Genomic DNA, 54,577 nt, shown 5'->3' on the forward strand with positions numbered 1-54,577 from the left:
TCAACCGGCTGCTGCTGGCACTGGCGATCGTCGTGTTCGCGGGGCTCACCGCACTGGTGCTGCAAACACGGCAGATCGCGCACCTGAAGCAGGAACTGGATGCCCGGCAACAGCGGATCGACCGGCTGGCTGCCGATCTGTCGACGCAGCAGGCAACGCTGATGACGCTCGCGGAACACCACGAAGCGATGCTGTCGCAGGTCGACCGGCTGCAACGCAATGCGAACCGCGAGGCGGCGGCCGCGAAGCGCGTGCGTCGAACGCACTAAATCGTCCGACCCTATCTGCAAACCCCGGCCTGGCAAGGCGCGTCGCGGGAGACCGTCCATTGGCCGTTGCACGGGTGCGGCAAACTGATGCGGCGCGCTGGCAGAGTTCAGGGAAAACCCTTAGAATGAAGTCCATCTAAGGGAAAACCCTAGCGCCATCTGTCAGGAGTCTCACATGAGCTTCATTCTTGCCCTGCTGCAAAAGATCGACGACCTGTTCGTCTCCCCGCACCTGCCGCTCGACGCGGAATATTCGTACGCTGCGCGTCGCGCCGAAGCCGAGCGCGTGCGTCGTGCGAACCTCGTGCCGATCGTCCTGTATCGTCGCTGATTCGCTGATTCGCTGATTCGCTGATCCGGCGCGGCGCTGGCCGCCACTGCCTGCCCGCTTTCCGCCGTCGCATCGCGCGCCGGTGTGACCGTCCCGCTACACTGGAAGTCCGACTTCCCTCGCGACACCCGGGCCATGCTGCAGATGCGGCCGATGACGGCCGGTGAATTCCACGCATACCGTACGCGCGCCATCGACGGCTACGCGCGCGATCTCGTGTCATCCGGTCAGAATGCGGCCGATGACGCGGCGAGCCGCGCCCGCGCCTGCTTCGATACGCTGCTGCCCGACGGCCTGCTCACTTCCGGCCAGACACTCGTCCAGCTGATCGACGCCGCCAGCGGCGCCACGGTCGGCGATCTCTGGTACGCGATCGTGCCCGAAGGGCCGAACCGCACGCTGTTCATCTACGACCTCGACATCGTCCCGTCCCGGCGCCGCCAGGGCTGGGCCACACGCGCGCTCGATGCGCTGGAGGCCGAGGCACGCCGCCATGGCGTCACCGAGATCGGGCTGTCGGTGTTCAATCACAACACGGCTGCCCGTGCGCTGTATCGGGCGTGCGGCTTCGCGCCGATCACGACGACGCTGATCAAGCCGGTCGTCTCTGGCTAACGACGAAGATTCGACACCGCAGGCGCAACGTTTTCGTTTCGACACGATTTGACGTAAGCACACGCGTGGGCCGTGGCGCGCTCTGGACGGGCCCGCGAGCCCGATTTGGTCTTTTGAACGCGGGGCGCCCCAACCTGCATGGCAACCGAAATCCAGTGTGGATCCTATGATGAGCGGGCCAACAGTTTGGCGTGCTCATACGCAGCATGGGGCGATCACCGACTGACCATTCATGTCATGCCCGGAACCCGAGCGTTCGGTCGCGGTGGATTCTTCATCCATGGTGGCACGAAGGCGGGATCTGCCGGATGCATCAATCTTCATTCCGGAATGGAAAATTTCGTTCGAGACATCGAGGCGGCGACGAAGGACGCGCCCGAGTGCTACGTTCCACTGACGATTCAATACTGACATGCGAAAACGCCCGTTGCATATCTTGATTGGTGTGGCGCTGCTGATTTCGATCCTGCTCGTTTTTGCGTTCAACGCGATCAATCTCGAAGAGGCATACGGCGACGGACCACCCTACTACGCGCGGACGACCAATATGGACAAGTGGACGAATCCGCTCCCGTTGCTGGGTATTGTCGATGGCGCAATGCTGGTCGCGATCGGCGCGTATTGTTTCTGGATTCGTCGAAGCCGTTGAATCCTGCGCGCGGCGGCGAGCGTGCGGGTTGCAGTCCCGCCCGTTTTCGCGCCGCGCCGCCTCATCGCGCCCGCCCTTTCCATCTCCTCAGCAGCAACGCATTCGTCACGACGCTGACGCTGGAGAACGCCATCGCCGCCCCCGCGATCACCGGATTCAACCAGCCGAGCGCCGCCAGCGGCACGCCGATCAGGTTGTAGACGAACGCCCAGAACAGGTTCTGCTGGATCTTCCGGTACGTCCGCTTCGAGATGTCGATCGCATCGGCGACGAGCGCCGGGTCGCCGCGCATCAGCGTGATGCCGGCCGTGTGCATCGCGACGTCGGTGCCGGTGGCCATCGCGATGCCGACATCGGCCGCGGCGAGCGCGGGCGCGTCGTTGATCCCGTCGCCGACCATCGCGACGATTCCGCCGTGCGTGCGCTTCAGTTCGGCCACCACGCGTGCCTTGTCGTCGGGCAGCACCTGCGCATGCACTTCGCCGATCCCGAGCGACGCCGCGACGGCCGCCGCGCTGCCGCGGTTGTCGCCCGTCACGAGCACGCTCGCGACGCCGCGTGCCGACAGGGCCGCGACGGCGTCGCGGGCGCCGGGCTTCACGGTGTCGCCGAACGCGATCAGCGCGAGCAGCGCACGCGGCGCATCGGCGCGCATCAGCCACGAAATCGTGTTGCCCGCGCGTTCGAGTTCCGCGGCACGCGCGTCGAGTTCGGGCGGCACGACGATGCCGAGTTCATCGCGCCAGCGCGTGCTGCCGAGCGCGAGAAGCTGCCCGTCGACACGCGCTTCGACGCCGCGTCCGGCCACCGCGCGCGCATCGGCCGCGACGACCTCGGCCGAACCCGCGCCGCCGCCGCCGCGAGCCAGGATGTCAGCATCGTGTGCGGCGACCACCGCGCGCGCGAGCGGGTGATCGCTTTGCCGCTGGACCGCGGCCGCGAGCGCGAGCGCCTGCTCGCGCGGGATGCCGACGGCGTCGAACGCCGTCACGGACGGTTTGCCCTCGGTCAGCGTGCCGGTCTTGTCGAACGCGATCACGGTGGTGCGCTGCGCGAGTTCGAGCGCCTGGGCGTCCTTGATCAGCACGCCGTGGCGGGCCGCGACGCCGGTTCCGGCCATGATCGCCGCGGGCGTCGCGAGGCCGAGCGCGCACGGGCACGCGATGACGAGCACCGCGACCGCGTTGAGGATCGCCGTTTCGGTGCCGGCGCCGGCGATCAGCCAGCCGATCAGCGTCAGCACGGCGATGCCGAGGATCGCCGGCACGAACACTTCGCTGACGCGATCGACGAGCCGCTGGATCGGCGCTTTCTCCGCCTGGGCGGATTCGACGAGGCGGATGATGCGCGCGAGCGTCGTTTCCGCGCCGATCGCGGTGGTTTCGACGACGAGCGCGCCTTCGCCGTTGATCGACCCGGCCGTGACCGGGTCGCCGTCGTCCTTCGGCACCGGCAGGCTTTCACCGGTGATCAGCGATTCGTCGACGTGCGAGCGGCCCGACACGATCCGGCCGTCGACGGGCACGCGCTCGCCGGGACGGACGCTGACGGTCGTGCCGACGCGCACCTGCGCGAGCGGCACGTCGCGTTCGACACCGTGCTCGACGACGCGCGCACGGTCAGGACGCAGCGCGTTCAGCGCGCGGATCGCCTCGGTCGTCTGGCGTTTCGCGCGCGCTTCGAGCCATTTGCCGAAGCGCACCAGCGTGACGATGACGGCCGATGCCTCGAAATACAGGTGGCCGGGGTGCGCGGGGTCGCGCAGCAGCATCCACAGGCTCAGGCCGAACGCGGCCGACGTGCCGAGTGCGACGAGCAGGTCCATGTTGCCCGTGCGTGCCTTCACCGCATGCCAGGCGGCGCGGTAGAAGCGCGCGCCGAAGCCGAACTGGACGATCGACGCGAGCACGAGCTGCAGCCAGCCGGGCAGCATCGCGTCGAAACCGAACGGCGCGACGAGCATCGGCACGACGAGCGGCGCGCTCAGCACGGCCGAGCCGATCACGAGATTGCGCTCGCGGATCGCTTCGCGTTGCTTGCGGGCGTCGGGGGCTTGCGCGGCGGCGCCGCTGCCGGCGCGGGCGGTGGCGTCGGTCGAGGCGCCCACGTCCGCGGTGGCGGCGAGCGACGCCCGATAGCCGGCCGTCGTGACCGCCTCGATCAGCGTGGCGGCGTCGAGCGCGCTGGTGCCATGCACCGACGCGCGTTCGGTCGCGAGATTGACCGACGCATGCGTGACGCCCGGCACCTTCTCCAGCGCCTTTTCGACGCGCGACACGCATGACGCGCAGGTCATCCCGTCGATGGCGAGTTCGAGGCTGGCGGATGCCGGAGTCGCGGACGGGGCAGGGAGGGCGGCGGTATCCGGTGCGAGCGGCGTCGCACCATAGCCGGCCTGCCTGACGGCATCCGCCAGTTGCGACGCGGAAACGTCCGCTGGGGCGTCGACCGTCGCGCGTTCGGTCGCGAGGTTGACCGTTGCGCGCGTGACGCCCGGCACTTTCGCGAGTGCTTTCTCCACGCGCGATACGCACGACGCGCAGGTCATGCCGTCGATATCGAGTTCGATCGTGGTGGCGGTGGCGGGCGTTGCCGTTACCGGCAGTGCTGCGACGCGCGTCGCGTGCCCCGCGGGCGCGGCCGCCGCGGCTGCGCCCGTCGCGGCTGCGCCCGTCGCTTCGCGCACGGTAGCGCGATAGCCGGCGGCGCCGACCGCATCGACGAGTTGCGCCGGCTCGACGGCATCATGCGCGGTGACCGTGGCCGCATGCGCGTCGAGATCGACCGCGGCCTCGACGACGCCCGGCACCGCAGCCAGCGCACGTTGCACACGGCCGGTGCAGCCGCCGCAATGCATGCCGTCGACGGTCAGTTCGACCGTTCGCAGGGCTGCGGTGGCGAGTGGTTCAGTCATGTCGGATTCCCCAAGAGCGCGGATCGAGCCGCGAATGATGTCAGTATCAACATTCCCATGATGGGAAGGTCAAGGGGGGATGCAATACAGGATCGTGTCGACGGCCAACGCATTCTCGCCTGTCATGCCCGGCCAGCGCAGGCGGCGGACCGCTTCGTACAAGGGGCCGGATCAGCGGAAATTCAGGCTGACGACAGGCCGGCTACTGCTGCGCCCGTTATTCGGCATATTGGGGGATGCCCTTAGGCGCTATGATACCGGCCTGACATCAGCGTCGGCCCGGCGAAGCGGCGACCGGGCAGGCTGGGGTGCCTTGCCTTCGCCGATCGTGAGTCGAACAAGGCGTTGACTGACAAGAACGATATTCGGCCAGTATTCAATGATTGAAAACCTACGAGAATCAATTGCTCTGCGGCGCGCGGCAGGCGCGTCGCTGGCCCTGGCGACGCTGCTGGCGGGATGCGCGTCGCAACCGGATGCGATCCAGCGGAAAACCGGCTGGATGCGCGCCGAAGTGGCCGACTCTTATGTATACGCGTATCCGCTCGTGCTGATGGACGTCGCGAAGGAAGCCGCGACGGGCGGCGACGGCGCGCAGCCGGGCCAGGCTCCGCTCAACACGCTGCGTCACGCGCAGGCGCTGCCGCCCGTCGGCGCGCTCAACCCGCCGCTGCCGGGCGTCGACACGCTCGACTCGACCGGCTGGCTCGACGTCGGCGCCGAGCCGGTGATCGTGACGCTGCCGGACACCCGCGGCCGTTACTGGGATGCCCGCGCGCTCGACATGTGGACGAACGTGCTGTGGTCGGCGTCGAGCGTGGCGGCGCGTGGCGCTCGCGGCGCCGTGCGAGCGCAAACGATTGCCTTCGCCGCGAAGGACTGGCAAGGCACGCTGCCGAAGGGCGCACTGCGGATCGACGTGCCGTCGGCCAACGCGTGGCTCGAAGTGCGGCTGCAGACGAGCGGCGGGCGCGACCTCACGAACGTGAAGAAACTGCAGCGGACGATCCGCGTGGTGCCGCTGTCCGTCTATACGGGCAGCGCGCGCGGCGCGTCGGTCGCGGTCCATGCGGGCAGCGCGCCGTCGGAAGCGGCGAGCGGCGGCACGCCGGCCGAGCAGGTGGCCGCGCTCGACCCGAAGGCGTTCTTCACGCGCTTCGCGCAGGCGCTGCAGGACAACCCGGCACCGGCCGACGATGCGCACGCGCAGGAACAGCTGAAGGACATCGGCGTGACGGCCGGCTACCCGGTGCTGTGGACGGGCGATCGCCTGAACGCCGCGACGGCCGGCGTCGCCGAGGCGCGCGCGCGGCTCGCGACACCGCCGTCGAACCTGCTCAACGCGAACGGCTGGAGCTGGATCGGCGACACGGCCGGCAAGTACGGTCAGGATTACACGCTGCGCGCGTACGCGGCCTACACGCAGTTCGGCACCGCGACGCGCGACGACGAGACGCTCGCGTTCGTGCGCGTCGACAGCGACGGCCATGCGCTGAACGGCGCGAACCGCTACGTGCTGCATTTCGCGCCCGGCGCGCTGCCGCCGGTGCGCGGGTTCTGGACGCTCACGCCTTATGCGACGAACGGTGCGCTGCCCGACGTCGGCTCGGCGCGCCGCTCGCTCGGCGACCGCGACCGGCTGCGCCGCAACCACGACGGCTCGATCGACGTGGTCGTGTCGGCATCGCCGGGCGGCACGCATGCGGCCAACTGGCTGCCGGCGCCGCGCACCGATTTCGCGCTCGCGCTGCGGCTGTACGCGCCGAAGCCGCAAGCGAGCGACGGCTCCTGGATGCCGCCCGTCGTCGTCCGGAAATGAACCGACGGGCGCCGTCGCTGTCCGATCCGCGGGCGCGGCAGCCGCGCCCGAACGTCGTTCCGTCACCACCTGAGCCTATACTTTCGGGATAGCGTGCACGGCCGTGCCGGTTTTCCGGCGCGGCCCGGCATCCATTCCCGAGGCATCCAAGCATGGCAAGCGCAGACAAAGAAACCGTACCCTCTACCCTCCATGCCCTCGGCGGCGTTGCACGCTCGCGCCGGACCCGGCGTATCGGCCTCGGCGTGCTGATCTTCCTCGTTTTATTCGGACTGCTCGGGTTCTTCGCGGCGCCGCCGCTGATCCGCCACATCGCGGAACAGCAACTGAGCCAGCAGCTCGGCCGGCCGTCCACGGTCCAGCGCGTCGCGCTGAACCCGTACACGCTGAACCTCGAAGCCGACGGCGTGCACGTCGGCGAGCGCGGCGGCCAGGGCGACTTCATCGACATCGGCAAGCTCGTCGTCAGGCCGTCGTGGTCGTCGCTGTTCCGCGGCGCGCCGATCGTCAACGAAGTGCGCGTCGACTCGCCGCGCTTCCATGTCGTCCGTTACGACGCGCAGCGCTTCAACTTCACCGACCTGATCGAGAAGTTCTCGACGCCGTCCAAACCCGAAAGCAAGCCGACACTTTTCTCGGTGTCGAACATCCAGGTCAACGACGGCCGGATCGACTTCGACGACCGCCTGCTGAACGAAAAGCACGTGGTCGACAACTGGATGCTCGGCATCCCGTTCATCGCGACGCTGCCGTCGAAGACCGACATCTTCGTGCAGCCGAAGCTGCGCGCGCGATTCGACGGCAGCCCGATCGCGATCGACGGCAGGACGAAGCCGTTCGCGCAGTCGCGCGAGTCGGAAGTCGCACTGACGTTCGACCGGCTCGACGTGCCGAAGCTGATTTCGTACGCACCGGCGAAGCTGCCGGTGATCGTCACGAGCGGCCTCCTGAGCAGCGACCTGAAGCTGAACTTCGTGATGAGCGGCGACACACCCGCGCTGCGCGTGTCGGGCACCGTCGATCTCAACGACGCGAAGGTGACCGACCGCGCGTCCGCGCCGCTGTTCGCCGCGCGCGGCGTGCACGTCGCGGCCGCCGGCCTCGAGCCGCTGCGCAACGTGCTGCATTTCGACGAGATCCGGCTCGACCAGCCGGTCGTCGACCTGGCGCGCGACAAGCAGGGCGTGCTGAACGTCGAGAAGCTCGCCGGCCAGCCGTCTGCCGCGCCGAAGGCGGCCGCAGGCAAGCCGGCCGCTGCCTCGTCGGCCGCTGCCGCATCGGGTGCCACCGCATCGAGCGAAGCCGCCGCCGTCGCCGCCGCAAGCGGCGCGAAGGCCGAAGCCGCCGCGAAGGAAGCGCCGCCGCTCGACCTGACGATCCGTCATCTCGCGATCGACGGCGGCACGATCAACGTCGACGACCGCGTGCCGGCGACGCCGACCGCGCTGTCGCTGACGAAGCTGGCCGCGACGCTCGACGGCTTTGCGCTGCAGGGCAAGACGCCCGCGAAATACACGTTGTCGACGTCGTTGTCGCGCGGCGGCGACCTGAAGGCCGAAGGCGCGTTCAGCCTGGCGGCGAAGCAGGCCGACACGAAGCTGACGGTCGATGCGCTCGCGCTGCCGGCGCTGCAGCCGTATCTCGGCGAGGCGACCCGCGCGCGCGTGCTCGACGGCACGCTCGGCGCGAGCGTCAACGCGAAGGCCGACTGGGGCAAGACGCCGCTCGACGCACAGGTCGCGGACAGCACGGTGAGCCTGAAGTCGCTGAAGCTCGCGACGCCGGACGCGAAGGCGCCCGCGATCGTGCTGCCCGACGCGAGCGCGAAGATCACGAAGGTCGACGTCGCCGCGCGCAGCGCGGAAATCGCGAGCGTCGACGCGACCGGGCTCGCGATCGACGTGAAGCGCCTGAAGGACGGCAAGATCGACCTGGCGGCGCTGGGCGAACCCGCGCAGGCGGCGGTGCCCAGGCGCACGGTTGCGCGCAAGGCCGCGGCGGCCGCGCCGTCGTGGCATTACCGGATCGACGCGCTGAACGTGAAGGAATCGTCCGCGAACTTCACGGACCTGTCGACGCCGCGCCCGGTGAAGCTCGCGATCAAGCCGCTCGACCTGTCGGTGCAGAAGATCAGCGACGACCTGACGAAGCCGCTGCCGGTGCAGCTGAAGGCGACGCTGAACCGCAAGGGCTCGGTGAACGTGTCGGGCGACGTGACCGCGCAGCCGCTGAAGCTCGGCCTGAAGATCAACGGCAACCGCCTCGACGCGGCCGCGTTCGAGCCGTACTTCGGCAGCGCGCTGAACGCGACCATCGCGAGCGCGCTGCTCAACGCGCAGGGCGACCTGACGTTCGCGCAGGTGAAGGACACGCCGCGCGCGACCTATCGCGGCGATGTCGCGCTGGTCGACGTGCGGATGCTCGACAAGGCGACGTCCGACCCGTTCGCCGGCTGGCGCTCGCTCGCGCTGTCGAACCTGAAGGTGAACCACGACGAGAAGGGCACCGACGTCGATGCCGCGCGCGTGACGTTCTCGAACTTCTACGGCCGCGTGCTGCTCGATGCGCAGGGGCGGCTGAACCTGAAGGACGTCGTCGCGAAGGAGACGGGCCCCGCGCAATCGCTGACGCGCGACGCGAGCAAGCCCGAACCGGTGCCGCTGTCGCCGGGCATGACGCCGCCGGCCGCCGCCGCGCAGGCCTCGTCGGCCGCGGCCGCGCAGCAGGCGTCGGCGCCGGCCGCCGCATCGGCGACGGTCGTCGTGAAGGCCGCGCCGCCGCCGCAGAATCCGGTGCGCATGCATTTCGGCGAGCTCCTGCTGCAGGACGGCCGCGTGACCTACACCGACAACTTCATCAAGCCGAACTACACGGCGAACCTGGTCGCGATCAAGGGGACGGTCGGCGCGTTCGGCACCGACTCGACGACGTCCGCGCCGGTCGACGTCGCCGCGAACCTCGCGGGCAACGGGCCGATCTCGATCAAGGGCTCGGTGAACCCGCTGATCGACAAGCCCGCGCTGGATCTCACGGCGACCGCGCACGACATCGAGCTGACCAACCTGACGCCGTATTCGGCGAAGTACGCCGGCTACCCGATCACGAAGGGCAAGCTCAACGTCGACCTGCACTACCAGCTCGCGAACGACCAGCTGCAGGCGAACAACCACATCTTCATCGACCAGCTCACGTTCGGCGATCACGTCGAAAACGACACGGCGACCAAGCTGCCGGTGAAGCTCGCGATCTCGCTCCTGAAGAACACGCGCGGCCAGATCGACGTGAACCTGCCGGTGTCGGGCTCGCTGTCGAATCCGGAGTTCAGCGTCGGCGGGCTGATCTGGCGCGCGGTGCTGAACCTGATCGCGAAGGCCGTCACGTCGCCGTTCACGCTGCTCGCGAATGCGTTCGGCGGCAGCGGCGGCGAGGATCTCGGCTACGTCGAGTTCGCGCCGGGCGCGTACGAGCTGACCGACGCGCAGCAGAAGAAACTCGATACCGTCGTGAAGATGCTGACCGAGAAGCCGTCGATCCGGCTGGACCTGATCGGCCGCGTCGATCCGGCGAAGGATACGCCGGGGCTGCGCGACGCGTACGTCGAACGGCTGGTCCGCCAGCAGAAGCTGAAGGACGTGGTCGGCCAGGGCGAGAGCATCGATCCGATGTCGGTGAAGGTCGAACCGGCCGAGTACACGAAGTACCTGACGCGCGCGTACAAGGACGCCGACTTCAAGAAGCCGCGCAACCTGATCGGCCTGCAGAAGACGCTGCCCGATGCGGACATGAAGCAGGCGCTCGCCGATCACGCGCCGGCCGACGACAACGCGCTGCGCGCGCTCGCGCAGCAGCGCGCGCAGGCCGTGCGCCAGTACCTCGACGGCAAGATCGATGCGAGCCGCATGTTCGTCGTGGCGCCGAAGCTCGATGCGAAGGGCATCGAGGACAAGGGCGCGACGACGCGCGTCGACTTCGGCCTGCAGTAAGCGTTACGCCATCATCCGCCGCCGTCGCGTCCGATCGGCAATCGGGCGCGGCGGCGCGCGTCCCGTCAGCGCGCCTCGATCGCCGGTTCGCGCTTGTCCAGTTCCTTCCTCGCGGCCAGCGGCAGGCGCGCATCGTCCCAATGCGTGAGCCATTCGACTTCCTTCGCGGTGAATACCTGGCCGTAGTTGCGCAACGCGTACTGCAGCGCGTCGACGACGTGGTGGCGAATGATTTCGGGGGTGCGTGCATCGTCCAGCACGAACCGGAGAGCTTCCAGGGTCGACATACTCGTGCTCCGGGTCAGGGAAAACCCTTTATCACACGCCAATAGTCATACGCCAAGCGTGAAAAAAATTCGCGCGGCGGGCGACGGCGCGCACCGTGCACCGACCCGGTGTGAACCGCGGACGCACACGTCGCAGCGTGCGCCGGGTCGCTTTCTTTTGCGACCGCGTCGTGTCACTTGCGATTGGTTACGTTTGACAGAAAACAGAAAGCCCCGCTTCACGCGAGCGCCCCACGGCGCGGCGATATTTTGCGCGCCTGATGGCAGGTCACGCAGTTCAACGTCAATCGATGAGGTGGGGTGATGATTTCCAGGTTCGCTAAGCAACGAAAAATGGCGGTGATGGTGGCGGGCGCGCTGGCGCTCGCAAGCGCCGGCGTCTACGCGGCGCAGCAGGACGGCAACAGCCAGGGCGATGACGCCGGCCACGGCCGGCGCGTCGTGAAGCACGTGCTGCTGATCAGCGTCGACGGCCTGCACGAGCAGGATCTCGCACGCTGCATCGGCGCGAACACGTGTCCGAACCTCGCCGTGCTCGCACAAAGCGGCGTCACGTACACGAACGCCTACACGCCCGGCCTGTCGGACTCGTTCCCGGGGCTCGCCGCGCTCGTGACGGGCGGCTCGCCGAAGACGGCCGGCCTGTTCTACGACGTGTCGTACGACCGCAACCTGTACGCGCCGAGCGACACGACGTGCTCGGGCAAGCAGGGCTGGAACGTCGTGTTCGACGAGACGACCGGCATCGATGCGTTCAACGGCGGCGCGCTCGTGCGCCTCGACGGCGGCGGCGCATTCAATCCGCAGGCGATTCCGCATGCGAAGGTCGACGGCCAGTGCGTGCCGGTCTATCCGCACAACTACGTGAAGACCAACACGGTGTTCGAGGCCGTCAAGGCCGGCGTGCCGAACGCCTACACCGCGTGGGCGGACAAGCACGCGTGGGGCTACGACTGGCTGAACGGCCCGTCGGGCACCGGCGTCGACGATCTGATGCGCACCGAGATCAACTCGATCGATCCGGCGACGAACACCGCCTACACCGACGTCTATTCGCACACGGCGCGCTTCGACAACCTGCACGTGCAGGCGCTGGTCAACCAGATCGACGGCCGCGATTCGACGGGCACGAAAAACGCGCCGGTGCCGACGCTGTTCGGCGCCAACTTCCAGACGCTCAGCGTCGCGCAGAAGGCGCCGGTCGCGAAGGGCGGCGGCTACCTCGACGCGAACTTCACGCCGAACGGCCAGGTCGCGAACGCGATCACGTACGTCGACAACTCGATCGGCCGCATCGTCGCCGAGCTGAAGCAGCGCAACCTGTACACGTCGACGGCCGTGATCGTCACGGCGAAGCACGGCCAGTCGCCGACCGATCACACGAAGCTCGTGAAGAACGGCGACACGCTGACGAAGCTGCTCGAAGCGAACAACTACGTCGACCCGAACGGCAACTTCGGCCAGAACAACACGACGACGGGCAACCTGAACGACGGTTCGGGCCTGGTCGGCACGGGCTTCGTGCAGACCGACGACGTCGGCCTGATCTGGCTGCGCGACCGCAGCCAGCGCGCGGCCGTGGTGCAGACGCTGAAGGCGAACCTCGGCTGCAACGCGCCGGGGATCTGCGCCGACGGCCCGCAGGCATCCATCCTGTACGGCGCGGCGCTGGCCGACCGGTTCGGCGATCCGGCCAACGGCCGCACGCCGGACATCATCGTCCAGCCGAATCCGGGCGTGATCTACACGTCGAGCACGAAGAAGGACGAGGAACACGGCGGCAACGCGCCGGACGACAGCCACCTCGGCCTGCTCGTGTCGTACCCGGGCCTCCATCGTGCGCGTACCGTGAGCGATGTGGTCGGCACGAAGCAGGTCGCGCCGACGATCCTCGGGCTGCTCGGCGCCGAACCGAAGCTGCTGCATGCGGTCGTGGCCGAGAACACGCACGTGCTGCCGGGGCTCGGCATCGACCACTGACGCAACGGGACGGGCGGCACGGCGCCGTGTTACCGGCGCCGTGCCGTCCGGGCGTGCCCGGCCATGCCGGGCACGCTCAGCGCTCCGCGCATGCGCCGAGGATCCATTCCCTGAAGCGCCGCAACGCGGCGCTCGTCTCCAGGCGCTCCGGCGCATAGCACAGGTAGTGCCCCTGCGCATCGACGTCGACGGGCGCGTCGAACGGTTCGACGAGCGCGCCGCTCGCGAGCGTGTCGACGATCAGGAAGCGCGGCACGAGCGCGAGCCCGAGCCCGGCTTGCGCGGCCTGGATCAGCACCGAATACTGTTCGAAGCGCGGCCCGGCCAGCGCGTTCATCCGGGCGACGCGATGGCGCTCCGCCCAGAGCGACCACGCGATTTCCGCCTGCTCGTGCACGAGCCGCGGCGCGGCGGCCGTGTCGGCGGGCGTGCGCAGCGCATGTCGCGCCGCGAATTCGCGGGAACAGACCGGCACGAACGTGCGGCCGTCCAGGTAATCGCAGCGGACGCCTTCCCATGCGCCGTCGCCATAGCGTATCGCCGCGTCGAGTCCGAACGGAAACACGTCGCCGTGCGCGAGATGGCGGCGAAAACTCAGCGTGACGTCCGGCGCGCCGGCCAGAAAGCGCGCGAGGCGCGGCACCAGCCACTTCGTCGTGAAGGTCGGCACGCTTGCGATCGTCAGCAGGTCGCTGTCCTCGCGCGCGCTCAGCAATTCGATCGACGCGTTGCCGATCTCGCGCAGCGGGCCGATCACGCGTGCGTGATAAACCTGCCCGGCCCGCGTGAGCGCGAGATTGCGCCCCTCGCGCACGAACAGCTTCACCCCGAACAGCGTCTCGAGATTCGCGATCTGCCGGCTGACCGCGCTCGGCGTCAGGCCCAGCTCGCGTGCCGCATACGAGAAGTTCAGGTACTTCACGGAAGTCGCGAACGCGTGCAGCTCCGCGACGTTGGGAAACAGGTGCTTCACGGCGAACTATTCCTTGCGCGCACAGATCGATGCGGGCGTTGTACGTTTTTTTCATGACGATGCCATGTCGGATCCGCACACTGCGGCCGTCATGACAACGCGTGCCGGCCCTGCCCGGCGGGCGTTGCGTGACTCGTTCCGTGTCCGTCAGCGAGATTCGCCATGCATCCGCCAGCCGCTCCGGCCCTTGCCGAAGCTATTCCGATTCGTCGTAACAAACGGCCGCGCGCGATCGCGGGACGCCTGCTGCTGCAGGCGCTCGTCGCGGTCTTCGGGCTGTACCTCGCGTTGCCGATCGTGCTGCTGCTGATCGGCTCGGTCGGCCAGTCGTGGACGAACACGCTGCTGCCGACCGGCATCACGTCGCACTGGTTCGCGGACCTGGCCGCGAACCGCAGCTTTACCCGCGCATTCGGCACGAGCCTCGTCGTCGCGCTCGCCTGCTGCGCGATCAATGCCGTGCTGGCGCTGCCGCTCGCCTATGCGCTGCATCACCGCGCACTGGCCGGCCGCGGCTTCGCGGCGCGCATCGTGATGCTGATGCCGATCGCGGTGCCGGCGCTGACACTCGGGTTCGGCTACATCGCGATCTTCAGCGGCGATGCGCTGCCGTGGCTCGGCACGCTGCCGCTGATGATCGCCGCGCACGCGGTGCTGACGCTGCCGTACCTGCTGCAGACGCTGCTGAGCGACCTGCGCCACCTGGGGCTCGCGCATCTCGAGGCGTGTGCGGCGACGCTCGGTGCGACGCCGCTGCGCCAGTTCTTCACGGTCGTGCTGCCGAACCTGCGGCACAGCCTGTTTTCCGGCCTCGTGATGGTCGCCGCGCTGTCGATCGGCGAATTCCAGATCTCGAACCTGATCGCGGGCTTCCGTTACCGCAACTATCCGATCGTGCTGCTGCAGGCGTTCTACGGCGCGTCCGGGATGGCCTGCGCGGCGACCGTCGTGCTGCTCGTCCTTGCCGTGCTCGCGACGCTCGCCTCCGTCCTCACCGTGCCACGCCTGAAGTGAAACCGTCATGAGTCTCGATTTCGAAAACGTCAGCTTCCAGTATCCGGGCGCCCGTCACGGCGTCGACGCGGTCACGCTGTCCGCGGCCCAGGGCGAACTGCTCGCCGTGATGGGCCGCAGCGGCTCCGGCAAATCGACGCTGCTGCGCCTCGCCGCCGGCCTGCTCGACGGGTACGGCGGCCGTATCGCGATCGGCGGCCGCGACATGGCCGGCGTGCCGGTGTGGCAGCGCGAGGTCGGGATGGTGTTCCAGCACTACGCGCTGTTTCCGAACCTGTCGGTCGTCGACAACGTCGCCTATGGCCTGAAGATGCGCGGCATGGCCGCGGCGCCGCGCCGCCGCCGCGCGCTCGAGATGCTCGAACGCGTCGGCCTCGCCGCGCAGGCCGGACGCAGCACGGCGCTGCTGTCCGGCGGGCAGCAGCAGCGCGTCGCGCTGGCTCGCGCGCTCGTGATCGAACCGAAGCTGCTGCTGCTCGACGAGCCGCTCGCGGCGCTCGACGCCGGCATTCGCCACCAGCTGCGCGACGAGATCCGCGCGCTGCAGCGCGCATGCGGCGCGACGACGCTGCTCGTCACGCACGACCAGGACGAAGCGCTCAGCATGGCCGATCGCGTGGCGATCGTCGACGGCGGACGCATGCTGCAGGCCGGCACCCCGCGCGACCTGTACGAGCGTCCGGCGACCGCGCAGGTCGCGCGTTTCGTCGGCCATTCGACGCTGCTGCGCGGCCGCGTGCTCGCGCATGGCGCGGTCGACGTGCGGTTCACGACGCTGCGCGCGGATACGGGTGCGCACCGGCCGGGCGACCCGGTCGAGGTGCTGATCCGGCCCGAACACCTGCAGCCCGATCCACCCGAGTCCGTCGCGAACCGCATCGACGGCCGGGTCGGCGAGGTGCGCTACTTCGGTGCGACCCAGCGCTTCGACTTCGTACCGGCCGGCGCGACCGACGCACTGCTCGGCGAAGGGCGCGAGCTGCCCGCGCGCTGCGTGTCGATCGAGCCGCACCATCTTCTCGTGCTGCCCGCCGCGTGAGCGCGGGCGACCCATTTATTCAACGGAGAATCACGATGTCTGCACGCCGCCACTTTCTTCATGCGACGCGCCGCCGCCTGCTGGCGCTCTGCGCGTTCGCGACCCTCGCGCCGGCGCTGGCCCATGCCGCGCCGCTGTATCCCGGCGAGGACGCGCTGTACGAGAAGGCCGCCGACGAAGGGCTCGTCGTGTCGTTCGACACGGGCCCGGAATGGGCGAACTGGAAGTCGCTGTTCGCCGAATTCCGCAAGCGCTACCCGAAGGTCGAGATCACGTACAACGACATCGGCTCGGCCGCCACGGTCGTCGCGCTCGACAAGTCGCGACGCCGCCCGCAGGCCGACACGGCGTACTACTTCGCGGCGTCGGCGCTCGATGCGACGGCCAAGGACGTCGTCGCGCCGTTCAAGCCGGTCAATTTCGACAAGCTGCCCACGGTGTTCCGCGCGGCCGACGGCCGCTGGTTCGCGGTGCATTCGCTGAACATCGCGCTGCTCGTCAACAAGAAGCTCGTGAAGAACGTGCCGCAGCGCTGGTCGGACCTGCTGAAGCCCGAATATCGCAATGCGGTCGTCTATCTCGATCCGCGCTCGACCGGGCAGGGGCAGGTCGCCGTGTTCGCCGCCGCCTATGCGAACGGCGGCAGCGTCGACAACCCGAAGCCGGGCGCGGATTTCTTCGGCAAGCTGAAGCAGGCGGGCAACGTGCTGCGCGTCGAGGGGACGACGCCGTACGCGAAATTCGTCAAGGGCGAGATTCCGATCCTGATCGGCTACGAGAACGACGGGCTCAAGGCCAAGTACGCGGACGGCATGGGTGACGCGGCCGAAGTCGTGATTCCGCAGGACGGCAGCGTGTCGGCGCCGTACGCGATGAGTCTCGTGAAGAACGGCCCGAATCCGGCCGCCGCGCAGTTGTGGCTCAACCTCGTGATGAGCGACGTCGGGCAGGGGCTGTTCGCGCAGGGCTTCGTGCGTCCGGCCGTGCCCGGCACGCCGGTCGCGCAGGACGTCGCCGCGAAGCTGCCGAACGCGCCGCAGGTGCGTCCGCTCGACGTCGCGAAGGCCGCGGCGCACAAGGCCGAAGTCGACCAGCTCTGGTCGCAGGCCACGCTCGGCAAGTAAGGGGCGCGCGATGCGGGTTTCGTCCATGCAGCGCGGCGTCCTGCGCCGCTACGGCGCGGTGCCGGCGGCCGGGCTGTTCGCGGTGTGCTTCGTGCTGCCGCTCGCCGCGCTCGTCGGCGCCGCGTTCGACGGCGGCGGTCGTGCGTTCGCCGCGGTGTTCGGCGATCCGCTCGTGGCCGACGCGATCGTGCGTTCGCTGGCGCTCGCGCTCGGCGCCGGCACGCTGTCGGTCGCCGTCGGCGTGCCGGTCGCGTTCGTGCTGGCCGGGCAGTCGCCGGCGCGGCGCCGCTGGTCGCTCGCGCTGCTCGGCGTGCCGCTCGCCTTCTCCGGCCTCGTGATCGCGTACGGCTTCATCCTCGTGTTCGGCCGCGCCGGCTTCGTGACGATGCTGCTGGCGTCGCTCGGCGCGGACCCGACCGTGGTCGGCGGCGCGATCTACACGATGCCGGGGCTCGCGTTCGCCTACGCGTACTACCTGATCCCGCGCGTCGCGCTGATACTCTACCCGGCGCTCGCGAATCTCGACCGGCGGCCGCTCGAGGCGGCGCTGACGCTCGGCGCCCGGCCGTGGCGCGCGTGGTTAGACGTCGCGTGGCGCGAGCTGTGGCCGTCGATCGCGTCGGCGTGGTGCCTCGTCGGTGCGATCGCGCTCGGCACGTACGGCACGGCGCTCGCGCTGGCCGGCACGCAGGTCAACATCCTGCCGCTGCTGATGTACCTGAAGCTGTCCGACGGACAGACCGATTTCTCGCAGGCCGCCGTACTGTCGATCGTGCTGACGGCGCTTTGCACCTGCGTTCTTGCACTGGGGGAAGGACTTGCACGGCAACGACGTCATTGAATGGTCGGACGACACGCGCGCCGCGCTGGCGCAGCTCGCGCAGCGCCAGCGCGGCGCACGCCGGCACCGGATGCCGGTCGGCGTGATCGGGCCGCGCGACGCGACCGACATGCAGCTCGCCGTCGCCGAGCGGATCGCGCACGCGATCGCGGCGACGGGCATCGCGATCGTCGGCGGCGGCAAGCAGGGCGTGATGGAGGCCGCGGCGCGCGGCGCGCGGGCCGCGGGCGGATGCGCGATCGGGCTGCTGCCCGAGGACGATGCGCGGGACGCGAATCCGTACCTGTCGGTCGCGCTGCCGACCGGGCTCGGCATCACGCGCAATGCGCTGATCGCACGCGCGTCGCTGTGCCTGATCGCGGTCGGCGGCGGTCTCGGCACGCTGTCGGAAATCGCGCTGGGGCTGCAATGGGGCAAGCCGGTGTTCGCGATCTGCGACGCGCCGCAGGTGGCGGGCGTCGAGCGTTTCGACGAAGCGGATCCGCTGGTCGCGCAGGTTGCGCGATGGCTGTCCGGTTCGGCGTAGGTCGGCATCCCGGCTGACGGGAACGCGCAGACGCGCGTGCGGATCGGCATGCGGTACACGTTCCGGGCGCGGCGCGGTACCTTCTCCAGCGATTCCGATACGGCTCTCGCGCGATGCGAGGGCCGTTTTTTTTGCGGCCGGCGGGTGAAGAAGGCGAGGGCGGTGCGGGCGTTCCGGCGCGGGGCGTCGGCTGCGTGCCGGGCGCGCGCCGGCTTGAAATGGGGGGCGTCACGCGCCATATTGGCCGCGTACGCTGTTCTTCAACGATGCGAAAAGGAAATCCGATGCGTCTGCTGCTTGCCCTCTTGCTGCCGTGGTTCCAGTTTTTCACGATCGGCCGCCCGATCGCCGGCGTGATCTGCCTGATCCTGCAGCTCACGATCATCGGCTGGCTGCCGGCCGCAATCTGGTCGGTGTATGCGCTGAGCCAGTACAAGACCGATCGCAAGATCGAGGCGGCGCTGCGCGAGCGGCGGTAAGCGGCGGCAGTTTCCCTCGACCGCTGCTTCCGGAGTTCAAGGGGCTCGATTCCTATTTCGGTAGAAATTTATATAATTCAGCTACGAAGAACGGCATGATTTGTATAGATTTCTGCTGAAATGAACGCGGCCTGCACGATGGATGCACTGCGCTAGGCGAGGGCGACACGATGGACAAACGCTATAACGCGATGTCGCTTCCCGATCAGCTCGCGTTGCGCCGGCAAGCGATCGAGGACGTTCTCGCGCATCCCGAGTGGTCGCTGCGCGAATCCGTGCGTCATCTGAAGCAGACGATGCGGCTGACGAGCGCCGAAATGGCGAAGCTCGCCGGTGTGTCGACAAAGACGATTCAGGATATCGAGCAGGGCCGCAGCGACGGGACGGTTCAGACGATGAACCGCATATTCGGCATGCTGGGATTGAAGCTCGGCGTCGTGCGGCGGGCGCCGCAATAACGCACGCGGAAGAAGAGGCAGCGGATCACGCATCCATCGGGCGATCGATGCGCGCCGCGTCCGGGCCGCGCGCGTGACGCGATCGCCCGGCCGGCGCGCTGCCTTTTACTTCACCGCGAACAGCGTCAGGTTCATGAAGATCTTGAACGCATAGCCGAGCGTGACGGCGCCGAGCACGCCGCCCGCCCACAGGACGACGAACCACATCCAGCCGCGCATCCGCGGCCGCGGCGCGTCGGGCCGGCGCGCGGCGGGATCAGTGGTGGTAGTAATGCTGGTCTTCATGGCGCACCTTGCCTCGGAATACCCAGTAACCCATCGTCGTGTAGGCGATGATGATCGGGAGGATAACCGCTGCGCCGACCAGCGTGAAGGTCTGGCTCGACCGCGGCGCCGCCGCTTCCCAGATCGTCATCGTCTGAGGAATCGCATACGGGAACATCGTGACGAGCAGGCCGACGTAGCCGAGCAGCACGAGTGCCAGCGCGAGCACGAACGGCGTCATGTCGTGCCGGTTGCGTACCGCGCGACGCATCCACACCGCGCACCCGGCGACCAGGAACGGCACCGGCAGCAGGCGCCAGAACAGCCCCGAATCGAACCAGCGCTGCGCGACCGCCGGATCCTGCAGCGGCGTCCACAGGCTGACGACCGCGATGAAGCCGAGCAGCACGACGGTCAGCGGCCAAACGACGCGATGCAGGCGCCGCTGCAGGTCGCCTTCCGTCTTCGCGACGAGCCAGCAGCAGCCGAGCAGCGCGTACGTGACGATCAACCCGAGGCCCGTCAGCAGGCTGAACGGCGTGAGCCAGTCGAATGCGCCGCCGGCGTACACGCCGTCCTTCACGTCGATGCCCTGCAGGAACGCGCCGAGCGCGATCCCCTGGAACAGCGTCGCGCCGGCCGAGCCGCCGATGAACGCGAGATCCCACAGCTGCTTCGTGCGCCGTGCCTTCGCGCGGATCTCGAACGACACGCCGCGGAAGATCAGGCACACCAGCATGAAGATCAGCGGCAGGTACAGCGCCGACAGCACCGTCGAATAGACGATCGGGAACACCGCGAACAGCCCGGCGCCGCCGAGCACGAGCCACGTCTCGTTGCCGTCCCACACGGGCGCGACGGTGTTCATCATCAGATCGCGTTCCTTCTCGTCCGGGAAGAACGGGAAGACGATGCCGATGCCGAGGTCGAAGCCGTCGAGCACGACGTACATGAAGAGCCCCAATGCGATGATCGCGGCCCAGATTACGGTGACGTCCATAGGTTTTCTCGTTTGCGAAAGTGGGTGGGCTCAGACGGTCTCGATCAGCTCGTCGACGGCCGACATCGGGCGGCGCGCGGTGTGATCGGGGCGCGTGTCGGGCTCGCCGTGCCGCGCGTCGTGCTTGACGTCGGGCAGCGCGGGGCCGGCCTTCATCAGCTTCAGCATGTAGTACACGCCGGTGCCGAACACGAGGAAGTAGACGATCACGAACGTCATCATCGACAGGCTGACCTGCTGCACCGACAGCGGCGACACGGCCTGCGCGGTGCGCATCACGCCATACACGACCCACGGCTGGCGGCCCGCTTCGGTCGTCACCCAGCCCGCGAGCAGCGACACGAAGCCGGTCGGGCCCATCACGAGCGCGAGGCGCTGGAACCACTTCGATTCATACAGGCTGCCGCGGCGGCGCAGCAGCCACGCGAGCGCGGCGAGGCCGATCATCGCGAAGCCGAGGCCGACCATGATCCGGAAGCTCCAGAACACGACCGTCGAGTTCGGGCGATCCTCGGGGCGGAATTCCTTCAGCCCGCGGATCTCGCCGTCCCAGCTGTGCGTGAGGATCAGGCTGCCGAGGTGCGGCACCTGCACCGCGTAGCGGGTCGTTTCGGCCTTCATGTCCGGAATGCCGAACAGGTTGAGCGCCGTGCCGCCCTTTTCGGTTTCCCACAGCCCTTCGATCGCGGCGATCTTCGCGGGCTGGTGCTTCAGCGTGTTGATGCCGTGCTGGTCGCCGATCACGGCCTGCAGCGGCGCGAGTACCAGCAGCAGCCACAGCGCCATCGAGAACATCTTCTTCACGCCCTTGTCGCGGCGGCCCTTCAGCAGGTGCCACGCGCCCGTCGCGGCCACCACCAGCGCGGCGACGATGAACGCGGCGATCGCCATGTGGAACAGGCGGTACGGGAACGACGGATTGAAGACGATCGCGAACCAGTCGGTCGGCACGATGCGGCCGTCGACGATCTCGAAACCCTGCGGCGTCTGCATCCAGCTGTTCGACGCGAGGATCCAGAACGTCGAGATCAGCGTGCCGATCGCGACCATCAGCGTCGCGCCGAAGTGCGCGCGCGGGCTGACGCGGTTCCAGCCGAACAGCATGATGCCGAGGAAGCCGGCTTCGAGGAAGAACGCCGTCATCACCTCGTACATCAGCAGCGGGCCGGTGACCGAGCCGGCGAAGCTCGAGAAACCCGACCAGTTGGTGCCGAACTGATAGCTCATCACGACGCCGGAAACCACGCCCATCCCGAACGCGACCGCGAAGATCTTCGACCAGAACAGGCAGAGTGTCTTGTAGTACTGCTTGCCGGTCTTCAGCCAGCGATATTCGAGCACGGCGATGAAGCTGGCGAGGCCGATGCTCAGCGCCGGGAAGACGATGTGAAAGGAGACGGTGAACGCGAATTGCAGGCGGGCCAGATCGAGGGCCGAAAATGCGGTGTCCATACCAGTTGACCGAGGCTTGACGATACCCGCCGGCGGGGTGCCGGCGGACCCCGGCCGGAGGGGGCATCGGGGTTGGCTGGAGTATGTGCCGCGATGTTGCGCCGCGAAATGCGCCAACTCGTCGCAGATGTCCAGCCCGGCGCGCGCGGTTTCGGGATAAATCGTTGATTCGTATCAAGATCGCGGCGCGCGCCGCAGGCGGCCGTGGCGTGGCGGTCTGCCGCACGTGCGGCAATATGGCGCGTCGCATCACGATGCGGCGTGCGCGAAGGTGCCACGCGTTGGCACGCGCGGCCTATGCTGCCGATGCCGATGCCGATGCCGATGCCGATGCCGATGCCGATGCCGATGCCGATGCCGATGCCGATGCCGATGCCGATGCCGCTGCCGCTGCCGCTGCCGCTGCCGGGTGTCCGGCCGCCGCCGCGTTGTTGACGATGCCGCGCCGGCGTGGACTGCGTCGCGTCGTGCCGGTTGTATCCGGATCGTGCACCGGCGGCGCCCGGTCACGCGGCTTTCGCGCGGCGCGAAGCATCGGCAAGCGCTGCGCGAATTGCGTACACTCTGAGTCTCGTTTCGGCAGGGCCGGGCGCATCGGTACCGGTCCGCGTTCACTCAGGGCACGAAGATGATCGATTTACGCAGCGATACCGTGACACGTCCGAGCCAGGCGATGCTGGCCGCGATGACTGCCGCAGAAGTCGGCGACGACGTATGGGGCGACGACCCGACCGTGCTGCGCCTGCAGGCGGTCGCGGCCGAGCGGGCCGGCAAGGAAGCCGGCCTGTTCTTCCCGAGCGGCACGCAGAGCAACCTCGCCGCGCTGATGGCCCATTGCGAACGCGGCGACGAATACATCGTCGGCCAGCTCGCGCACACCTACAAGTACGAAGGCGGCGGCGCGGCCGTGCTCGGCAGCATCCAGCCGCAGCCGATCGAGAACGCGCCCGACGGCACGCTGCCGCTCGCGAAGATCGCCGCGGCGATCAAGCCGCTCGACAATCACTTCGCCCGCACGCGCCTGCTCGCGCTCGAAAACACGATCGGCGGCCAGGTGTTGCCGGACGGCTATGTGCAGGAAGCCGTCGCGCTCGCGCGCAGCCGCGGGCTGGCCACGCACCTCGACGGCGCGCGCGTGTGCAATGCGGCCGTCGCGTCGGGCCGTCCGATCGCGGAACTGTGCGCGCCGTTCGATACCGTGTCGATCTGCTTCTCGAAAGGGCTCGGCGCGCCGGTCGGTTCGGTGCTGGTCGGCAATCGCGCGCTGGTCGAGCGCGCGCAGCGCTGGCGCAAGGTGCTGGGCGGCGGGATGCGGCAGTCTGGCATTCTCGCGGCGGCCTGCCTGTATGCGCTCGACCACAATGTCGAGCGGCTGGCCGACGATCACGCGAACGCCGCGCATCTCGCGGCAGGCCTCGCGCGCATCGAGCCGGTGAAGGTGCTGTCGCATGCGACGAACATGGTGTTCGCGCAATTCCCCGAAGCCGATTGCGCGCCGCTCGAGGCATGGCTCAAGGCGCGCGGGATCCTCACGCAGATGCTGTACGCGTCGCGCTTCGTCACGCACTGCGACGTGTCGCGCGCGGACATCGATACCTTCATCGATGCGGTCGGCGCGTATTTCGCGCAGCGGCGTACGTAAAGCCGAATGCGCCGGCCGGCGGGGGGCGCCGGCGCGTCGTGGCGCGAAGCAGGAGCAGGGAGGCGACGGGGGCGGCGATGCAGCCCGTCTGTCGATATCTGGCGTGCCGGCGGGTTACGCTTGCCGGAGCATGTCGGCGGGCGGCGTGCCGTCGCGGAACAGGGTTTTCAGTTGCGTGCGCAGTTCGGCGCTGTCGGTGTGCTGGTGCACCGAGACCGCGTGTTGCACGGCGGCCTCCAGCAGTTCGTCGTCGGAGTCGGCGGAAATTGCGACCGAGCAATTCATCGCGCTGGGAAACTCGCGGCAATCGATATAGCGGCGGGGCATGATGTTCTCCTCACGGGAAAGGGAACGGCCGGATGTGCGTGATCGGCCGCGCGGCGCGTTCGCGGGGCCGATGGAAAAAGTATAGGCGGCGCGGCGGCGTTTCTCTTGGCCACGCATGCCGCGCCGGTGGTGTCGATCACCCGCTCGTCACGGCAGCGGCGCGAGCAACCGGCGCGCCGCTTCGACGACCCGTGCGGACAGCGACGCCATCGTCGGCGATTGCACGGTCCATGCGTGCCAGTACAGCGTGATGTCGGTCGGATGCAGCGGCGCGAGATCGACGAGCCCCTGCGCGTCGAGCGGTGCGCCGCCGAGCAGCGGCTCCGGCACCATCGCGTAGCCGAGCCCGTGCCGCACCGCCGCGAAATGCGCGTGCGTGCCCGGCACGTAGTGGCACGGATACGCGCCTTCGGGCAACCCGAACTTCTCCTTCAGGAACGAGGACTGCAGCGTGTCGCGCCGCGAATACGCGACGACCGGCGCATGGCGCGCGCCCGTGCGGTTCAGGCCGCGCGGAAACCAGCGCAGCGCGAACGCGGCGGCCGCGAGCAGCCGGTAGCGCATCGTGCCGAGCGGCGTCGCGACGCAGCCGCGCATCGGCTTCGGCTCGGTCGTCACGCAGCCGACGGCCATCCCGCTTTCGAGCAGCGCGAACGTGTGGTCCTGGTCCTCGACGATCAGCTCGAACAGGATGCGCTCGCCCGCGAGCACCGACGTCAAGGCTGGCAGGAACCAGGTGCCGAGGCTGTCGGAGTTCAGCGCGATCGTGACCGAGATCGGCGATTCGCGCTCGGTCGCGAGCGTGCTTTGCAGGTCGGCCTGCAGCAGCGCGACGCGGCGCAGGTGCTGCAGCACGCGCTGCCCGGCCGCCGTCGGCCGGCACGGCCGCGTGCGCAGCACGAGCGGCGCGCCGAGGCTCGCCTCCAGCGCGCGGACCCGCTGCGTGACGGCGGACGCGGTCACGTGCAGGCGCACGGCGGCCTGCTCGAAGCTGCCGGTGTCGGCGACGGCCAGCAGCGCGGCGGCTTGCTTCGGATCGATCGTCAGAGACATGTCGACGCAATTCTTGTGAACGTAAGACGAGAACAGGCGGTAGTGTAAGGCAGCACGCGCGACGGACCGGATGCGGCGTGACGTCTCGCCGCGTGCAACGACGCCGGTGGCGCGCGTGTTTTGAACTACGCTGTATGAACGTGTGCGCCGCGAGCCGGCGCCACACGCGGTGCGGGTTGCACGACCCGCACCCTTCACCCGACCGACACGCCCAGCCGACGGAGCGACTTCGCGATGATCTTCCGGCAACTCTTCGACCCGCAATCGTCGACCTACACGTACCTGCTCGCCGACCGCCCATCGCGCGAAGCGTTGCTGATCGACCCGGTGTTCGAGCAGGTGCGCCGCGATGCGGCGCTGCTCGACGAGCTCGGGCTGCGGCTCGTCGCGACCGTCGATACGCACGTGCACGCCGATCACGTGACGGGTGCGTGGCTGCTGAAGCAGCGCACCGGCAGCGCGATCGCGATTTCGGCCGCGAGCGGCGCGCAGGGCGCCGACCGCTACCTGAACGACGGCGATCGCTGCGCATTCGGCCCGCGCTACCTGACCGTGCGCGCGACGCCGGGCCACACGAGCGGCTGCATCAGCCTCGTGCTCGACGATGAATCGATGGCGTTTACCGGCGACTGCCTGCTGATTCGCGGCACCGGCCGTACCGACTTCCAGCAGGGTGACCCGCGCGCGCTGTATCGCGCGGTGCACGGCCGGCTTTTCACGCTGCCGGCCGCATGCCTGCTGTATCCCGCGCACGACTATCGCGGGCTCACGGTCACGAGCGTCGGCGAGGAGCGGCGCTTCAATCCGCGCCTCGGCGGCGATCTCAGCGAGGACGATTTCGCGGGCTACATGCGCAACCTCGGGCTCGCGCATCCGCGCCAGATCGACGTCGCGGTGCCCGCGAACCTGCAGTGCGGACTCGCCGCGAATGCGCCCGACGTGCAGGCGGCGCCCGACTGGGCGCCGCTCGTCTATACGTTCGCCGGGTTCTGGGAAATCGATCCGCAGTGGCTCGAGGATCACCTGCCGGCGGTGCAGGTCGTCGACGTGCGCGAGCCCGACGAATTCACCGGCCCGCTCGGCCACCTGCCGGGCGCGACGCCGATTCCGCTCGGCGAACTGGCCGCGCGCACCGGCGAACTCGCGCGCGACCGGCCGATCGTGACCGTGTGCCGCGCGGGCGGCCGCTCCGCGCAGGCGACCGTGATCCTGCTGAAGGCCGGCTTCGATGCCGTCGCGAACCTCGGCGGCGGGATGCTGCGCTGGCGCGGCGAAGGCCGCGTCGTGATGGACGGCCGGTCGTAGCGGCGCGATGCCGCGCAACGGAAAAAAATGTTCGGCCCAGTGTCGATTCGGCCCGGCGCCGTTCGTCGTCAAGGTATCCGATCACGTGGCGCCGCATGACGCGGCGCCGAAACCCCGAGAGACCCGCGATGACGCCGACGCTTTACGCCCATCCCTTTTCGTCCTATTGCCAGAAGGCGCTGACCGCGCTGTACGAGAACGGCACGCCGTTCGACTATCGTGTGCTCGCGCACGACGATCCGAAGCCGATGCAGGAACTGGCCGCGCTGTGGCCGCTGAAGCGCTTTCCGGTACTCGTCGACGCGGGCCGTACCGTGATCGAGGCGACGATCATCGTCGAGTATCTCGATCTCTACCACCCGGGCCCCGCGCGGCTGGTGCCCGACGACCGGCGCGCGGCGCTGGAAGTGCGGATGATGGATCGTTTCTTCGACAACTATGTCGCGACCCCGCAGCAGAAGGTCGTGTTCGATGCGTTGCGGCCGGAACACGAGCGCGATGCGCGGGGTGTCGCCGATGCGCGCGCGATGCTCGAAACGTCGTACGCATGGCTGGATCGCACGATGGCCGATCGCGAATGGGCGGCCGGCGACCGCTTCAGCCTCGCCGACTGCGGCGCGGCGCCGTTCCTGTTCTACGCGGACTGGACGCACCGGATCGATCCGTCGTTCGCGAACGTGATCGCATATCGCCGGCGGCTGCTTGCGCGGCCGTCGTTCGCGCGTGCGGTCGACGAAGCGCGGCCATATCGCTCGTTCTTCCCGCTCGGGGCGCCCGACCGCGACTGACGTGCGCGGCCGCCGTCGCCCCGGCGGCGACGATCCGAAGGGCGGCGCGCGCCGGGCGCGATGCCGCCGCGCAGGGCCGGCAGCGTGTGCCCGGGCGTCGTGTCGACAGCAGCGGATGCATGGCGGCGCCGTCCCGTTACATCGCCGTATGCTTGACCGACTGCGCGAGCGTCAGCAGTTCGTCGAACTGCGTGATCAGCTCGAAGCACAGCAGGAACGCGAGCGTATAGGCCGGCGCGGGGAAGCGCCGGATCGCCTCCAGCACCTGCGGCGCGAAGCGCGATCGAATCGCATCGCGCGTCAGCAGCCACGCGAGCGCGATGCCGATCGCGGCGCCGGCGATCAGGTCGGTCGGGTAGTGATAGCCGAGATACGCGCGCGGCACGCAGATGAACACGACCGCGTACAGCAGCGAGAACACGCCCGCGCGTCGCGCGATGATGAAGATGCCCGTCGCGATCGCCATCCACAGCATCGCGTGATCGCTCGGAAACGAACTCCAGGCCTGCAGCGTGGCCGCACGCAATTCCTCGGACGGGAAGTGCAGGTGCAGGTCGGGGTTGTAGATCGGCCGCACGCGGAACGGCAGGACTTTCGCGAGCAACCGCCCGAACGCGAGCGCGACGAGCCCGCTCGCGACCGTCGCGATGACCAGCTCGCGTTGCCGTTCGCGCTGCGGTCCCGGCTGGAACCACAGCCAGCACAGCACGGGGATCAGGACGAAGCCCTTGAACGTATAGAGGCCGGCGATCACGCGGATCGCATGATTCATCAGCGGTCCGAAAGTAATGTGGGTGAGGAAGATCTGGATCGTGGTGTCGAAATTGTTCATGTTCTGCGACCCCGGCGGACACGCAGCACAGGACATGCGACCGGCAGGGATCAGGAAGCGCGCTCGCACCGGAGCGCAATGGGGGGCAAGTATGTCACCGGTAATTTCGAAGAAAATGGGAAAAAATACCGGGAATCCCCTGAGAAAACGTATCTTGCCGATGGGGCCGGATTGGGGAGGGCCGTGCGGTGCGGCCGTGAGAAATGATCCGATGATTGCGCGCGGGGGCCGGGTGCGGGCGAAAAAATAATCGGTTGAGCTGCGCAATCCGGCGACGCGTTCCGAGTATTGCATCGGATGAACGAATGCCGGCTGTCTCTCGCACGAATCCGCCATGCCGCGCGGGGCCGCACAGCACCGATCGAAAATAAAAGAAAAGGCGGGCAAGCCCTGCGAACCCGCCCGTCTTCCAATCGCACTGCCGAAAATCGACGGCGCCACGTGCGCACGGCCGGTGCCGCTGGCGACGTTGTCGGCGCCGGCGCGATCACCGCATGCCGGTCAAGTTGCGCGAGCAACGAACCGCCGAGCGCGGCGCCGCCCGCCATCCCGATGAACATGCCGAGAACAGCACCGCGTCGAGGCGGCTGCGCGTCGAACGACGCGACACGTGAGCCGCAAGCGCCGCGGCGCGCCGTCAACCGCGCCGGATGCCTTCGGGCAGCGCGCTGATGCGGCGCACTTCGGGCGAGTCGAGCCACGCGCGGGACGTCGCGCAGTCGACGAACATGTCGGTCGCATCGTCGCCCCAGAACAGGTCGCCGTCGAGTTCGAAGGTCGGCACGCCGAACACGCTATGCGCGATCGCCTGATCGGTGTTCGCGCGCAGCGCGTCCTTCACCGCTTGCGCGTCGACCGCCGTCACACCTTCCGGAAAGCCGACCGCCTCGCACAGCGCGGCGAAACCCTCTGGCGTCGATACGTCCTGGCCGTCGCGCCAGATGTGCCGGAAGATCCGCCGGATCGCATCGGGCGTGTTGCCCATCGCGATCGCGAGACGCAGCGGCCGGATCGGGTTGAACGGATGCGCGGGCGGCATCCGGAATGGAATGCCGAGCTTGTCCGCGCGGTACTGCGCGTGGCGATAGGTGAAGATGCGCTTTGCCGCGATCTCGGCCGGCGCTTTCTGGCCCCAGTGCGTGAGCACGGCGCCGAGCACGATCGGTTTCGGCTCGTAGGCGGCAGCCGGCGGCAACTCGTCGAACCGTTCCTGCTGCAGGTAGGCGAACGGCGAGACGAAATCGAAATACCAGGTGGCGGTGCGCGGGGCGTTCATCGTGGGTTCCCTTGTGCGTGTCCGGACGGCAGTGGCATGTGCCGCGCCGGCGGGCGGCGCGCTGCATGCGGCAGCGGCCAGTGTCGCATGCGGCCGGCGTTTGCGCTGCCGCGTCGCGGACGCGCGTGCCGGCTAGGGCTGCGCGGGTTCGTCCGCGGCCGCGGTGAAGCGCGCGAGACTGTCGCGCACGGCCTGCGCGTCGTAGCGCGCGCCGGCGCCACCGAGCGCGACCGTTGCCTTCTGCGCGAGCGGCAACAGCAGCGCGAGCGCCGCGGCCATCGCCGGCGCGGCGGCCAGCCGCGATTTCGGCCCGGACACCGTGAGCGCGCCGACGCAATCGCCGGCCGCGCCGAACACCGGCACGGACGCCGACGCCGTCTCCGGGTCGCGCTCGCCGTACGACGCGGCCCACAACTGTTCGCGTATGTCGTTCCAGCGCGCATCGTGCGGGTCGGTGAACGCGAGCAGCACCTTCCCGGACGCCCCCTGGTGAACGGGAAACTCCTCGCCGACCCGGATCGACACACGCACCGTGCGCGCGGGTTCGACGCGGTAGAGCACCGAGCGCATCTCGCCGTGGCGCACGTAGAACGACGCCGTTTCGCCGAGTTCGCGGCTCAGCGTCTCGAGCAGCGGCTCGACGACCGGGCCGACCCGGAACGAACGCTGATACAGCGCGGCGAGCCGCAACGGCTCGTGTCCGACCGCGTACTGGCCGTCGTCGAGCTTGCGCATGAAGCCGCCGTGCTCGAGCGCGGCGAGCAGGCGCAGGATCGTGCTCTTGTACAGCCCGGTGCGGCGCGACAGTTCCGCGAGCGACAGCCGGTCGTCGGTTTGCCCGAACGCATGGAGGATCGCGAACGCGCGATCGAGGACGGCGACGCCGCTGGAGGCGTCGGCCGACGAGTCGGGGGCGGCGCCGGTGGGTTCTGCGGGGAGCGAGGTCGGAGGCACGGCTTGCGGGTCCTTGGGTGACGGTCGATCCACTATATCGTTCTGCCTGATAGAACGCAAGTTCCAGAAAATCGCAATTTCACGGGTATACCCCGCTTACAGGCGATTCGACGCGCCTCTAAAGTTCCGTCAAACAGAACGTTGTTCTTTTGGATAGAACTATGGGGTGTCGAATGAGCGTTTCCGGGTATCCAGAGGTGCTGGTCAGCGAGGTCGGGCCGCGAGACGGCCTGCAGAGCATCAAGGCCGTGATGCAGACAGCCGACAAGCGGCGCTGGATCACCGCGCTCGCCGCGGCCGGCCTGCGCGAGATCGAGGTCGGGTCGTTCGTGCCCGCGCGGCTGTTGCCGCAGATGGCCGACGTGCGGGAAGTCGTCGCGCATGCGCTGGCGATTCCCGGGCTGCACGTCGCCGCGCTCGCGCCGAACCTGCGCGGCGCCGAAAGCGCGTACGAGGCGGGCGTCCACAAGCTGACGTTGCCGGTCTCGGTGACCGAGGCGCACTCGCTGGCGAATATCCGCAAGACGCCCGCGCAGATGATCGACGAGGTGCGCGCAATCGTCGCGCTGCGCGATGCGCGGTTTCCGTCGGTGCAGATCGAGGCCGGCGTGTCGGTCGCGTTCGGTTGCACGCTTGCCGGCGCGGTCTCCGACGACGAGACGATCGCGATGGCGGTCGCGATGGCCGAATGCGGGGTCGACGAGATCGGTCTGTCCGACACGAGCGGCTACGCGAATCCGGTGCAGGTGCGCCGGCTGTTCACGCGCCTGCAACGCGAAGTCGGCGACAAGGCCGGCGGCGCGCACTTCCACAACACCCGCGGGCAGGGGCTCGCCAACGTCGTTGCCGCGCTCGACGCCGGCGTGACGACGATCGACGCGAGCCAGGGCGGTCTCGGCGGCTGCCCGTATGCACCGGGCGCGACCGGCAACATCGTCACCGAGGATCTCGTGTTCCTGCTGGAGTCGATGGGGATCGACACGGGCATCGACGCCGATGCGCTGCTCGCCGCGCGCGCGATCCTGCACGCGGCGCTGCCTGCCGAGCCGCTGTATGGCCACGTGCCGGACGCGGGGCTGCCGAAGGGATTCCGTTACGCGGACGGCCGTGCGCCGTCGGCGGCCCAGCCGGAAGGTTGCCTGACGGGAGTCGCGCAATGAACGATCGCCAACCGGCCGCGGCGCTGCCGTACGAAGGCGTGCGCGTGATCGAGATGACGCACATGGTGATGGGCCCGACCTGCGGCATGCTGCTCGCGGATCTCGGCGCGGAAGTCATCAAGATCGAACCGATCGCGGGCGACAGCACGCGTGCGCTGCGCGGTTCCGGCGCGGGCTTCTTCGGGATGTTCAACCGCAACAAGAAAAGCCTCGCGGTCGACGTGAAGGATCCGCGCGGGCTCGAGATCGTGCGGCGGCTCGTCGCGACGGCGGACGTGTTCAGCGAGAACTTCAAGAGCGGCACGATGGATCGGCTCGGTCTCGGCCATGCCGCGTTGTCCGCGCTGAATCCGCGCCTGGTGTACGTGTCGCACAAGGGTTTCCTGCCGGGGCCGTACGAACATCGCACCGCGCTCGACGAAGTGGTGCAGATGATGGGCGGTCTCGCGTACATGACGGGCCCCGAAGGCCGTCCGTTGCGTGCGGGCTCGAGCGTGAACGACATCATGGGCGGGATGTTCGGCGCGATCGGCGCGATGGCCGCGCTCGCGCAGCGCGAACGCACCGGCCGCGGCCAGCAGGTGCAGAGTTCGCTGTTCGAGAACAACGTGTTCCTCGTCGCGCAGCACATGATGCAGTTCGCGGTGACGGGGCAGGCCGCGTCGCCGATGCCGAGCCGCATTTCCGCGTGGGCGGTCTATGACGTGTTTTCGGTGAAGGACGGCGAGCAGATCTTTCTCGCGGTCGTATCGGACACGCAATGGGCGCTGTTCTGCGACGCATTCGGCCTCGCCGCGCTGAAGGACGATGCGCGTCTTGCAACCAACAACTTGCGCGTTCAGGCCCGCGAGTGGCTGCTGCCCGAACTGCGTGCGCGGCTCGCCGAGCATTCGGCGGCGGAGATCGGCGCGATCTTCGAGTCGATCGGCCTGCCGTATGCGCCGATCACGAAGCCGCAGGACCTGTTCGACGATCCGCACCTGCTCGCGACGGGCGGGCTCGAAGCCGTGACGCTGCCGGCCGACGCGAGCAGCGCCGGCCGGCCGGTCGACACGCGCACCGCGCTGCTGCCGCTCACGCTCGCGGGCGAGCGCCTGCGGCTGCGCGCGGCGCCGCCCGCGCTCGGTCAGGACACGTGCGCGTTGCTCGGCGAACTCGGCTATACGCCGGACGAGGCCCGGGCGCTGATCGCAGCCGGCGTCGTCGCCGGGACGCACGGACACGGCGCGGACGGCCAACCGCCGGACGTGGCGGCCGATGCGCCTTCGGCGAACGAAGTGGCGAGCGCGTAGCGCCGCCGCGATCCATCGAACGAACAACAGGCGTCCTGCCCGTGCGATCGCGCGGGCGAGGAGCGCCGTATCCACGGAGACAACCATGACATCCGCTTCCCCGGCGCTGGCCGCCGATCGCGAAACCGACGCGTCGATCGAGCAACGGGCCGTGCGCAAGGCCGCGTGGCGTTTCATTCCGCTGCTCGCGCTCGCGTACTTCTTCAACTACCTCGACCGCACGAGCGTCGGGTTCGCGGCGCTGACGATGAACCGCGATCTCGGCTTGACCGCGACGCAGTTCGGCTGGGGCGCGGGGATCATGTTCGCCGGCTATTGCGTGTTCGAGGTGCCGAGCAATCTCGCGCTGTATCGCTTCGGTGCGCGGCGCTGGCTCGCGCGCATCATGATCACGTGGGGGCTGATGGCGGCGGCGACCGCGCTCGCGACCGGGCCGACGAGTTTCTATGCGATCCGGCTGCTGCTCGGCATCGGCGAAGCCGGGTTCTTTCCGGGCGTGATCTTCTTCCTCGCCGTGTGGTTTCCGGCGAGCTACCGCACGCGGGTGCTCGCGTGGTTCACCGTGTCGACACCGCTGTCGTCGCTGATCGGCGGCCCGTTGTCGACGTGGCTGCTGCAACTCGACGGCGCGCTCGGCCTTGCGGGCTGGAAGTGGATGTTCATCGTCGAAGGGCTGCCCGCGTGCGCGCTCGGCTTTTTCGTGCTGAAGCTGCTGTCCGATTCGCCCGCGGATGCCGCGTGGCTGTCGAGCGACGAGCGTGCCGCGCTGCAGCGCGCGTTCGAGCGCGAAGGCGCGGCCGCCGGCCGCAAGAAGCACTTCGGCGTCGCGCTGCGCGACGTGCGCGTGTACGTGCTCGCGCTGATCTCGTTCGGCTTCACGATGGGTTCTTACGGGATCGGCATCTGGTTGCCGCAGATGCTCAAGGCACACGGCATGTCGACGATGCAGACGGGCTGGCTTTCCGCGGTGCCGTACTTCTTCGCGACCGTCGCGCTGCTGTGGTGGGCGAAGCGGGTGGACCGGCGCGGCGGCCCGGTCGCGAACCTGGCGATCGGGCTGGCCATCGGCGCGGTGGCGCTCGGCGTGTCGACCCACTTCCTGACGCTCGGGCCCGCACTCGTCGGCATCACGCTCGCGCTGATCGGCACGATTGCCGGCCGCACGATCTTCTATACGCTGCCTTCGCGCTTCCTGTCCGGCCAGGCGGCGGCCGGCGGGCTCGCGCTGATCAATTCGATCGGCGCGCTCGGCGGATTCGCGGGCCCTTATCTCGTCGGCTACCTGAAGGACGGCTTCGGCACCTTCACGGCCGGGATGCTCGGCCTCGCGATCGTGCTGGCGATCACAACGCTGCTCACGCTGTCGCTGTACGCATTCGACCGGAGCGAATGACATGGATGCGACCATTTCGATCAAACGACGCCGGTTGCTCGGTGCGGCCGCCGCATCGCTCGCGCTCCCTGCATGGGCCGATACGCGCGCGCCGGCTGAAAACGGACCTTCCCGCATGACGACCCAAGGCAACTATCTCGCAGTGCGAAGCGACTGGCTCGCATCTGCGCTCGAACCCGCACTCGATCCGGATCTGCCGATCGTGGACGCGCATCATCACTTCTACGAGCGGCCGGGCTGGATCTACATGCTCGACGACTATCTGCAGGACGCGCGATCCGGCCACAACGTCCAGGCATCCGTCTACATGCAGGCGCTGACGCGCTATCGCGACGCGGGCCCGGCCGAACTGAAGCCGGTCGGCGAGACGGCCTACGTCGCCGGCGTGACGGAGCCGCTGCAACGCAGCGGCCCGGCCGTCGCGAAAGGCATCGTCGGGCACGCGGACCTGCGGCTGGGCGAGCGCGTGCGCGACGTGCTCGAAGCGCATGTCGACGCGGGTCGCGGACGCTTTCGCGGCGTTCGACACCTGAGCACCTGGGATGCCGATCCGTCGCTCGCCAACCCGTTGTCGGCGGTGCCGCGCGGGCTGCTGCTAGACCCCGCGTACCGGGCCGGCGTCGCGCAACTCGCGCCGCTCGGACTGTCGTACGACGCGTGGCTGTTCTTTCCTCAATTGCCCGAGCTGTTCGATCTGGCGAAGGCGAACCCCGACACGCGGATCGTCGTCAATCACTGCGGCGGCGTCGTGCGGATCGCGAGCTACGCGGACCAGCGGCCGGAAGTCTTCCAGCGCTGGTCGGCATCGATGCGCGAACTCGCGCAGCTGCCGAACGTATTCGTGAAGGTCGGGGGCCTCGGCATGCGGATCAACGGGTTCGATTTCGAGAAGGGCACGCGGCCGCCGTCGTCCGAACAGCTCGCCGCCGCGTGGAAGCCGTGGATGCTCACGTGCATCGAGGCGTTCGGCGCGAAACGCTGCATGTTCGAGAGCAATTTTCCGGTCGACAAGGGCTCGTATTCGTACGTGAACGGCTGGAACGCGTTCAAGCGGCTGACCGCACACGCGAGCCCGGACGAGCGCGATGCGCTGTTCCGCGGGACCGTCTCGCACGCGTACCGGCTCGGTTGACGCGTACCGCGCACGTCGCGTCGTGCCAGCTAGCCCGTCTCGACCAGCGCCGCCAGCCGGGCGAGCGCCATGCGCCAGCCGGTCTCGTTGTCGGCCGCCGGCACGCCGGGCGGCACACCGTCGTGCACCGCGTCGACGCGTGTGCCGCCAGCTTCGTCGGACAGCGTGATCGTGATCGTCATCGCGCCGCGCAGCATCGGATCGTCGGTTTCGAACACGTCGATTTCGACGATCCGTTCGTCGGGCACGAGCGTCACGAAGCGGCCGTGATAGGTGTCGGTGTGCGCGGTGGTCTTGCCGGTGCCGTCCGACGGTTCGTCGTAGCTCAGCGACACGCGCAGCGCGCCGCCTTCGCGCGCGTCGTAGGCGAGCACGCGGCACGTCATGCCGTCCGGCACCTTCCATTGTTCGACGGCGTGCGGATCGAGCAGCGCGCGATAGACGCGCCCGCGCGGTGCGTTCAGGTGCCGGCTGACCCGGGTCGAATGCGTGTGCATCTGCAGCATGTGGCCTCCCGCGGAGCGCGCGCGACGGTGCACGCCGGATGCCGGCGTGTCGTCACGCTTCCTTCAGGAATCCTAGGCGCGCGCGCGGCGGCATGCAATGGCCCGCGCACGTGCGTATTCAGCGCAATGCGGACGCGAATTCGTCGAGCTGCGTGATGCAGGTGTTCCAGCCGTCGAAGAAGCCGAGGGCCTCGTGGCGCTCGCGCGTCGCGGCGTCGGGATGCATCACGCGCGCGTCGTAGCGGCAACCGGCGGCGTCATCCGCCATCGTGATGATCGCCGTGAAGCCCAGCCACGGCACCTGCGGCCGCCAGCCGCCCGCGAGCATCGACGTGAACGCGATGCGCGCTTCCGGCACGATGTCGAGGAAGCACCCGGGGTTGTCGCTCGTGCCGCCGTCGGGGCCGCGCATGAACGTGTGGAAGGCGCCGCCCGGGCGCAGGTCGAACGCGCGGACTTCGGTGGTCCACGGTTTCGGGCACCACCATTCCTTCAGCAGTTCGGGATCGGTCCACGCGCGCCAGAGCGCCTGGCGCGGCGCATGCAGCGTGCGCGTGATGACGAGGTCATGAGCTTCGGCGGGGTCGACGTGGCGGGTTGACATGCGCGTGCTCCTCCTGGTGACGGCGTTCGACGAATTCCACGAGACGATCGGCGCGCGCTTCCCACAGCGCGCGCTGCGCGGCGAGCCACTGCTCGGCTTCGGCCAGCCGGCCGCCGACCAGCTCGCAGGTGCGCGTGCGGCCGGTTTTCCGGGTCGTGACGAGGCCGCTGCGCTCGAGCACCGCGACATGCTTCATCAGCGACGGCAGCGCCATGTCGAACGGCGCGGCCAGTTCCGAAACGGTCCGCACGCCGTTGCCGAGCGCGCTGACGATCGCGCAGCGCGTCGGATCGGCGAGCGCCTGGAATACGTCGTTGATGCCGGGTTCAAAGTTAGCCATGCGGCTAAGTATAGGCAATGCAACGGGAATTTTCGTCGCTTAGGATGATGGGGAGGTAACACCCGCCGACCGGGCCGGGCGTCGTGTTGCCGGGCATCCGCCGCCGTTTCGCATGTATCAGCAACACGGCGGCATTCCATTCGATCCGGGCGCACGTCGGCCGAACGCGTGCTCCGCCTGATTTCCGGAGAGGGTATGACAGAACCTGTGACCGTCCGCCGTGTCGACGCGAGCGAAGCCCGCGCCTGCATCGACGCGCTGGCCGACGTGCTGATCGATTGCGTCGAAGGCGGCGCGTCCGTCAGCTTCATGTTGCCGATCGAACGCTCGACGGCCGTCGCGTTCTGGACGCGGGTGGCCGACGGCGTCGCGAGCGGCGAGCGCATCCTGCTGATCGCCGAGGACGCGGCCGGCCGGATCGTCGGCACCGTGCAACTCGTGACCGCGCAGCCGGAGAACCAGCCGCATCGAGCGGACCTCGCGAAGATGCTCGTGTCGCGTCATGCGCGCCGGCAGGGCGTCGCTGCGCGGCTGATGGCGGCTGCCGACGACGCCGCGCGCGCCGCCGGCAAGACCGTGCTCGTGCTCGACACCGTGACGGGCGGCGATGCCGAGCGCCTGTACGAGCGGGCCGGCTGGCAGCGCGTAGGCGTCGTGCCGAACTATGCGCTGATGCCCGACGGCGCGTTGTGCGCGACGACGTATTTTCACAAGCAGCTCGCGTAATGGGGCCGGATGCGGTCGCGATCCGGGTCGCGACCGGCGCGCATGCGCGGCGGCGCGGCGGCGCGGCAGTACCGCCGCCGGAAGCCGGGCGAACCAGAAAAGCCGGCCGGCGCCGCCGCGGCTCCGATATATTCGTGCTGGAACACGTCACCGCCACGCCAACGGAATTGCCGCCTCGATGAAACGCTCCCGTATCGCCTTCGCCCTCACGGGCCTGCTCGTCGCGGTGCCGATCGCCGCCTACGCGCTCGTCAAGCCGCTGCGCGTCGTCGCGCCCGCGCTGCTGCCCGGCGTGTCATGCCCGAGCGCGGACATCTGCACCGACGATGCCGCGAAGCTCGGCATCGCGCAGCAGCTCTATCGCGACGGCTACGCGCGCGCGGCCGCGGCCGTCGGCCCGTTTCGCGACGCGCCGCGCGTCGTGTTCTGCTCGACGCGCGCGTGCGCCGACCAGTTCGGTCTCGGCGAACGCGCCGCACTGACGCTCGGGGATTTCGGCGTGGTCGTCGCGCCGCGCGGCTGGCAGACCTACTTTCTCGCCCACGAGCTGATCCACCACCGGCAGGCCGAAGTGCTCGGCAACCTCGCGGTCGCGACCAAGCCGCGCTGGCTGATCGAGGGGATGGCGTATGCGTTGAGCGACGATCCGCGTCATCCGCTGTCGGAGCCGTTCGAGTCGTGGCGCACGCAATTCGCGGCGTGGCATGCGGCGCTCGGCCAGCGGCCGTTGTGGGATGCCGCCAGGGCCGTGCAATAGCGATCGCGCGCGACCGGCGCCCGTCGTGCCGCTACGCCGGTACGGCCGGATCGTCGGGCTGCGCGCCGAGCGTGCGCCGACCCGCGTCGAGGATCTCGTCGGCCAGCGCCGGATCGGTGCCGGCGATCGCGCGCGACAGCACGAGCGCACCGACCATCTGGCTGAAGACGGCGATCGCGTCGCGGCGCGTGTCCGCCGCGGCCGGGCCTTCGGCGGCCACCATCCGTTCCAGCCGGTCGAGATACGCGGCGGCGCCGTGCGCGTAGCACGCGCGCGCCGCGTCGGTTAGCCGGGGGGCATCGCCCGCGAAACCCGACAGCGGGCAACCGGCTTCGACGTTGTCGCGATGCGCGGCCGACAGGTACGCCGTCGCCTGCTTCGCGACGTTGCCGGCGTTCGGTGAATCCGCGCGGTCCTGGATCGCTTTCTCCATCACCGCGGCGACCAGCGCATCCTTCGATTTGAAGTGGTTGTAGAAGCCGCCCTGCGTGAAGCCGGCTTCCTTCATCAACTCCGTCAACCCCACCGCGTCGACACCGCGCACCCGGAACAGCCGCTCGGCGGCCGCGACGATCGCGTTGCGGTTTTCGGCGGCCTGTTGTCTCGAGACGCCCATCGATCCCTCCCTCATTCCGGCAATTGCGTCGATTGAAAAACACAATGGTGATCGCCATTGACGTGTCGAAATCGCGCTGACACAATGCACCGCAAAGACAATGGTGATCGACATTGACATCGAGTGTAGCCGACTTCGCGAATGAAGCGAAGCGACCGGCGCGGCACGGATGGATATCGGTCCCGGTGCGGCGTGGCGTGGGCGGCGGACTGCGCGGCTTCCGGCACGGCACCGGCGGAGCAACGGTTCGGTCCGCGATGGCGGCGTGGTTTATCACCGGATCCCGGGCGCGCGGCGAACCGGCGCGAGCGGGATCCTTTCTCCGAAAGGAACGAGCATGAAGATCGAAGGTGCAGTGGTGTTCGTCACGGGCGCGAACCGCGGGCTCGGCCGCGAGTTCGCGAAGCAGGCGCTCGAACGCGGGGCGCGCAAGGTCTATGCGGGCGCGCGCGATCCGGCCAGCGTGACGCTGCCGGGCGTGGTGCCCGTGAGGCTCGACGTGACCGATCCGGCGACGGTCGCCGCGGCCGCCGATATCGCGCGCGACGTCACGCTGCTGATCAACAACGCGGGCATCGCACGACTCGGCAGCCTGACCGACGACGGCGCGCTCGACGCGTTGCGCGATCACTTCGAAACCAACGTGTTCGGAATGCTGGCGATGTCGCGCGCCTTCGCGGGAACGCTGGCCGGCCACGGCGGCGGCGCGATCCTGAACGTGCTGTCGGTCGCGAGCTGGGTGAACCGGCCGATCCTGTCGGGCTACGGCGTGTCGAAGTCGGCCGCGTGGGCGCTGACCAACGGGCTGCGGCATTCGCTGCGCGAACAGCATACGCAGGTCGTCGGGCTGCATGCGGGGTTCATCGATACCGACCTGACGGCCGGCCTCGACGTGCCGAAGGCCACGCCGGCCGACGTCGTGCGCCAGGCGTACGAGGCAATCGAAGCAGGGGAGGAGGAAGTGTCGACCGACGAGTTCACGCGGCAGGTGAAGGCCACGCTGTCGTCGGGCGTCTATCTGGAGGAGCCGGCGCCGCGTTGACGCAGCCGGCAACGCGACCCCGCCGCCCGCTCGATGAGCGCGGCGGCGGGGCGTTTCGTCAGACCGTCGTGTCGATGATGCCCGGGATCTTCACGTCCGGGTTCACGTCCGCGTCGTAGTCGACGCCGGCGATCTCGAAGCCGAACAGGCGCAGGAATTCCGTCTTGTAGCCCGCGAAGTCGGTCATTTCGTACAGGTTCTCGTTCGTGACCTTGTCCCACATCGCGACGACCTTGTCCTGCACTTGCGGGTCGAGCTCCTTGTAGTCCGCGCGCAGACGGCCTTCCTCGTCGATGTGCGGCGTCGCGCCGTACAGGCTGTCCTTCAGGAGCCCGTACACCTGCTCGATGCAGCCTTCGTGCGTGCCCTTTTCCTTCATCACCTTGAACAGCAGCGACAGGTAGAGCGGCATCATCGGGATCGCCGAGCTCGCCTGCGTGACGACGGCCTTCAGCACCGACACGCGCGCGTCGCCGCCATGCGCGGCCAGCTTGTCGCGGATCGACAGCACCTTCTTGTCGAGATCCTTCTTCGCTTCGCCGATCGAGCCGTTCCAGTAGATGTCGTGCGTGATCTGCTCGCCGAGATACGTGAACGCGGTCGTCTTCGCGCCGTCGGCCAGCACGCCGGCTTCATCGAGCGCGTCGATCCACATCTGCCAGTCCTCGCCGCCCATCACGGCGACGGTGCCGTCGATCTCTTCCTGCGTCGCCGGCTCGAGCGACACTTCGCGGATCACTTCCTTGTCGGTGTCGAGGCCGCGGAACGTGACCGACTTGCCGACCGGCTTCAGCGTCGAGCTGATCGTTTCGCCCGTCTTCGGGTGCGTGCGGCGCGGTGCCGCGAGGCTGTAGACGACCAGGTCGACCTTGCCGAGATCCTGCTTGATGGTGTCGATCGTGATCTGCTTGACCTTGTCGGAGAAGGCGTCGCCGTTGATGCTGCGCGCATAGAGCCCCTTTTCGGCGGCGAATTTCTCGAACGCGGCGCTGTTGTACCAGCCGGCGGTGCCCGGCTTCGTCTCGCTGCCGGCGCGCTCGAAGAACACGCCCAGCGTGTCCGCGCCCGAGCCGAATGCGGCCGAGATCCGGGCGGCGAGGCCGTAGCCGGTCGACGCGCCGATCACGAGCACCTTCTTCGGACCGTTGGCGATCGGGCCGTGCGAAGTCACGTAGTCGATCTGTTCCTTGACGTTGGCTTCGCAGCCGACCGGATGAGTCGTCACGCAGATGAAGCCACGCACGCGCGGTTTGATGATCATGGGAGAACCTCTAGTCAGAAAGGCGCGGACGGCCTGAAATCGGAAAAATCCCGCGCATTGTAATGGAAGCGGGCGCAACGGCGGGAAAGGTGAGCCGTGGCCGCGGTCGCAGTCGCCCGCGGGCGGGACGGTCGAGGCAGCCATTCGCGTCGCCGCCCGATATTTCTCTCTTGACAGAAATAACTGAAAAAACTAAATTCCCCGACATGGAACTCACACCGATTGCCGAACGATTCATCCTCCACTGGGGCGAAATGGGCTCGCGCTGGGGCGTCAACCGCACCGTCTCGCAGATTCACGCGCTGCTGTACCTGGCCGGCCGGCCGGTTGCGGCCGACGAGATCGCCGAGACGCTCAACGTCGCGCGTTCCAACGTCAGCACGAGCCTGAAGGAACTGCAGGCATGGCGGCTCGCGAAGGTCGTGCACGTGCTGGGCGACCGGCGCGACCATTTCGAGACGTCGACCGACATCTGGGAACTGTTCAAGCTGATCGTCGAAGGGCGGCGGCAGCGCGAGATCGAACCGACGCTCACGGTGCTGCGCGATTGCCTGACGAGCCCGGAGATCGCCGACGAGAGCCGCGAAACCGAACAGCGCATCCGCGACACGCTGCAGTTCGTCGAGACGCTCACGACCTGGTCGGACGAGATGCTGCGGCTCAAGCCCGACACGCTGATGAAGGCGCTCGGCATCGGCGCGAAGATCAGCCAGACGGTCAGGCGCAAGTCGTCGAAGTAAGCGGTACCGGACGTGCGGGCACGCAGCCCGCTTTTTTTGAAAGTGAAATTTCTGTCTTTACAGAAATAACTGTAGATAGAGGGCGAAAATGAACAGGGCATCGCGATCGACCCGCCGGCATGCCGCACCGTGGAGTGCGACATGAACATCCTCGTCTGCGGCGCGAACGGCTTCATCGGGCGGGCGCTGGGCGCGCGGCTCGAAGCCGGCGGCCATCGCGTGCTGCGCGGCGTGCGGCATGCGGTCGGCCCGCACGACGTCGCGATCGACTTCACGAAGGACGTCGATCCCGATGCGTGGCTCGCCCGGCTCGACGGCGTCGACGTGGTGATCAATGCGGTCGGGATCCTTGCGGACCGGCGTGACGCGACGTTCGACACCGTGCATCGCGCGGCGCCCTGCGCGCTCTTCACCGCGTGCTGTCGTGCCCGCGTGCGACGCGTGATCCAGATCTCGGCGCTGGGCGTCGAGCGCGGCGACACGCCGTATTTCGCCAGCAAATACGCAGCCGACACCTTCCTGCGGACGCTGCCGCTCGATTACCGGATCGTGCGCCCGGCGCTCGTCTACGGCGCTTCCGGCACGTCGGCACGGTTCTTCCGGATGCTCGCGAGCCTGCCCGTGCACGCATTGCCGGCGGGCGGCCATCAGCGGCTGCGCCCCGTGCACATCGACGATCTCGCCGAACTCGTCGCGCGGCTCGTCGATGCGCCGGCGGCCGGCAATCCGGTCATCGACGCGGTCGGCAGCGACGAAGTCGAGTATCGCGAGATGCTGAGCGTCTATCGCGCCGCGCTGGGCTTCCCGCAGGCGGCGCGCATCGCGCTGCCGGGCCCGCTGGTCGGGGCGGCGGCCGCGCTGCTCGGCGCGCTGCCGGGCGCGATGCTGACCCGCGACACGTGGACGATGCTGCGCGGCGGCAACACCGGCGATCCCGCGGCGCTCGCGGCCGTGCTCGGCCGGCCGCCGCGCGGGCTGCGGCATTTCATCGGCGCGGACGCGCCCGCACTGCGCCGCGACGCGCTCGCGATGTGGCGGCGGCCGCTGCTGCTGGGCGCGCTCGCGATCGTCTGGATCTGGACGGCCATCGTCAGCGCGTTCATCCATCCGCGGCACGACAGCCTCGCGATGCTCGCCCGCGCGCACCTGACCGGGCTGCCCGCGCTGATCGCGCTCTACGCGGCCAGCGCGCTGGACTTCGCGTTCGGCGTGGCGACCGTCGTCGCGCCGTCCCGCCGGCTGTGGGCCGCGCAAGGCGCGCTGATCGTCGCGTATTCGGCCGTCATCGCGGTCACGATGCCCGGCCTGCTCGCCGAGCCGTTCGGCCCCGTGCTCAAGAACGTGCCGATTCTGGCGATCTTGTTGATCCTCTTTTCAGAAGAACACGCATGAACACCTATCTCGTGATCAAGACGCTGCATATCCTGTCCTCGGTGCTGATGGTCGGCACGGGTTTCGGCACCGCGTTCTACCTGTTCTTCGCGAACCGCACGCGCTCGGTGCCGGCGATTGCCGCCGTGTCGCGCCTCGTCGTGCGCGCGGACTGGTGGTTCACGACGCCGGCCGTGCTGTTCCAGCCCGCATCCGGGCTGTGGCTCGCGCATACGGCCGGCTGGCCGTGGACGACGCCGTGGCTGGTCGCGTCGATCGTGCTGTATGCGGTCGCGGGCGCGTGCTGGCTGCCGGTCGTATGGCTGCAGATCGAACTGGCCGCGATGGCGAAGCTCGCGCATGCGAACGGCGATGCCGCGCTGCCGGAACGGTACTGGCGCTATGCGAAGCGCTGGGAGCTGCTCGGCTATCCGGCGTTCTTCGCGATGCTGAGCGTTTATTTCCTGATGGTGCTCAAGCCGATGTGAGCGAGGCAGCGCGGCCTGAAACGGCGATTTCGCCTGACGCGCTGTCGATTCTCGCGGGCTCGTGTATAACTTCGACGGGAGCGCGTCCGGGCCGTGTCGCGCCTCCCGAACGCTTCGCATTCGACCTCACAAGGAGCCTGCATGCTGCACATCCTCGGCAAGATCCCGTCCATCAACGTCCGCAAGGTGCTGTGGCTGTGCACCGAACTGAACCTGCCGTTCGAACAGGAAGACTGGGGCGCGGGCTTTCGCACGACCAACGACCCGGCCTACCTCGCGCTGAATCCGAACGGCCTCGTGCCGGTCATCAAGGACGACGACTTCGTGTTGTGGGAGTCGAACACGATCATCCGCTATCTCGCGAACCGCTATGGCGGCGACGCGCTCTATCCGGCCGAGCCGCAGGCGCGCGCGCGGGTCGATCAGTGGATCGACTGGCAGGGCACGGACCTGAACCGCTCGTGGGTCGGCGCGTTCCTCGGCCTCGTGCGCAAGTCGCCCGATCACCAGGACCCGGCGGCGATCGCGCAGTCGATCGCGGGCTGGACGAAGCACATGCAGATACTGAACGCGCAGCTCGAAGCGACCGGCGCGTTCGTGGCCGGCGATCGCTTCACGCTCGCGGACATTCCGATCGGCCTGTCGGTGAACCGCTGGTTCGGCACGCCGTTCGAGCATCCGGATTTCCCGGCAGTGAAGCGCTACATCGAGCGCCTGGCGACGCGCGAAGGTTTCCAGCAGTACGCGGGCAGCGCGAACCCGTAACGCATCGCATGTCGCGCGCGGCGCGGCGGCGTGATTTGCCGCCGCAGCGCCGCCGCGCCGCGGCCGTCACGAGCCCGATGCCGGTACGGCCTCGAGCACGCGCGCGAGAAACGCCTCGTGATTCCAAGCGGATTCCGGCCGCGACAGCCCGAGCCGCACGACCACCAGCTCGCGACTCGGCACCACGCTCACGAACTGGCCTTCGTGGCCGACCGCATGAAACGCGTCGACGGGCAGCGGGCTCGCGTGCGCATCGCGATCGTTGAACGGCTCCGGCACCTTCACCCACAGATGCGCGCCGAATTCCTGGCGCGTCGACAGCGGCGTCGCGCGCGTCAGGTAGCGCACCCAGCCTTGCGGCAGCAGCCGCTGCCCGTTCCACACCCCGTCCTGCCGCAGAAGCTCCCCGAAGCGCGCCCAGTCGCGCGCGCTCGCATACATGAACGACGCGCTGCCGAGCGTGCCGGCCGCATCGGGCTCGAACACCGCGCTGCGCATGCCGAGCGGCGCGAACAGCGCGCGGCGCGGAAACGCGAGGTAGTCGCCTTCGCTGCCGCCCATCGCCTCGCGCATCACGCGCGCGACGATCGCGCTCGTGCCGCTCGAGTAGTACCACTGCGTGCCGGGCTGCGCGGCGAGCGGCATGGCCGACGCGAAACGCGCGGTGTCCGGCTGCGTGAACAGCATCACGGCGACGTCGGACAGCGGGTCGTCGTAGTCCTCGTTGAATTGCAGGCCGCTCGTCATCCGCAGCAGCTCGTCGAGCGTAATCGCCGCGCGCAGGTCGCCGCTGTCGCGCCATTCGGGCAGCAGCGCCGACGCGTCCGGCGACAGCTTGTGCTGCGCGACGAGCATGCCGGCCAGCGCGGCCGTCACGGTCTTCGTCATCGACCAGCCGGGCAGCGGCGTGTCGGCCGCGAAGCCGGGTGCATAGCGTTCGGCGATCACCTGGCCGCGCCACATCACGACGACCGCGCGGGTGCGCCGCGGTCGCGCCGGGTCGGGTTCGTCGAACGCGCGGTCGAGCGCGGCCTGCAGCTTGCGTGCGTCGATGCCGGCGGGCGGTGCGGCCGGCGCCGCTTCGTGCGTGGGCGGCGGATCGGTGGCGGGCGGCAGCGCGGCCGGCAGCCCGCCGGGCGACGGTCCGAGCGCGAGCGTGCAGCCGAGCCCGGGCCGGAAGTCCGCCTCGCGTTGCGCGAACCCGGCGAAGGTCGCGACGGCACGATGATGCTCGGGATCGATCGACGGACGCACCAGCTTCAGCAGCGGATGCACGCCGGCCATGATGTCGACGTCGATCACCGACGCGGCCGGACGGCCCGACACGAACACGCCCGAACACAGCGCCTTCGCGGCATAGCCCGTCGCGATGGGCGCGAGCCGCGACAGCATGTAGCCGGTGTAGCCGGCCGCGGCGACGAGCGCGACGGCGGCACCGCGCAGGATCAGCGATTTGAAGGGGATCGTCATGCGCGAGCGTCCTCGGTGGCGTGCCGGCCGGCAACGATGGCAACGATCCGGCAGTGTCGCAGGTTCGCGCGAGCGGTGGCAATCGTGGGGGCGGGTGACGCCGGGCGGCGTCGGTCAGGCGGCATGGTGCCCGGCGTCTGCGAATCGCATGTGTCGATCGCGCAGGTTCGAACGGGCCGCACGCGGCCCGTTCGCGGGATGCGTCATTGTGCGTTGCCGTTGTCCGAACGCAGTGTCCAGACCGTCGCGGTATTCGTGTTGTCGTCGACGGCCGCGAATTCCGGCTGGCCTTTGCTGCCGCGCCCGAACGCGAGCCCGAATGCCGCGCCCGGCACGGTATCGACCTGCATCTGCGCGACGAAGCGCCCGTCCACCGTGAATTCAACGATCTCGCTCGGTTGCAGCGGGTCGGGGTTGACCGCGTCGCCGTTCGCGGTCACGAGATGGCCGTTCGGCGCGAGCGCCAGCGCGAGCGGGCCGTGCAGGTGAGCCGCATCGAAGTAGATCATCCGTCCGACGCCGCTGTTGCGATTCGTCGTCGCGGCATTCTGGATCGCGAACACCGCGTTGTCGCCGGTCGAGGCGACATACAGGACGTCGATGTCGGGATCGTACGCGAGGCCGGTCGGGCCGACGACGAGCGCAGCGGGATCGGTCCGGTTCACGTAGCCCGATGCGATGATCTGCGAGCCCGGCAGCATCCTGACGCCGTCGCTGCCGATCATCAGCTCGATCCGTGCGACCGTCCCGTTCAGCACGTTCGACACGAACGCGGTCACGCGCTGGCCGCGGTCGATCACGGTCATGTCCCACGGTCCGTCGAGCAGTGTGCTGCTCGACAGTTGCGTGACGAGATTGCCTTGCGGACCGATGACGAGCAGCGAGCCCGGGGGGACCACGGTCTTGCCGTCCGGCGCCGGCACGTTGCCGACCAGCACGAAGCCGCTGCGCAGCACCGCGAGCGCGGTCGTCAGGCCGACATTGCTGCCCTGGAAGAACGTTGCCGGCGTCTTGCCGGGCGACAGCTTGACGACCGTCGTGCCGGTGCCTTGCGTGTTCGATGCCGCGTTGAAGTTGGATACGACGACGTCGCCCGGTTTCAGCGTGCTCCAGCTCGGCACGCCGCGCGGCACGAACGCGATGCCGTACGGATTGACGTCGCCGTTGGCGGGCACGGTCGACGCCGTGACCGACGAGACCGGCAGGATCGAATTGCCGCCGCCGGCCCACGCGAAAGCCGACGACAACGCGATCAGTCCCGCGCCGCAAGCCGCGCGGCATAGCGTGCGCGCCATCGTGCGGCAGGCGTGGGCGAGGATCGGCGGATGAACGGCAAACACGGGCGGGGCGGGCGAACGACAGGAGGGGAGAGGGTCCATGGCATGACTCCGGTTGATGATCGCGAGCAGTCATCCCGGCTGCCGGCCTGCGCAGCGCGCGGATGTCCGGCGCGGATCCGCGGTCCTGACGTGCGAGTCCGCACTCGAAATAAACGGATCGCGACGGCCGGATATTCCATCCGGCGACGGGCATTGCACGCGAGTCGGCGCGCATTGTTCGCCGCCATGGCGACACGGCCTGACAAGTTGAAATCCGGACCGCCGTCGGCCGATAATCGTCCGGCATCGTTCCCAGTCAAACCGCAATCGCAAACATCGGAAAACGCCCATGTCCTACGACAACAACAACCCGTTCGCCCGAATCCTGCGCGGCGAACTGCCGTGCGTGAAGGTCGCCGAAGACGACGCGACCCTCGCGATCATGGATCTCATGCCGCAGGCCGACGGTCACGTGCTCGTGATCCCGAAGGAGCCGGCCGCGCAGATCTTCGAGCTGTCCGGCGACGCGGCCGCGGCCGGTATCCGCATGACGCAGCGCGTCGCGGCGGCCGTGCGCGCGGCGCTCGGGCCGGACGGCGTGTTCATCGGCCAGTTCAACGGCGCGGCGGCGGGCCAGACGGTCCCGCACGTGCATTTCCACGTGATTCCGCGCTGGGAAGGCGTCGAGCTGCGGATGCACGCGCGCGACATCGCCGATGCGGCGACGCTCGAATCGATCGCGGAGCGGATCCGCGCGCGTTTCGTGTAACGCGCAGACGGCGCGTGGTTCGGGCGGCGCCAGCGGGCGCGTGCCGCGACGCCGTGCGCGCCTGTTTCAGCGGTCACACCACGTAACACGTGTAACCGCTCGCGAAACGTGTCCCGGTGGCCCCGGCGCTAGACTCCGCGCATTGCCGCATCGAGCGACGGGAAGGGCCGGTTGTCTCTTCCGCGCCGGCCGTCGCAGGCTGCGACGGCGCGGTTTTCGCGAGATGCAACGTGCCCTCTTCGCCGGGAATCGAGTCATGTACAAAATCCTCATCACGTTTGCGCTGATCGGCGGCCTGTCCGGCTGCTATGTCGCGCCGCCTTACGGCTACTACGCGCCCGCGCCGGCCTACTACGGCTATGCGCCGGCCTATTACGCACCGCCCGTCAGCGTCGGCATCGGCGGCAACTTCCGCATTCGCTGACCGGGCGGCAGGCGCGGGCGCCGCCCGCACGTCGAGCGGCCCCGTCGTTCGACGCTTGGCCGCCGCTTCCCGCACGGACGACTCGCGCGCCGCATGACGGCGCGCGTGCGCATGGCCCGCCCGGGTTCCTATACTTCACAGGAAAGCCCACTCCGGCGAGGCAGCCATGGCCGTTACGCGCAAGGTCGCAATCGTGGCGAGCGTCTCCACGCTCGTCTATCTCGGGCTCGCCGTGCTCGGCATCGGCGGGTTCGCCGCCTTCTTCTCGCATCCGCAACTGACCGTCATTGCCGTCGCGACGCTCGCGCTGGCCGTCGCCGCGTTGTTCACCGAAGGCAACCTGAGCGCCGGCGAACGCGAGAACCGCGACAACCGCTGGGTGCTCGCGGCCTTTGCGGCCAGCGGGTTCCTGCTCGCATACCTGCCCGCGCTGACCGACCGGCTCGACGTATGGACCTTCGGCGGCGACACGGTGCGCTGGACCGGCGTCGTGCTGTACGTCGCGGGCGGCGTGCTGCGCATCTGGCCCGTGTTCGTGCTCGGCAAGCGCTTCAGCGGGCTCGTCGCGATCCAGCCGGGCCACACGCTGGTGACGGACGGTATCTATCGGAGAATTCGCAACCCGAGCTATCTCGGCCTGCTCGTCAATGCGGCCGGCTGGGCGTGCGCGTTCCGCTCGGGCATCGGGCTGCTGCTCGTCGCGTTGACGATGATCCCGCTGGTCGCCCGCATCCGTTCCGAGGAAGCGTTGCTGCGCGCGCAATTCGGCGCCGAATACGACGCGTACTGCGCGCGCACGTGGCGGCTGTTGCCGGGCGTGTACTGACCCTCGTTCGTCCTGGATGGCCCGGTCGATCCCGGCCGGCTCGTGGCGCACCCGCGATGTGTTGCCACGTGTGTCCGAACCCGCGCGACGGGCGCTTCCGGCACCTCCTTCGAGTGCGGCCGGCCCACGGCCGGAGCCCGTACCGGCGGGCTTTGCAGGCGGTTTTCGGCAACCTTTTCCGGTCCCGTTGCGGTAAACAACTTGTTACCAGAATGTCGACGGCAAGGGGGCGCGACCGATGCTATTCTTCGCCGCAAGCTCATTGAAATGAATTGGTCCGGGATTCGGCACAATGCCGGCATCGACGTCGATCGATTCAGATCGTCGTAACGAGCGGACCTTTAATAACCAGATTGCGAACAAGGAAGAATACGGGAATGTGGAAGAAAATCGCCCCCACTCTCGTCGTCGCCGTGCTGACCGGCGCGACCGCACTGCCGGCAATGGCCGGTGACATGAACAACGCGCTTGGCGGCGCGCTCGGCGGGGTTGCCGGCGCAGCGGTCGGCGGCGCGGTCGGCGGCAGCACGGGCTCCGTGATCGGCGGCGCGATCGGCGGCGGCGCGGGTGGTGCCGTGACGTCGAACCGTCGCGAACGCACCGGCGCGATCATCGGCGGCGCACTCGGCGGCGGCGCGGGTACCGCGGCCGGCAACGCGATGGGCGGCCGCACGGGCGGCCTGCTGGGCGCAGCCGTCGGCGGCGGCGCCGGCGCGGCGCTCGGCGGCAACCTGTCGCGCAACTCGTACGACCGCGGCGACTATGGCGATCGCGGCCATCGTCACCGCAAGCATCGCCATCACCGCGACTGGGACTGATCCCCGCGGGCGCGGCACGGTGCGCGGTTCGCGCACCGGCGCGCCCGACGCGGTGGCACCCTCCGACAGCCGGCCCGGCAGCTTCAGCCGGGCGGCCGTCGCCGGCAAGACCGGCACCTTCTCCCCTTCGGCAGTTCATGCCCAGCCTCGTTCGACGGGTTGGCGCCTCTCTCCCGCCTGACTTTTCCCGCTTGTAGACGGCATCTTCCGTTGCATCGACATGCAGCCGGGCAGGTTCGGCCGACCCCGTTTCGATATTGCTGATCGACGCGCTGGCGTCCGGTCATCAGGATTTCCCTCATGCGCCGACGCATCCGCGACACGCGTTCGCCGACCGTCGCGCACCGCGGCGGGTAGTGGGAAATCGAATGGATGGCATCGCAACATTTAATTGGTCGATCAGGATCGACTTCGCTATCGTCAACGCTGCCCGCGTACGGAATCGAACCGTGCCGTCCCCCGTGCCCCGCCGCATCACCCCGAGTGTCCGCGGCCCGGCCGCCGGACCCGCAAGCATGGGGCGCCCCGCCCGCTGAACCGGGCGGACCCGTCGCGAAGCCTGGCCGACCGAACGAAGGCGCCCGCGCTTTCAAGCCACCCCGGCAACGATGTCCCGCCGCCGCATGCGTGCCCCACGCGCGTGCCGCGCCTGCCGTTGCGACCCGGGGCCGGACCAACCCATTGCCTGGATGCTTTATGTCTAAGACAACGTATTACGCGCCGCATGGCGGCCACCCGCCGCAGACCGATCTGCTGACCGATCGCGCGATGTTCACCGAGGCGTATGCGGTCATTCCGAAGGGAGTGATGCGCGACATCGTCACGAGCTGGCTGCCGTTCTGGACCAACACGCGCCTGTGGGTGATCGCGCGTCCGCTGTCGGGTTTCGCCGAAACCTTCTCGCAGTACATCGTCGAAGTGAACCCGGGCGGCGGCAGCGACAAGCCCGAGCAGGACAAGAACGCCGAAGCCGTGCTGTTCGTCGTCGAGGGCGAGGCCGAGCTGACGCTGCAGGGCAAGCAGCACACGCTGAAGCCGGGCGGCTACGCGTTCATTCCGCCGGGCGCCGACTGGACGCTGCACAACGTCAGCGATGCCGCCGTGCGTTTCCACTGGATCCGCAAGCACTACCAGGTCGTCGACGGCATTCCGCTGCCGGAAGCGTTCGTGACCAACGAGCAGGACGTCGAGCCGATCCCGATGCCGGGCACCAACGGCGCGTGGGTGACGACGCGCTTCGTCGACATGAGCGACATGCGTCACGACATGCATGTGAACATCGTGACCTTCGAGCCGGGCGGCGTGATTCCGTTCGCCGAGACGCACGTGATGGAGCACGGCCTGTACGTGCTCGAAGGCAAGGCCGTCTATCGCCTGAACCAGGACTGGGTCGAGGTGGAAGCGGGCGACTTCATGTGGCTGCGCGCGTTCTGTCCGCAGGCTTGCTATTCGGGTGGCCCCGGCCGCTTCCGTTACCTGCTGTACAAGGATGTGAACCGTCACATGAACCTGACGCTGAATCCGGCGCGTTAACGCGCCACCGCGCAAGTCGGATACGAAAGCCCGCCGGTGCAAGCCGGCGGTTTTTTTCATTGTGACCTGTGACCCGTCCGGAAACAGATTGACACGTTTTGCGGACGCGAAGAAGCGCCGGATGGAGCAAGGAATCGAGCGGAAGCAGAGTCGATCGCTAAACCGAAATCAGGCCCGCTACCGCGTGGCCTCTATTACATTGTCGACAGACAGACTGGCGGTCGCTTGGGACGGCTCCATGATTTTGCGCGCACGGCGCAACGGTTCCGATTCCGGGCACCGCCATCAAGGCATATGGAATCGTCGAGGTCAGGTAATGAAAGCGGTCCGCTTCAGCATCAATTTTCTTGTAACGGGCGCTCTTGGCGCGCTGCTCGCGCGCTGGTTCGTCCGACTTCCAATCGAGACGTCGATTCCGTCAACCATCGAATCGGTGATGGCGCTTTTCGGAGTCGACACGATCGCACATGCCGATGATGTTGAAGGAGTCGGGCTCCTTCTCGTTCTCGGTGTTTGCCTTGGGATCGCGGGTCTGATCGTATGGGGTGTGAATCGGTTGATGCGGCGATCGACGCGCCCCGGTTGACCGATGACATTCGCACGAGTCAACTCGCCGATCTGACGCTGACATTTTTTCGGGCCACGCGATGCGATGCGGCCGGCGCGGCAGTGTGCTCGTGCACTACAGACCCAGCGCGTTCGCGGCCAGCCTCGCGACCTCCAGCCTCGTATCGGGCGGCAGTTCGTCGTCCATCAGCCATACCGCCGACAAGCCCGACCACGCGAGAATCCATTGCAGCAACCGCCGCCGGTCGAGCTGTGCGGCATCCGCAACGAGCACGACGCGACGCTCGAAGCGCGCGGGATCCACAGCGATCTCGTGCGCGGGATTGCAGAACAGGTTCGCGTAGTCGAACGCGCGATCGCCACGCAGCCCCTTCGGGTCGATCGCCAGCCAGCCGCGATCGCCGAAATACAGCAGGTTGCCGTGATGGATGTCGCCGTGCAGCACGACGTCATCGACGGGCGGCACGGCCAGCAGCCGGTGCGCCGTCTCGGCCGAACGCCGCAGCACGTCGTCGTCCGTGTCGTGCGACAGCAGCGCGTGGAACCAGTCGGGCAGCGGCACGACCGCGGGCGGAGCCGGTGCGCGATGCGCATGCAGCCGCGCGACCACGCGGCATGCGATCCGGATCGCGTCGTCATCGTGTCCCGCGGCGGACAGGCCGGTGAGCGTCGGCGCCGGCTGCGCGCGTTCGAGCAGCACCGCGTCGCTGTCGTGCAGCCACACGCGCGCGGCGCCATCCCCGTTCCACCAGGTCATCAGCGCATTGCCGCGACGCTCTTCGTCGCAGGTCGCGACTTTCAGCATTGCCGGCCGTGTGCGCCAGACGACCGGCAACAGGCCGCCGCTCGCGGTCAGGATCGGGCCGCCGTCGGGAATGAGGTCCCACAGGTCGAGGTATCGATCGAACATCCGACGATGGTACAAGCGAACCGGCTCGCGCGCCCGGTGCGCTCGGCCGTGACGACATGCCACAGGTCCGCATGCACCGCGCGAGCGGCTCCGGCGCGCTTTCCTAAATAAAATTTAGCCAGCCAAACTTTGGCTGAAGAATGTTCCGGTTTCGCGCCATCCCTTCGACAATGCGCGCCTTTCGCGACGATCGGCGCCGCTCGCGCGCCGGCCGTCGCGGCACTGAAGAAGGAGCCCGACATGACCGACCCCACCGCCAACCCATCGCCGCCGTCCGCACCGCCACGCCGCCCGCGAGCATGGCGCATGCTCGCGGGCGCGCTGCTCGGCCTGACGCTCGCGAGCGCGGGCATCGGCGCATGGACGATTCACCGCATCTGGACGCAACTGCCGTCCGTCGAACATCTGGCCGCCTACCGTCCCGCGCTGCCGCTGCGGATTTTCTCGCGCGACGGCGACCTGTTGGCCGAGTACGGCGTCGAGCGCCGTGAGTTCGTGCCGCTCGAACGCATTCCGCCGCTGATGCGCCACGCGCTGCTCGCGGCCGAGGACGCGAAGTTCTACCAGCACGGCGCGATCGACGTCGGCGGCCTCGCGCGCGCGACCTTCGCGAACGTCGTGACCGGGCAGCCGGGGCAGGGCGGCAGCACGATCACGATGCAGGTCGCGCGCAATTTCTACCTGACGCGCGACAAGGTGCTGAGCCGCAAGCTTGCCGAGATCCTGATGGCCATCAAGCTGGAGCGCGAATACGGCAAGGACAAGCTGCTCGATCTGTACATGAACCAGATCTATCTCGGCGAGCGCGCGTACGGTTTCGCGGCGGCCGCGAACGTGTATTTCGGCAAGCCGCTCGACGCGCTGAGCGCGGGCGAGGCGGCCGTGCTCGCCGGATTGCCGAAGGCGCCGTCCGCGTTCAACCCAGTCGTCAATCCGGCGCGCGCGACCGCGCGGCGCAACTACGTGCTCGGCCGCATGCATGCGCTCGGCGAACTCGACGAGGCGACCTATCGCGCGGCGCTCGACCTGCCGATCGTGCTGGCGACCACGCCGCCGCCCGGCATCGTCGCGGCGCCGTACGTCGCGGAGCGCGCGCGCCGGATGATGGTCGAGCGCTTTCACGACGACGCCTATACGCTCGGCCTCGACGTGACGACGACGATCTCGATGCGCGACCAGCGCGCGGCCGAGGCCGCGCTCGGGCGTACGCTGCGCCGCCAGCCCGGCAAGCGCGATGCGCGCAACGGGCTCGAAGGCGCGCTCGTGTCGCTGGATGCGGCGACGGGCGACATGCTCGCGCTCGTCGGCGGCGCGGATTTCGGCCGCAACGTGTTCGACCATGCATTGCAGGCGTATCGCCAGCCGGGGTCGAGCTTCAAGCCGTTCGTCTATTCGGCGGCGCTGGAGAAGGGCTACTTCCCGGGCGTGCTGGTCGACGATACGCAGCGCACGCTCACGCATGCGGAAACCGGCGCGCGGCCGTGGCGTCCGCGCAATTTCGGCAACCGCTACGAGGGCTTCATCCCGGTGCGGCGCGGGCTCGTGCGCTCGAAG

General features: G+C 68.6%; 56 protein-coding genes and 1 pseudogene (2 of these 57 cut by a window edge). 36 read left to right on the top strand and 21 right to left on the bottom strand.

The genetic code is table 11. The features are described from left to right. The 3 genes from U4Z64_RS18250 to U4Z64_RS18260 all read left to right on the top strand — a co-directional run. Positions 1–269, top strand: partial view of a flagellar hook-length control protein FliK gene (locus U4Z64_RS18250; RefSeq protein WP_321809906.1) — the 3' portion only. 1,192 nt of this gene lie to the left of the window's left edge; 269 of the gene's 1,461 nt are visible here — the last part of the coding sequence; its start codon lies off the left edge, out of view; the stop codon is at positions 267–269. A gap of 175 nt (positions 270–444) precedes the next feature. After that, positions 445–600 carry a hypothetical protein gene (locus U4Z64_RS18255; RefSeq protein WP_167359264.1) on the top strand — a complete coding sequence of 52 codons (156 nt, stop codon included), beginning with the start codon at positions 445–447 and terminating at the stop codon, positions 598–600. Positions 601–735: 135 nt separating this feature from the next. Further along, complete coding sequence (locus U4Z64_RS18260) at positions 736–1,215, top strand: GNAT family N-acetyltransferase (protein WP_321809905.1); 480 nt, start codon at positions 736–738, stop codon at positions 1,213–1,215. Positions 1,216–1,410: 195 nt separating this feature from the next. On the opposite strand, the gene U4Z64_RS18265 is transcribed toward U4Z64_RS18260, so the two are convergent. After that, positions 1,411–1,629, bottom strand: coding sequence for a hypothetical protein (locus tag U4Z64_RS18265; protein ID WP_321809904.1), 219 nt, complete (start codon positions 1,627–1,629; stop codon positions 1,411–1,413). Here U4Z64_RS18265 and U4Z64_RS18270 point away from each other — a divergent pair. Then, on the top strand, positions 1,628–1,864 hold the full coding sequence (locus tag U4Z64_RS18270; protein WP_124520069.1) for a hypothetical protein: 237 nt from the start codon (positions 1,628–1,630) through the stop codon (positions 1,862–1,864). The two genes, U4Z64_RS18265 and U4Z64_RS18270, sit on opposite strands and share 2 nt — an antisense overlap. A gap of 61 nt (positions 1,865–1,925) precedes the next feature. On the opposite strand, the gene U4Z64_RS18275 is transcribed toward U4Z64_RS18270, so the two are convergent. Further along, positions 1,926–4,778 carry a heavy metal translocating P-type ATPase gene (locus U4Z64_RS18275; protein WP_321809903.1) on the bottom strand — a complete coding sequence of 951 codons (2,853 nt, stop codon included), beginning with the start codon at positions 4,776–4,778 and terminating at the stop codon, positions 1,926–1,928. A 379-nt stretch (positions 4,779–5,157) separates the two neighbouring features. Between U4Z64_RS18275 and U4Z64_RS18280 the strand changes: the two genes are divergently transcribed. Both U4Z64_RS18280 and U4Z64_RS18285 read left to right on the top strand, forming a co-directional pair. Then, on the top strand, positions 5,158–6,597 hold the full coding sequence (locus U4Z64_RS18280) for a DUF1254 domain-containing protein (protein WP_321809902.1): 1,440 nt from the start codon (positions 5,158–5,160) through the stop codon (positions 6,595–6,597). Positions 6,598–6,749: 152 nt separating this feature from the next. Continuing rightward, complete coding sequence (locus tag U4Z64_RS18285) at positions 6,750–10,580, top strand: DUF748 domain-containing protein (RefSeq protein ID WP_321809901.1); 3,831 nt, start codon at positions 6,750–6,752, stop codon at positions 10,578–10,580. Between the two features lie 65 nt (positions 10,581–10,645). On the opposite strand, the gene U4Z64_RS18290 is transcribed toward U4Z64_RS18285, so the two are convergent. Beyond that, positions 10,646–10,867: a hypothetical protein gene (locus U4Z64_RS18290; protein WP_044845026.1), complete on the bottom strand. Its 222-nt coding sequence runs from the start codon at positions 10,865–10,867 to the stop codon at positions 10,646–10,648. Between the two features lie 303 nt (positions 10,868–11,170). Between U4Z64_RS18290 and U4Z64_RS18295 the strand changes: the two genes are divergently transcribed. Beyond that, the gene (locus U4Z64_RS18295) at positions 11,171–12,847 is read left to right on the top strand and encodes an alkaline phosphatase family protein (protein ID WP_321809900.1); all 1,677 of its coding nucleotides are present in this window, start codon (positions 11,171–11,173) and stop codon (positions 12,845–12,847) included. Between the two features lie 76 nt (positions 12,848–12,923). Here U4Z64_RS18295 and U4Z64_RS18300 read toward each other — a convergent pair whose 3' ends face one another. Then, positions 12,924–13,820: a LysR family transcriptional regulator gene (locus tag U4Z64_RS18300; RefSeq protein WP_044845028.1), complete on the bottom strand. Its 897-nt coding sequence runs from the start codon at positions 13,818–13,820 to the stop codon at positions 12,924–12,926. 162 nt (positions 13,821–13,982) lie between these two features. Here U4Z64_RS18300 and U4Z64_RS18305 point away from each other — a divergent pair, with 162 nt between their 5' ends. The 7 genes from U4Z64_RS18305 (at position 13,983) to U4Z64_RS18335 (ending at position 19,301) form a co-directional block, all read left to right on the top strand. Beyond that, the gene (locus U4Z64_RS18305; protein ID WP_124529187.1) at positions 13,983–14,834 is read left to right on the top strand and encodes an ABC transporter permease; all 852 of its coding nucleotides are present in this window, start codon (positions 13,983–13,985) and stop codon (positions 14,832–14,834) included. 7 nt (positions 14,835–14,841) lie between these two features. Further along, positions 14,842–15,873 (top strand): ABC transporter ATP-binding protein, encoded by a 1,032-nt coding sequence (locus U4Z64_RS18310; protein ID WP_321809899.1) that lies wholly within the window; start codon positions 14,842–14,844, stop codon positions 15,871–15,873. A 35-nt stretch (positions 15,874–15,908) separates the two neighbouring features. Continuing rightward, entirely contained in the window at positions 15,909–16,997 is a 1,089-nt protein-coding gene (locus tag U4Z64_RS18315; RefSeq protein ID WP_321797838.1) for an extracellular solute-binding protein, read from the top strand. Positions 16,998–17,007: 10 nt separating this feature from the next. Further along, the gene (locus U4Z64_RS18320) at positions 17,008–17,838 is read left to right on the top strand and encodes an ABC transporter permease (RefSeq protein WP_321809898.1); all 831 of its coding nucleotides are present in this window, start codon (positions 17,008–17,010) and stop codon (positions 17,836–17,838) included. A gap of 70 nt (positions 17,839–17,908) precedes the next feature. Further along, positions 17,909–18,364, top strand: a complete 456-nt coding sequence (locus tag U4Z64_RS18325) for a TIGR00725 family protein (protein WP_415750276.1) — start codon at positions 17,909–17,911, stop codon at positions 18,362–18,364. Between the two features lie 284 nt (positions 18,365–18,648). Beyond that, positions 18,649–18,843, top strand: coding sequence for a YqaE/Pmp3 family membrane protein (locus U4Z64_RS18330; RefSeq protein WP_044848494.1), 195 nt, complete (start codon positions 18,649–18,651; stop codon positions 18,841–18,843). Positions 18,844–19,013: 170 nt separating this feature from the next. Then, positions 19,014–19,301, top strand: a complete 288-nt coding sequence (locus U4Z64_RS18335; RefSeq protein WP_044848495.1) for a helix-turn-helix domain-containing protein — start codon at positions 19,014–19,016, stop codon at positions 19,299–19,301. A gap of 105 nt (positions 19,302–19,406) precedes the next feature. Here U4Z64_RS18335 and U4Z64_RS18340 read toward each other — a convergent pair whose 3' ends face one another. The 3 genes from U4Z64_RS18340 to U4Z64_RS18350 are packed head-to-tail and all read right to left on the bottom strand — an operon-like array spanning position 19,407 to position 22,017. After that, a complete protein-coding gene (locus U4Z64_RS18340) occupies positions 19,407–19,586 on the bottom strand; it encodes a hypothetical protein (protein WP_044848496.1) in 180 nt (59 codons plus the stop codon). Further along, a complete protein-coding gene (gene cydB, locus U4Z64_RS18345) occupies positions 19,558–20,565 on the bottom strand; it encodes a cytochrome d ubiquinol oxidase subunit II (protein ID WP_124486089.1) in 1,008 nt (335 codons plus the stop codon). The genes U4Z64_RS18340 and cydB overlap by 29 nt, the downstream gene beginning before the upstream one ends. Positions 20,566–20,595: 30 nt before the next feature. Further along, complete coding sequence (locus U4Z64_RS18350; protein WP_044848498.1) at positions 20,596–22,017, bottom strand: cytochrome ubiquinol oxidase subunit I; 1,422 nt, start codon at positions 22,015–22,017, stop codon at positions 20,596–20,598. 164 nt (positions 22,018–22,181) lie between these two features. On the opposite strand from U4Z64_RS18350, the gene U4Z64_RS18355 reads away from it, so the two are divergent. Both U4Z64_RS18355 and ltaE read left to right on the top strand, forming a co-directional pair. Beyond that, a complete protein-coding gene (locus tag U4Z64_RS18355; RefSeq protein WP_321820589.1) occupies positions 22,182–22,649 on the top strand; it encodes a hypothetical protein in 468 nt (155 codons plus the stop codon). Then, on the top strand, positions 22,646–23,659 hold the full coding sequence (gene ltaE / locus U4Z64_RS18360; RefSeq protein WP_044848499.1) for a low-specificity L-threonine aldolase: 1,014 nt from the start codon (positions 22,646–22,648) through the stop codon (positions 23,657–23,659). The genes U4Z64_RS18355 and ltaE overlap by 4 nt, the downstream gene beginning before the upstream one ends. A 114-nt stretch (positions 23,660–23,773) precedes the next feature. Here ltaE and U4Z64_RS18365 read toward each other — a convergent pair whose 3' ends face one another. Together U4Z64_RS18365 and U4Z64_RS18370 are read right to left on the bottom strand one after the other, a co-directional pair. Then, positions 23,774–23,986, bottom strand: a complete 213-nt coding sequence (locus tag U4Z64_RS18365; protein WP_044848500.1) for a DUF1059 domain-containing protein — start codon at positions 23,984–23,986, stop codon at positions 23,774–23,776. A gap of 147 nt (positions 23,987–24,133) precedes the next feature. Next, positions 24,134–25,039, bottom strand: coding sequence for an HTH-type transcriptional regulator ArgP (locus U4Z64_RS18370; protein ID WP_044848501.1), 906 nt, complete (start codon positions 25,037–25,039; stop codon positions 24,134–24,136). 234 nt (positions 25,040–25,273) lie between these two features. Between U4Z64_RS18370 and U4Z64_RS18375 the strand changes: the two genes are divergently transcribed. Continuing rightward, the gene (locus tag U4Z64_RS18375; protein ID WP_124486093.1) at positions 25,274–26,344 is read left to right on the top strand and encodes an MBL fold metallo-hydrolase; all 1,071 of its coding nucleotides are present in this window, start codon (positions 25,274–25,276) and stop codon (positions 26,342–26,344) included. A 128-nt stretch (positions 26,345–26,472) separates the two neighbouring features. Beyond that, positions 26,473–27,132, top strand: coding sequence for a glutathione S-transferase family protein (locus U4Z64_RS18380; protein WP_044848503.1), 660 nt, complete (start codon positions 26,473–26,475; stop codon positions 27,130–27,132). 136 nt (positions 27,133–27,268) lie between these two features. Here U4Z64_RS18380 and U4Z64_RS18385 read toward each other — a convergent pair whose 3' ends face one another. The 4 genes and pseudogenes from U4Z64_RS18385 to U4Z64_RS18395 form a co-directional block, all read right to left on the bottom strand. Then, on the bottom strand, positions 27,269–27,964 hold the full coding sequence (locus U4Z64_RS18385) for a phosphatase PAP2 family protein (protein WP_044848504.1): 696 nt from the start codon (positions 27,962–27,964) through the stop codon (positions 27,269–27,271). Between the two features lie 431 nt (positions 27,965–28,395). Next, positions 28,396–28,562, bottom strand: a pseudogene (locus U4Z64_RS37635) (MFS transporter); the annotation flags it as partial. Positions 28,563–28,601: 39 nt separating this feature from the next. After that, positions 28,602–29,240 (bottom strand): 2-hydroxychromene-2-carboxylate isomerase, encoded by a 639-nt coding sequence (locus tag U4Z64_RS18390; RefSeq protein WP_044848505.1) that lies wholly within the window; start codon positions 29,238–29,240, stop codon positions 28,602–28,604. Between the two features lie 132 nt (positions 29,241–29,372). Continuing rightward, positions 29,373–30,194, bottom strand: coding sequence for an IclR family transcriptional regulator (locus U4Z64_RS18395; RefSeq protein WP_321820590.1), 822 nt, complete (start codon positions 30,192–30,194; stop codon positions 29,373–29,375). Positions 30,195–30,367: 173 nt separating this feature from the next. On the opposite strand from U4Z64_RS18395, the gene U4Z64_RS18400 reads away from it, so the two are divergent. The 4 genes from U4Z64_RS18400 to U4Z64_RS18415 all read left to right on the top strand — a co-directional run bounded on the left by U4Z64_RS18400 (position 30,368) and on the right by U4Z64_RS18415 (position 35,171). Further along, complete coding sequence (locus U4Z64_RS18400; protein WP_321809895.1) at positions 30,368–31,354, top strand: hydroxymethylglutaryl-CoA lyase; 987 nt, start codon at positions 30,368–30,370, stop codon at positions 31,352–31,354. Continuing rightward, positions 31,351–32,646, top strand: coding sequence for a CaiB/BaiF CoA-transferase family protein (locus U4Z64_RS18405; protein WP_321809894.1), 1,296 nt, complete (start codon positions 31,351–31,353; stop codon positions 32,644–32,646). The genes U4Z64_RS18400 and U4Z64_RS18405 overlap by 4 nt, the downstream gene beginning before the upstream one ends. 85 nt (positions 32,647–32,731) lie before the next feature. Then, complete coding sequence (locus U4Z64_RS18410; RefSeq protein WP_044848509.1) at positions 32,732–34,039, top strand: MFS transporter; 1,308 nt, start codon at positions 32,732–32,734, stop codon at positions 34,037–34,039. Between the two features lies 1 nt (position 34,040). Then, positions 34,041–35,171: an amidohydrolase family protein gene (locus tag U4Z64_RS18415; protein WP_044848510.1), complete on the top strand. Its 1,131-nt coding sequence runs from the start codon at positions 34,041–34,043 to the stop codon at positions 35,169–35,171. Positions 35,172–35,200: 29 nt separating this feature from the next. Here U4Z64_RS18415 and U4Z64_RS18420 read toward each other — a convergent pair whose 3' ends face one another. The 3 genes from U4Z64_RS18420 to U4Z64_RS18430 form a co-directional block, all read right to left on the bottom strand. Further along, positions 35,201–35,677 (bottom strand): SRPBCC family protein, encoded by a 477-nt coding sequence (locus U4Z64_RS18420; protein ID WP_044848511.1) that lies wholly within the window; start codon positions 35,675–35,677, stop codon positions 35,201–35,203. 118 nt (positions 35,678–35,795) lie between these two features. Then, positions 35,796–36,281 (bottom strand): SRPBCC family protein, encoded by a 486-nt coding sequence (locus U4Z64_RS18425; RefSeq protein WP_321809893.1) that lies wholly within the window; start codon positions 36,279–36,281, stop codon positions 35,796–35,798. Then, positions 36,244–36,621 (bottom strand): metalloregulator ArsR/SmtB family transcription factor, encoded by a 378-nt coding sequence (locus U4Z64_RS18430; protein WP_321809892.1) that lies wholly within the window; start codon positions 36,619–36,621, stop codon positions 36,244–36,246. Before U4Z64_RS18430 ends, U4Z64_RS18425 begins: the two co-directional genes overlap by 38 nt. Before the next feature lie 195 nt (positions 36,622–36,816). On the opposite strand from U4Z64_RS18430, the gene U4Z64_RS18435 reads away from it, so the two are divergent. Next, the gene (locus U4Z64_RS18435; RefSeq protein ID WP_321809891.1) at positions 36,817–37,347 is read left to right on the top strand and encodes a GNAT family N-acetyltransferase; all 531 of its coding nucleotides are present in this window, start codon (positions 36,817–36,819) and stop codon (positions 37,345–37,347) included. Positions 37,348–37,525: 178 nt separating this feature from the next. Next, the gene (locus U4Z64_RS18440; protein WP_044848515.1) at positions 37,526–38,104 is read left to right on the top strand and encodes a membrane protein; all 579 of its coding nucleotides are present in this window, start codon (positions 37,526–37,528) and stop codon (positions 38,102–38,104) included. A gap of 31 nt (positions 38,105–38,135) precedes the next feature. Here the strand turns inward: U4Z64_RS18440 and U4Z64_RS18445 are convergent, their stop codons facing one another. Continuing rightward, positions 38,136–38,720, bottom strand: coding sequence for a TetR/AcrR family transcriptional regulator (locus tag U4Z64_RS18445; protein ID WP_321809890.1), 585 nt, complete (start codon positions 38,718–38,720; stop codon positions 38,136–38,138). Positions 38,721–39,057: 337 nt separating this feature from the next. Between U4Z64_RS18445 and U4Z64_RS18450 the strand changes: the two genes are divergently transcribed. Next, positions 39,058–39,762, top strand: coding sequence for an SDR family oxidoreductase (locus U4Z64_RS18450; RefSeq protein WP_044848517.1), 705 nt, complete (start codon positions 39,058–39,060; stop codon positions 39,760–39,762). A 58-nt stretch (positions 39,763–39,820) separates the two neighbouring features. Here the strand turns inward: U4Z64_RS18450 and fabV are convergent, their stop codons facing one another. Beyond that, complete coding sequence (gene fabV, locus U4Z64_RS18455; protein WP_124529225.1) at positions 39,821–41,023, bottom strand: enoyl-ACP reductase FabV; 1,203 nt, start codon at positions 41,021–41,023, stop codon at positions 39,821–39,823. Between the two features lie 206 nt (positions 41,024–41,229). On the opposite strand from fabV, the gene U4Z64_RS18460 reads away from it, so the two are divergent. The 4 genes from U4Z64_RS18460 to U4Z64_RS18475 all read left to right on the top strand — a co-directional run bounded on the left by U4Z64_RS18460 (position 41,230) and on the right by U4Z64_RS18475 (position 44,387). After that, the gene (locus U4Z64_RS18460; RefSeq protein ID WP_006760784.1) at positions 41,230–41,763 is read left to right on the top strand and encodes a GbsR/MarR family transcriptional regulator; all 534 of its coding nucleotides are present in this window, start codon (positions 41,230–41,232) and stop codon (positions 41,761–41,763) included. Between the two features lie 141 nt (positions 41,764–41,904). Beyond that, positions 41,905–43,155 (top strand): SDR family oxidoreductase, encoded by a 1,251-nt coding sequence (locus U4Z64_RS18465; RefSeq protein WP_321809889.1) that lies wholly within the window; start codon positions 41,905–41,907, stop codon positions 43,153–43,155. Beyond that, the gene (locus tag U4Z64_RS18470) at positions 43,152–43,622 is read left to right on the top strand and encodes a DUF2269 family protein (protein ID WP_124666353.1); all 471 of its coding nucleotides are present in this window, start codon (positions 43,152–43,154) and stop codon (positions 43,620–43,622) included. Before U4Z64_RS18465 ends, U4Z64_RS18470 begins: the two co-directional genes overlap by 4 nt. Before the next feature lie 141 nt (positions 43,623–43,763). Continuing rightward, positions 43,764–44,387, top strand: a complete 624-nt coding sequence (locus U4Z64_RS18475; RefSeq protein ID WP_044848521.1) for a glutathione S-transferase family protein — start codon at positions 43,764–43,766, stop codon at positions 44,385–44,387. Between the two features lie 66 nt (positions 44,388–44,453). On the opposite strand, the gene U4Z64_RS18480 is transcribed toward U4Z64_RS18475, so the two are convergent. Next, a complete protein-coding gene (locus U4Z64_RS18480) occupies positions 44,454–45,857 on the bottom strand; it encodes a serine hydrolase (protein ID WP_321809888.1) in 1,404 nt (467 codons plus the stop codon). A 203-nt stretch (positions 45,858–46,060) separates the two neighbouring features. Further along, positions 46,061–47,236, bottom strand: coding sequence for a hypothetical protein (locus U4Z64_RS18485; protein ID WP_321809887.1), 1,176 nt, complete (start codon positions 47,234–47,236; stop codon positions 46,061–46,063). Between the two features lie 289 nt (positions 47,237–47,525). Between U4Z64_RS18485 and U4Z64_RS18490 the strand changes: the two genes are divergently transcribed. The 6 genes from U4Z64_RS18490 (at position 47,526) to U4Z64_RS18515 (ending at position 52,132) form a co-directional block, all read left to right on the top strand. Further along, the gene (locus U4Z64_RS18490) at positions 47,526–47,945 is read left to right on the top strand and encodes an HIT family protein (RefSeq protein WP_321809886.1); all 420 of its coding nucleotides are present in this window, start codon (positions 47,526–47,528) and stop codon (positions 47,943–47,945) included. A 256-nt stretch (positions 47,946–48,201) separates the two neighbouring features. Beyond that, positions 48,202–48,369 (top strand): hypothetical protein, encoded by a 168-nt coding sequence (locus U4Z64_RS18495; protein WP_185500310.1) that lies wholly within the window; start codon positions 48,202–48,204, stop codon positions 48,367–48,369. 166 nt (positions 48,370–48,535) lie between these two features. After that, positions 48,536–49,195 carry an isoprenylcysteine carboxylmethyltransferase family protein gene (locus U4Z64_RS18500; RefSeq protein WP_321809885.1) on the top strand — a complete coding sequence of 220 codons (660 nt, stop codon included), beginning with the start codon at positions 48,536–48,538 and terminating at the stop codon, positions 49,193–49,195. Between the two features lie 377 nt (positions 49,196–49,572). Continuing rightward, complete coding sequence (locus U4Z64_RS18505) at positions 49,573–50,013, top strand: hypothetical protein (RefSeq protein WP_124486109.1); 441 nt, start codon at positions 49,573–49,575, stop codon at positions 50,011–50,013. Between the two features lie 696 nt (positions 50,014–50,709). Further along, positions 50,710–51,546 (top strand): bifunctional allantoicase/(S)-ureidoglycine aminohydrolase, encoded by an 837-nt coding sequence (locus U4Z64_RS18510; protein ID WP_321809884.1) that lies wholly within the window; start codon positions 50,710–50,712, stop codon positions 51,544–51,546. 88 nt (positions 51,547–51,634) lie between these two features. Further along, the gene (locus U4Z64_RS18515; RefSeq protein ID WP_321809883.1) at positions 51,635–52,132 is read left to right on the top strand and encodes a hypothetical protein; all 498 of its coding nucleotides are present in this window, start codon (positions 51,635–51,637) and stop codon (positions 52,130–52,132) included. Between the two features lie 96 nt (positions 52,133–52,228). Here U4Z64_RS18515 and U4Z64_RS18520 read toward each other — a convergent pair whose 3' ends face one another. Then, a complete protein-coding gene (locus tag U4Z64_RS18520) occupies positions 52,229–53,023 on the bottom strand; it encodes an aminoglycoside phosphotransferase family protein (RefSeq protein ID WP_321809882.1) in 795 nt (264 codons plus the stop codon). A gap of 240 nt (positions 53,024–53,263) precedes the next feature. Here U4Z64_RS18520 and U4Z64_RS18525 point away from each other — a divergent pair, with 240 nt between their 5' ends. After that, positions 53,264–54,577, top strand: partial view of a PBP1A family penicillin-binding protein gene (locus U4Z64_RS18525; protein WP_321809881.1) — the 5' portion only. 792 nt of this gene lie beyond the right edge of the window; the window shows 1,314 of its 2,106 coding nt (coding positions 1–1,314); it begins with the start codon at positions 53,264–53,266; its stop codon lies off the right edge, out of view.

The sequence above is a fragment of the Burkholderia sp. BCC1996 genome (genome assembly GCF_905339955.1).
Taxonomy (GTDB): Bacteria; Pseudomonadota; Gammaproteobacteria; order Burkholderiales; family Burkholderiaceae; genus Burkholderia.

What these genes read in the sequence shown, in the direction of transcription:
- U4Z64_RS18255 (WP_167359264.1), top strand. Translation starts at nt 445, where the DNA reads ATGAGCTTCATTCTTGCCCTGCTGCAAAAGATCGACGACCTGTTCGTC.
- U4Z64_RS18260 (WP_321809905.1), top strand. Translation starts at nt 736, where the DNA reads ATGCTGCAGATGCGGCCGATGACGGCCGGTGAATTCCACGCATACCGT.
- U4Z64_RS18270 (WP_124520069.1), top strand. Translation starts at nt 1,628, where the DNA reads ATGCGAAAACGCCCGTTGCATATCTTGATTGGTGTGGCGCTGCTGATT.
- U4Z64_RS18265 (WP_321809904.1), bottom strand. Translation starts at nt 1,629, where the DNA reads ATGTCAGTATTGAATCGTCAGTGGAACGTAGCACTCGGGCGCGTCCTT.
- U4Z64_RS18275 (WP_321809903.1), bottom strand. Translation starts at nt 4,778, where the DNA reads ATGACTGAACCACTCGCCACCGCAGCCCTGCGAACGGTCGAACTGACC.
- U4Z64_RS18280 (WP_321809902.1), top strand. Translation starts at nt 5,158, where the DNA reads ATGATTGAAAACCTACGAGAATCAATTGCTCTGCGGCGCGCGGCAGGC.
- U4Z64_RS18285 (WP_321809901.1), top strand. Translation starts at nt 6,750, where the DNA reads ATGGCAAGCGCAGACAAAGAAACCGTACCCTCTACCCTCCATGCCCTC.
- U4Z64_RS18290 (WP_044845026.1), bottom strand. Translation starts at nt 10,867, where the DNA reads ATGTCGACCCTGGAAGCTCTCCGGTTCGTGCTGGACGATGCACGCACC.
- U4Z64_RS18295 (WP_321809900.1), top strand. Translation starts at nt 11,171, where the DNA reads ATGATTTCCAGGTTCGCTAAGCAACGAAAAATGGCGGTGATGGTGGCG.
- U4Z64_RS18305 (WP_124529187.1), top strand. Translation starts at nt 13,983, where the DNA reads ATGCATCCGCCAGCCGCTCCGGCCCTTGCCGAAGCTATTCCGATTCGT.
- U4Z64_RS18310 (WP_321809899.1), top strand. Translation starts at nt 14,842, where the DNA reads ATGAGTCTCGATTTCGAAAACGTCAGCTTCCAGTATCCGGGCGCCCGT.
- U4Z64_RS18315 (WP_321797838.1), top strand. Translation starts at nt 15,909, where the DNA reads ATGTCTGCACGCCGCCACTTTCTTCATGCGACGCGCCGCCGCCTGCTG.
- U4Z64_RS18320 (WP_321809898.1), top strand. Translation starts at nt 17,008, where the DNA reads ATGCGGGTTTCGTCCATGCAGCGCGGCGTCCTGCGCCGCTACGGCGCG.
- U4Z64_RS18325 (WP_415750276.1), top strand. Translation starts at nt 17,909, where the DNA reads ATGCCGGTCGGCGTGATCGGGCCGCGCGACGCGACCGACATGCAGCTC.
- U4Z64_RS18330 (WP_044848494.1), top strand. Translation starts at nt 18,649, where the DNA reads ATGCGTCTGCTGCTTGCCCTCTTGCTGCCGTGGTTCCAGTTTTTCACG.
- U4Z64_RS18335 (WP_044848495.1), top strand. Translation starts at nt 19,014, where the DNA reads ATGGACAAACGCTATAACGCGATGTCGCTTCCCGATCAGCTCGCGTTG.
- U4Z64_RS18340 (WP_044848496.1), bottom strand. Translation starts at nt 19,586, where the DNA reads ATGAAGACCAGCATTACTACCACCACTGATCCCGCCGCGCGCCGGCCC.
- cydB (WP_124486089.1), bottom strand. Translation starts at nt 20,565, where the DNA reads ATGGACGTCACCGTAATCTGGGCCGCGATCATCGCATTGGGGCTCTTC.
- U4Z64_RS18350 (WP_044848498.1), bottom strand. Translation starts at nt 22,017, where the DNA reads ATGGACACCGCATTTTCGGCCCTCGATCTGGCCCGCCTGCAATTCGCG.
- ltaE (WP_044848499.1), top strand. Translation starts at nt 22,646, where the DNA reads ATGATCGATTTACGCAGCGATACCGTGACACGTCCGAGCCAGGCGATG.
- U4Z64_RS18365 (WP_044848500.1), bottom strand. Translation starts at nt 23,986, where the DNA reads ATGCCCCGCCGCTATATCGATTGCCGCGAGTTTCCCAGCGCGATGAAT.
- U4Z64_RS18370 (WP_044848501.1), bottom strand. Translation starts at nt 25,039, where the DNA reads ATGTCTCTGACGATCGATCCGAAGCAAGCCGCCGCGCTGCTGGCCGTC.
- U4Z64_RS18375 (WP_124486093.1), top strand. Translation starts at nt 25,274, where the DNA reads ATGATCTTCCGGCAACTCTTCGACCCGCAATCGTCGACCTACACGTAC.
- U4Z64_RS18380 (WP_044848503.1), top strand. Translation starts at nt 26,473, where the DNA reads ATGACGCCGACGCTTTACGCCCATCCCTTTTCGTCCTATTGCCAGAAG.
- U4Z64_RS18385 (WP_044848504.1), bottom strand. Translation starts at nt 27,964, where the DNA reads ATGAACAATTTCGACACCACGATCCAGATCTTCCTCACCCACATTACT.
- U4Z64_RS18390 (WP_044848505.1), bottom strand. Translation starts at nt 29,240, where the DNA reads ATGAACGCCCCGCGCACCGCCACCTGGTATTTCGATTTCGTCTCGCCG.
- U4Z64_RS18400 (WP_321809895.1), top strand. Translation starts at nt 30,368, where the DNA reads ATGAGCGTTTCCGGGTATCCAGAGGTGCTGGTCAGCGAGGTCGGGCCG.
- U4Z64_RS18405 (WP_321809894.1), top strand. Translation starts at nt 31,351, where the DNA reads ATGAACGATCGCCAACCGGCCGCGGCGCTGCCGTACGAAGGCGTGCGC.
- U4Z64_RS18410 (WP_044848509.1), top strand. Translation starts at nt 32,732, where the DNA reads ATGACATCCGCTTCCCCGGCGCTGGCCGCCGATCGCGAAACCGACGCG.
- U4Z64_RS18415 (WP_044848510.1), top strand. Translation starts at nt 34,041, where the DNA reads ATGGATGCGACCATTTCGATCAAACGACGCCGGTTGCTCGGTGCGGCC.
- U4Z64_RS18420 (WP_044848511.1), bottom strand. Translation starts at nt 35,677, where the DNA reads ATGCTGCAGATGCACACGCATTCGACCCGGGTCAGCCGGCACCTGAAC.
- U4Z64_RS18425 (WP_321809893.1), bottom strand. Translation starts at nt 36,281, where the DNA reads ATGTCAACCCGCCACGTCGACCCCGCCGAAGCTCATGACCTCGTCATC.
- U4Z64_RS18430 (WP_321809892.1), bottom strand. Translation starts at nt 36,621, where the DNA reads ATGGCTAACTTTGAACCCGGCATCAACGACGTATTCCAGGCGCTCGCC.
- U4Z64_RS18435 (WP_321809891.1), top strand. Translation starts at nt 36,817, where the DNA reads ATGACAGAACCTGTGACCGTCCGCCGTGTCGACGCGAGCGAAGCCCGC.
- U4Z64_RS18440 (WP_044848515.1), top strand. Translation starts at nt 37,526, where the DNA reads ATGAAACGCTCCCGTATCGCCTTCGCCCTCACGGGCCTGCTCGTCGCG.
- U4Z64_RS18445 (WP_321809890.1), bottom strand. Translation starts at nt 38,720, where the DNA reads ATGGGCGTCTCGAGACAACAGGCCGCCGAAAACCGCAACGCGATCGTC.
- U4Z64_RS18450 (WP_044848517.1), top strand. Translation starts at nt 39,058, where the DNA reads ATGAAGATCGAAGGTGCAGTGGTGTTCGTCACGGGCGCGAACCGCGGG.
- fabV (WP_124529225.1), bottom strand. Translation starts at nt 41,023, where the DNA reads ATGATCATCAAACCGCGCGTGCGTGGCTTCATCTGCGTGACGACTCAT.
- U4Z64_RS18460 (WP_006760784.1), top strand. Translation starts at nt 41,230, where the DNA reads ATGGAACTCACACCGATTGCCGAACGATTCATCCTCCACTGGGGCGAA.
- U4Z64_RS18465 (WP_321809889.1), top strand. Translation starts at nt 41,905, where the DNA reads ATGAACATCCTCGTCTGCGGCGCGAACGGCTTCATCGGGCGGGCGCTG.
- U4Z64_RS18470 (WP_124666353.1), top strand. Translation starts at nt 43,152, where the DNA reads ATGAACACCTATCTCGTGATCAAGACGCTGCATATCCTGTCCTCGGTG.
- U4Z64_RS18475 (WP_044848521.1), top strand. Translation starts at nt 43,764, where the DNA reads ATGCTGCACATCCTCGGCAAGATCCCGTCCATCAACGTCCGCAAGGTG.
- U4Z64_RS18480 (WP_321809888.1), bottom strand. Translation starts at nt 45,857, where the DNA reads ATGACGATCCCCTTCAAATCGCTGATCCTGCGCGGTGCCGCCGTCGCG.
- U4Z64_RS18485 (WP_321809887.1), bottom strand. Translation starts at nt 47,236, where the DNA reads ATGGACCCTCTCCCCTCCTGTCGTTCGCCCGCCCCGCCCGTGTTTGCC.
- U4Z64_RS18490 (WP_321809886.1), top strand. Translation starts at nt 47,526, where the DNA reads ATGTCCTACGACAACAACAACCCGTTCGCCCGAATCCTGCGCGGCGAA.
- U4Z64_RS18495 (WP_185500310.1), top strand. Translation starts at nt 48,202, where the DNA reads ATGTACAAAATCCTCATCACGTTTGCGCTGATCGGCGGCCTGTCCGGC.
- U4Z64_RS18500 (WP_321809885.1), top strand. Translation starts at nt 48,536, where the DNA reads ATGGCCGTTACGCGCAAGGTCGCAATCGTGGCGAGCGTCTCCACGCTC.
- U4Z64_RS18505 (WP_124486109.1), top strand. Translation starts at nt 49,573, where the DNA reads ATGTGGAAGAAAATCGCCCCCACTCTCGTCGTCGCCGTGCTGACCGGC.
- U4Z64_RS18510 (WP_321809884.1), top strand. Translation starts at nt 50,710, where the DNA reads ATGTCTAAGACAACGTATTACGCGCCGCATGGCGGCCACCCGCCGCAG.
- U4Z64_RS18520 (WP_321809882.1), bottom strand. Translation starts at nt 53,023, where the DNA reads ATGTTCGATCGATACCTCGACCTGTGGGACCTCATTCCCGACGGCGGC.